The organism is Ancylomarina longa (genome assembly GCF_003996985.1).
Classification (GTDB): Bacteria; Bacteroidota; Bacteroidia; order Bacteroidales; family Marinifilaceae; genus Ancylomarina_A; species Ancylomarina_A longa.
The window spans coordinates 1-57,671 of sequence record NZ_RJJX01000017.1; the positions used below are offsets into that span (position 1 = coordinate 1).

The following is a 57,671-nucleotide window of genomic DNA, read 5'->3' on the forward strand; positions in this document are numbered from 1 at the left end:
CGAAAATCCCCCGGCCGCACTTAAGCATGAGGCAAATAAGAAAGGTATTTAAAAAGCAGCCTTGATCTTTTTTGCTTCTGTTTTTTGGATCAAGCCAAAAAATGAAGTCGGGTTTGGGCGAAGCGCCAATTTAATTAGGACAATAATGATTAGAAACATATGGAAATAAATCCAACAAAAATCAGAAAAACATTAAGTTATAACTAAAATAATTGTGCAAAGCGATCAGAAGTGTTTCCTTTATTTTGTCCTGTTCGGGAAAAAGATTGGTTGCATAGATGGGCTTATAGAATGATATTTTTAAAATCCGGATTTGCAGAGAAGGATTGCGTTTTTGCTACACTACATCAAGGTGCAGAAGAAACAATATGGTTCGTCACTAAATATAAACTTGAAGAATTGATTATAGAATTTGTCCGACATACTCTCGATCAAGAGGTGGTTAAGATTTCAATTCACCTGATAGAAAATAAGGGAGAAAATATAATTACTAATATTTCCTATCAGGATACTGTACTAAATAAGGAGCGAGAAACCTATATGAATAAGGAGTTTAAAAATGATTTTGCAGAAAGTATGATTTGGTGGGGAAAGGCAATTAATTATTACTTGAGAAGTGGAAAAATGCTGATACCCAATAAATAAAATAGCATTCATTGTAAATTATTTTGAATAATCATTTTTTATGTCTTTTAAATATGAGCTATATTTACTAGAGTTTAGCTAAAATTTGCTTTTCTGATAAGATTTTACATTTAAACAAATAAAATTTTCTGCTATGAAAATTGATTACTGTGCTGAGAATATGATTTTGAAAGTTTACCCGACCGTAGGAGGCTGTTTTCAGGAAGCTTGGAGGATCATGAAAAAATACTTTTTAGTATTATTCCTGGCTATTATTGTAGCTAGCTTGTTGGATGCTCCAATGGGATACAAGCAATATTTTTGGCAAGCTAACGATTCTATTAATGTTGGCTTATCCCTACTTGGGTTACTTGGATTTGTTTACTACATAATTGTTGCTACACCTATTAGCTACGGTGTTGATTGGTTGTTTTTGCAAGCTGCCAGAGATCAAAATCCGCTCTTCGAAGATATTTTTTTCGGATTCAGGAAGTTTTTATTTGTAATTCTTAGTCACCTTCTAGTAATTGGTCTTGTTGGTATGGGTTTTGTTTTATTAATTATCCCAGGCATTTATCTGGCTATAAAGTTGATTTTTGTTCCTTTTTTAATCATGGATAAAAAGGTAGATCCAATTCAGGCAGTTAAATTAAGTTATTATTTAAGCAAAGGCTATTTCTGGACGATTTTTGGAATGGCTATTCTATCTTTATTCATTATTATATTAGGAGTGATTTGTTTTATTATTGGAGTATTTGTATCGTTGATATGGATTCACGTTGCTTTTGCAATTTTGTATAAGGCGGCGGAAGAATTACATTTTAAGGAAGCTTGTGAACTGGCAGGCGTACAATTGAATGAAGTCTAGAAAAAGAAAACCATCCTAATTGGATGGTTTCGAAAAGTGAAGTATTTTTAAAAAGATAACTTATAATTTTAATTGCTTCGATAGTTCCAACATGCGAATTATTGGAGCTTTTGCATTTATCATGATATGCTCCTGAAGAATAATTTCTGGCTGCTCATTTTTCAATGCCAAATACAATTTTTCCATAGTATTTAGTTTCATATAAGCACAATCATTGCAAGCGCAGGTTTCATCAGCAGGTACAATCAAAAACTCTTTATTAGGAGAATCTTTTTTCATTTGATGAAGTATGCCTGTTTCTGTAGCAACAATAAATTTATGAGATGCATTATTTTTTGTGTAATTAAGCATTGCTGTGGTAGAACCAATAAAATCTGCCAGAATCAAAACTGGTTTTGGGCATTCCGGATGAGCTATCAGGGTAGCATCCGGATTATCAATCTTCATTTGAATTATTTTTTCAGCAGAGAGAATATCGTGTACCTCGCAAGTTCCATCCCAAAGCACCATATTTCTTCCAGTTACCTCATTAATATATCTTCCAAGATTTTTATCTGGTGCAAAAATTATTTTTTGCTCGCGAGGAAATGATTCCACAATTTGAACAGCATTTCCAGAAGTGCAGATCACATCAGAGAGTGTTTTGATTTCAGCGGTACAATTAATGTAGGAAATTACAATATGGTCGGGATGCATTTCTTTAAACTTTGCAAAATCATCAGCAGGACAAGATTCTGCCAGCGAACAGCCTGCAGCCAAGTCTGGTAATAGGACTTTTCTGGTAGGGTTCAGTATTTTTGCAGTTTCAGCCATGAAATGTACACCGGCAAATAAAATAATATCTGCATCAATCTCTGTGGCCTTTTGTGCTAAGGCTAAACTATCTCCCTTAAAATCTGCAATTTCTTGAATATCGGGAGTTTGGTAATAGTGAGCCAAAATCACCGCATTTTTCTCTTTTGCAAGTTGAAGAACTTTATCTCTCATCGGTACTTAATTTGTTTAATCTTTTGGGTAAACACAGTTGCAAATATCCCTAAATTATTGAATAATTCAAATCTGTGTTAAGGTTTTGTTGATTTTAATTAAATAGTAAATATCTTTAAGTTTTTAAACTAATTAAATCATAAAATTAAAAGTCAAATGAAAAAGATTAACCTACTAATGAAGAATCATAGGGGATTCAAATTTGGAATTACATGTACAATAATTGTAGTTTGCCTTTTTGGCATGGATAATACTGTTTTTAGTCAAGAAACAAAATTTATTAGTAATGGAAATTCTGTTGCTGCTTTTGGAGGAAAGATTATTGACGATACTGCCATTAATGAGATTCCTTATCGTAAACAACTTGTAGGATCCTTTTATCTGGATCCGTCATGGAAAAAATCAGATGTATATTTGGTGAGAGATAGTGTCATTTTACAAGGTATTTACACTCGATTAGATGTACGTAATAATGCAATGGAGATAAAGTACAAAGATCAGGTGAAAATCTTGCCTACATATAGAATTCGGAGTGTAGTTTATTCTGAATCAAAGTCATTATTTGTTACAGAGAGTGTTCTTAAGAGTACAGAGCAAGGATTTTATAAAGTTGTAGTAGATAACAATAATTCTTTATTATGCAGATATAATGCAAAGATCAAGACATCTAATTATAATGTTACTTTGGACACAGGTAAACGTGATGATCATATTATAAAAGAACTTTCTTTTTATCTTTATAATAAAGAAAAGCTATTGAAATTGGAAAGCACTAAAAAGAAATTTAAAAAACAATTTGAAGCTAATAGCAATGTAAAACTGTATTTAAATAATCATAAAATTAACCCCAAAAAGGAAGTTAATTTGGTACAATTTGTACAATTTCTTAATATTAAGAGTATAAGTTTATAAGGAAAAGCCCCGAAAGGGGCTTTTTTAGTTTCAGGATTGATGATATAAATTATTACTGGAGTTATTGAAGAATGGCTCGAATATAGAATTGTTGAAAGGAATTAAAAAATGAAAAGAACGAAGTTGGAGATTTGTTGCTATTCTGTACAATCTGCAATTCTTGCAGAAAAAGCGGGAGCCAACCGTATTGAATTGTGTACAGGAATTCAGGAAGGTGGATTGACACCAAGTTTTGCAATGATTGAACTTTGCAAAGCATCTGTTAATATTCCGGTACATGTGATAATTCGTCCACGGGAATCTGATTTTCACTATTCTGATATCGAGTTTGAATGTATGAAAAAGGATATTTTAATGAGTAAAAGTATTGGAGTGGATGGGATCGTATCTGGTGTATTAAGTACAGATGGGCGTATTGATCTTCCAAGAACTCGGGAGCTAGTAGAATTATCAAAACCCATGAGTTTCACCTTCCATCGTGCTTTTGATATGGTAAAGGATCCTGTATTAGCCATGGAGCAATTGATTCAATTAAAGGTAAATCGGATTTTGACTTCAGGTGGCATGCAAACGGCCATATTTGGAAAAGACATGTTAAAGCGACTTGTGGAATTAGCAAAGGAGAGAATTATCATTATGCCGGGTAGTGGAATTAATGAAGAAAATATATTGAATTTGAAAATGGAAACTGGCGCACAAGAGTTTCATTGCTCCGCTAAAAGTCTCGTGAAAAGCAAGATGAATTTTAGAAATCCAAATGTAAGCATGGGAGAAAAACAAGAATCATCTGAATATTCATTTTTTGAGGCGAATCCGGAAAAAATTCGTAAAATTGCAAATATCCTAAAAGCCGAGGACATTAACTTATAATTTTACTGATGAGGAAGATTATTATCCCTTTGCTTTGCCTATGTACATATTGGGGCTGTTCGGATGTACATTTTATTAAAGATCCTGAATTCAGGACAAAACTCACCCAACGATTTAAAGAACGTAAGGAATTTGCTGCAAACAGATCTGCCGCTTTGTTTGATGTATTTAATCAAGATCTGAGTCTGGAAGAAAGAGAAGCACTTCAATTTTTATATGCCTATATGCCTTTGTGTGATCTGGCAGATTACAATGGTAATTTTTTTCTAAAACAAGTTCGTTCTTCTTTTAAAGCAAAAGAGAGCTTCAAATGGGGAAAAACAATTCCTGATGATATATTTCGCCATTTTGTTTTACCCTATCGGGTGAACAATGAGAATTTGGATTCAGCTCGCTGGGTTTTTCTTCAAGAACTGAAACCACGATTGCAAAATCTATCAATGAAGGAAGCCGCCTTAGAAGTAAATCATTGGTGCCACGAAAAAGTGAATTATGCACCTACTGATATTCGCACCAGCGGACCACTTAGTCTGGTGAGAACTTCATGGGGTAGATGTGGCGAAGAATCAACATTTACAGTTACAGCATTGAGAGCAGTAGGTATTCCCGCCAGACAGGTGTATACTCCTCGTTGGGCTCATTGCGATGATAATCATGCATGGGTGGAAGTTTGGGTTGATGGAAAATGGTTTTATATGGGAGCTTGCGAACCAGAGTCTAACCTAAATATGGGTTGGTTTACTGAGCCTGCACGAAGAGCGATGCTGGTACATACCAAAGTTTTTGGTGTTTATTCTGGTAGTGACAAGATTGTGAATCAATCGGACAATTTTACAGAAATTAATGTGGTTGGCAATTATGCCAAGGTAAAAAGGATTTATGTTCGGGTAGTCGATGAAAAAGGGAATCAAACAGAAAATGCTAAGGTTGATTTTGGTCTATATAATTACGCAGAGTTTTATCCCATTGCAAGTAAAAATACTAACTCCAAAGGTTTAACTAATTTAACTACTGGTATAGGAGATTTGCTGGTTTGGGCAAGTAAAAATGGAAATTATGCTGGCAAGAAGATAAGTGTGCAAAATACGAATACTCTGACATTAGAATTAGGTAAAGGATATACAGGTGGTGAAGTTTCTGATCTGAATTTGGTTCCTCCTGTAGAGCCAAAACCTTACGTGATTGATGAACAACAGAAAAAACAAAATGATATTCGGTTGGCGAACGAAGATAGCATCCGTATAGCTTATCGCACTGGTTTTATTGATTCTGTTTCTGCATACCAATTGGCTGAGGAAAGAGAATTAAACAAACAGGAGGTATGGAGTTTGCTAAAGAAAAGCCAAGGGAACTGGAAAGAGATTAAAAGTTATCTGGAGGAATCGTCTGAGCAATATTCAAAGGAGACTATTATTTTGCTTCAAACTATAGCACAGAAAGATTTACGAGATACACAGGCTAAAATCCTTTTAGATCATTTAAACTCTACGTTGAATAACTACAAAGTTCAGGATTACAAATCAAAGGAAATATTTTATCGATATGTGCTAAATCCAAGAATCAAAAATGAAGGTTTGATAGCTTATCGCAGATATTTACAACAACAATTTAAAGGTGTTTTTTTCGGAAAAAGGCAGGAACGAACCATTGCAATTAAAAATTGGATTGTAGATCACATCCGAATCGAAGGAGAGGAGAATTACTATAACTTGCCAATTACTCCGAAAGGAGTATATGAACTAAGAATATCAAATCAGGAATCCAGAGATATATTTTTTGTGGCTCTTTGCAGAAGTTTGGGAATACCTGCTAGATTAGAACCAGCACTTAAAACACCACAATATTTTGATGGGGATAAATGGATTAATATCGATTTTGAGAAGCAAACAAAGGGGCAACCGGCAAAAGGCTTTTTGGCTTTGGAATTGGTTGATAAAAAATCGAGTTTTGATCCGAATTATTATTTGCACTTTAGCATTGGTAAGCTAAATAATGGTGTTTACCAAAGTTTGGATTTGGGCTGGGACAAGAAATTATCCGATTTGCCAAATCCTCTGGAATTGGATGAAGGAAAATATCGTTTGATCACCGGAATGCGCGGAGCAGATGGAACTGTTTATGCTCATCTAAATCATTTTGAGATAAAAACCGGTAAAACTAGCAAGGCGGAACTTCTATTTCGCAATCCGAAAGTGGCAAGCAAAGTATTGGGAAATATTAGTTTGGATACGGAACTATTAAATCCTCTAGGAAAACAAATCGCACTTTCGAAATTGGTAAAAAAACAAGCAATTATTCTGTTATGGTTAGAACCTGGCAAAGAACCAACCCGGCATTTAATGGAAGAATTTAAAGATGTTGTGAAATCCTATGAGGAGTGGGGGGGAGAAATCGTAATTGTTCAGGGAGATGATATTAATGAAGAAAGGTTTTCTGAGTCATTCTTCGAGCATATGCCATCTAATTATACAGTTTATAAAGATCGGAACAACCAACTTTTTGATATTGCAAAAAGTGCATTAGGCATTCAGGGGAAATTGGAAAAACCATTTATTTTGGTTTTAGATTCTAAAGGACAAATTCAATTTGTTTCCTATGGCTACAAGATTGGAATTCATGAGCATTTGCTGAAAGTATTAAATGCTATTTAGATTTTTATGAATTTAACATCTTTAAGATTAACAAGATTGGTAATATTATTGACACCCAATCGGGTTTGAAAAAAAATAATAAAGAGGGAATCCTGAATCGGATTCCCTCTTTATATATCATCCAGATGATCTGCCTTTTATTGATATAAATCTCGGGCAAAACTTCCTTCTACTTTATTGCCTAACAACAACTCCTCAACTGTTGCAGCAATATCGGTAAAAGAGGAACGGATTCCCAAATTTATATTCTTCTTGATATTTTTTCCACAAACCATAATGGGAATATATTCCCGTGTATGATCGGTGCCTTTGTAGGTTGGATCGCAACCATGATCAGCAGTAAGAATTAATATTTCGTTCTCTTTTAGTTTTGCCTGTAATTGAGGCAGATATTGATCAAATTCTTCTAATGCTGCTTTATAACCTTCAGGATTTCTACGATGGCCATAAACCATGTCGAAATCAACCAGATTGGTGAATATTAAACCCTTGCTATCTTCTTCTAAAGCAAGTAAGGTTTTTTTGATTCCATCCAGATTATCCGTATTGGTTCCCCTGGAGTCAGTGATACCCACTCCAGCAAAAATATCCTTGGTTTTACCAATTCCGATCACATCCAGTCCGTTTGCTTTAATACGATCTAAAACGGTTGGAGCTGGAGGAGTAACCGAATAATCGTGACGATTTGGAGTACGTGTAAATTTACCTTTTCCAAATCCTAAATACGGGCGGGCAATCACACGAGCAACAGGCTCTAATTCAGAACAAATCTCAAGTGCAATTTCGCAAGCTCGGTACAATTCTTCCAGTGGAATAACTTCTTCGTGTGCTGCAATCTGAAAAACGGGATCGGCAGAAGTGTAAACAATCCAATTACCGGTTTTCATTTGCTCTTCGCCATATTCATCAAGAATAGCAGTACCTGATGCTGGCATATTTGCCATTACTTTTCTTCCGGTACGTTCTTCGAATAATTTTATAGTTTGCTCAGAAAAACCATTGGAATAGGTAGGGAATGCATGCTCTAGCTTTACGCCAGCAATTTCCCAATGACCAGTAGTTGTATCTTTTCCTTTTGATGCTTCGGCAGCTTTTCCATAAGCTCCTTTTGCAGCATTATTTGGTTCTACTCCTTGAATAGCTGTAAGATTTCCCAATCCTAATTGTTGCATATTGGGTAAGTTCATACCATTACAATGCTTCGCAATATTACCAAATGTATTGGAGCCTACATCACCAAATTCTTCTGCATCCGGCAAATAACCAACCCCTGCGCTATCTAATACTACAATAGTAGCACGTTCAATTTTAGGAATCATAAACTAATGTTTTTAATTGTGATAATTACTTACGATGGGTTGTTTAGGTAGTGGAACAAAGGTAATATTTCCATTAAAACTGTGCAACGGATGGGGAATAACTTAAACAATTAGAATCAATTTTAGTGTGCTGCTTTTTTGTTATTCAATATCTCAATAAGGCGATAAAGTTATCAGTACTCCCTGCTTCAATTAATAATTTTGTTTTGCAAGAAAGCAACAGCCTTGTTCTATAAATTATAGAATAGACTTGGTGCAATGTCAGTTAAGGTGCTGTGCACCCTAATATTAATGGAAAATAATTTAGATACAGAATCCTCTATAAGCTTAATAGGAAAACTATAAACAGATGCAACAAATATAGTGACACCGTTTACTGAATAAACCCATTATGCTGGACACAAGCTATTTTTTATCCCTCTGGAGAGGTTTTTTATAGCTCGTTTTAAATGAAATATATCGAGTTTACTATAGTGTATGTCAATTTATAGTAATATAAAAACTCCGGTAGGTAATAGGACGTGCACCGCAAAAAATTCTGAGGACCAATAGGTATTAAAAAATAAACCCCCGGGCACGAATGTCCGGGGGAGAAGGTATTGAAGGTTTATATAGACTTATTTTTGATACATTCTTTCGCGCTGTTCCTTAATTTTATCGCTTGAAATATACTCATCGTAATCCATTAGTTTGTCGATAACACCATTTGGAGTAAGCTCAATAATACGAGTACTCACCGTTTGAATAAACTCGTGGTCATGAGAGGACATCAGCACAGTACCACCAAAGTTTTTCAACGAGTTATTAAAGGATTGTATTGATTCCAAATCCAAGTGGTTGGTAGGAGTATCCATGATTAGCAGATTCGCATTTTTCAACATCATGCGGGAAATCATGCAACGAACTTTTTCCCCTCCCGATAACACATTGGCTGTTTTATAGATATCCTCGCCTGAGAATAACATTTTACCAAGATATCCGCGTAGGAAAAATTCACTGGTATCCTCAGAGAATTGTGCCAGCCAATCGATCAAACTAATTGGTTCTTGAAAAAAAGAAGAGTTATCTACAGGAAGATAGGCATTTGTAATGGTTACTCCCCATTCAAAGGAACCATGATCGGCCTTTTCTACTCCGCTAATAATTTCAAATAAGGAGGTCATCGCACGAGGATCTTTTGATAAGAAAATTACTTTTTCGCCTTTCTCGATTGTGAATTCCACATCACTAAACAAAATATCTTCATCTATGGTTTTGCTTAATCCTGTACAAGAAAATATTTTGTCTCCGGCTTCGCGTTCCTGTTGGAAGATGATACCCGGATAACGACGTGTAGATGGTTGAATATCCTCAATATTCAATTTCTCCAACATTTTCTTTCTCGAAGTAGTCTGTTTTGATTTAGCCACATTGGCACTAAATCGCGCAATGAATTCCTGAAGTTCTTTCTTCTTCTCTTCAGCTTTCTTGTTTTGCTGTGCATGCTGGCGAGCAGCCAATTGACTAGATTCGTACCAGAATGTATAGTTTCCGGAGAACAGCTTTACTTTACCAAAGTCGATGTCCACAATATCGGTACATACCGAATCTAAAAAGTGACGGTCGTGGGATACAACAATAACTGTATTATCGAAGTTGGCCAAATAGTTTTCTAACCACATTACTGTTTCCAGATCAAGATCATTGGTAGGCTCATCCAAAAGCAAGTTATCCGGATTTCCGAAAAGCGCCTGTGCTAGCAAAACACGTACTTTTTCTTTACCACTTAATTCTTTCATCAACTTGTAATGCAGCGCTTCCTTAATTCCCAAACCGCTCAATAATTCTGCAGCATCACTTTCAGCATTCCAACCATTCATTTCCGCAAAAACTTCTTCCAGTTCCGAAGCTTTTATTCCATCCGCTTCCGAAAAATCGGGCTTGGCATAAATATCATTCTTTTCCTGTATTATTTTCCACAGCTCGGCATGACCATTAATTACGGTATCCAGAACGGTGAATTCATCAAATTCGAAGTGATCCTGTTTTAATACAGCCATACGTTCGCCTGGCTCCATCATCACTTTCCCCGAAGTGGAGTCTAATTCACCCGAAATAATTTTCAGAAAAGTTGATTTTCCTGCACCATTAGCACCAATAACGCCATAGCAATTTCCCGGTGTGAATTTGATATTTACATCCTGGAAAAGCGGCTTTTTCCCAAATTGGATAGATAAGTTTGAAACTGAAATCATAATATGTAGAACTTTTTATTCAGGCGGCAAAAGTAGCAATATTTCTTTAAGATACGAACAATTCATCAGCATTAAAGTTGGTGCCCAAATAAAACTAGAGTCCTTGTTTCGAGCCTAAAGTCTTTCATTGAAGTGTTTAGGCGCTCCCTTACAGGTCAGGCTTTCCGTTACAACTCCTCGCCATTCCTCCGCTTTGCTACGAAATAGGCTGTGAGGTTTCTTCTGCAATCCGCAATTTCAAAATTGTTTTTTTGAAGAAAATGATGTTTTAGAAACGCAGAAATCCAAGCATAAAAAGGTAGATAATTATTTCACTTGTGTACTTAAAAATAAAGGTTCAACCAGGAAAATATTCGGTGTTTTCAGTGTTTTAAAAAAGGGATTACTGAAATAAATTAGCAGGAAGTTAGGACATCCTCTTTTTTACATACTTGTTCCGTATTTGGAATTGTGAATCGAAAGGTACTGCCAACACCTACCGTGCTATCCACCCATAATTTGCCATTATTCTGGTGAACAAAATCTCTACAAAGAATTAAACCCAAACCATTACCACTTTCGCCTCTGGTTCCTGCACTCGATTTGCCATCATTCAGTACGAAAAGCTGCGATATTTTATCTGTATCAATGCCAACGCCGCTATCTTTCACCCATATCTCGGTTATTTTTTCTTTACATTTTGCTCCCAGAATAATAATTCCACCTTCAGCTGTAAATTTGATAGCATTGTTAATCAGATTACGAATTACTGTTTCCAGCATGTGGCGATCAGCAAGAATAGCACAATCTTCATCTATTATTAATTGGAGATGAATGTTTTTTTGTTTGGCAACAGATTGGTAGGTTTCCATATTCGCCATTAAAATATTTTTCAATGAGATCGAAACCGGACGATAAGGTAATTTACCCGATTGATTTAAGGACCAGGCCAATAAGTTATCCGTTAAATTCAGCACCCTGCGAATAGATTCTTCCAGATCCTTACTTGTTTCATTCAGTAATTTGAAACGGCCTTGCTCAATAAACAAGGGAATTAATTTTGATATTCCGGATACCGAAGCAAGTGGGGATCGTAAATCGTGCGATATAATTTGGAATAGTTTGTTCTTGGTTTGGTTGGATATTTGCAGATCTTGATTTCTGGCATCTAATAAATGTTTGTGCCATTCAATTCTTGATTTTTGAATCTGTAGGAGCTTGTTAATTTTTTTGTTTTTATAAAACGATTGAATAATAAATACAGCATAAGCCAGTAGTAAAATAAGAAAGATCAAAAGTCCGTTTCTCTGTTTCAGATTGGTTTTATTTTCCTTTTCTAAAGCTGTAATATGTGCTACCTTTTTTTCTGTCTCGTACTTGGTTTGCAGGTTTGCAATTTGTTGCAAGTTCTCCTTGTTCAGAAGGCTATCGGTTACTGCTTTATAGGTGTCAAAATAATAGATAACACTATCGGGTTGATTTAAATAGGAGAATGTTTTAAGAATCTCCCTACTGCTGCTTTGCTGACCTTCCAGATTACCTGTTTCCGAAGCCAATTGAAATGCACGTTTGCTGTATTGCAAGGATTTTTCGAATTCATTGAGCATATAATAAGCCTGTGAAATTCCGTTAAGCGAGATAAGAATTGAATTTTTATTACCCAGTTCTTTTTTTAATTGCAGACTTTGTTTTTGATATTGCAAGGCAAGCTGATATTGTTTCATTTCCAAAAAACAAGCACCAATATTGTGATAGGTTTGTGCCAGACGATATTTACTGGACTTTTGTTTCAATACATCTAAATTTTTTTTATAATAGGTGAGTGCTTCAGAAAACTTATTTTGTATGGATAAGATGTTGGCGATATTTGTATTAGAACTGTACAGCGATAATATTAAATCTTTCTCTTTAAATATTTGTGCAGCTCTCCTATAATATTCCAAAGCCTTATTGTAATCTTTCAGGTGTTTCTTGACAAGACCTAAGCTGTTTAGTGATAATGCTGCTAATTGATAATTTTTATATTTTAAAGAATATTTATAGCAACTTAGAAAATCTTTGAATGCTTGAGTGTACTCATTTCGATTTAGATAAATATTGCCACGATTTAGGTAGGTTTGGTTAATTCCAAGAGAATCCTGAGATTGAGAAAATTGATCTATTGCTTTAGAATAATAGGAAAGCGCATTGTTGTAATCCGCTTTGCGATAATGAATCAAACCAATGCGAATGAGAGCTTGCCCGGCATCGGAGTAATTATTGGTAGCATTAGCCAGTTGAATTGTTTTTTCAGCATAGAAAAGTGCTTCTTTGGGAGATTTCCTGTAGTTTTTGCCTGTCCAATCGTTTAAGAATTCAATTTTTGATTGGTCATCCGTAAGCGTATCTAATTTATTTTCCACAAATTCGATTATTTGAGCAGATGCTGTATACATCTGTAAAAATAGAAAGCATATGAATAGTGGTAGTTTTAACATTGTAATTGCTAAACGGATGAAAAACAAAAACTAATATATGAAAAATGAATGACAAACAGAAGATTCTTTATGAAGCCTGCCATTCATCATTCAACATTTTATTTTTTAACTGATTTTAAGGAAGAGTTGATTCTGCATCTTCATAGTCCACTTCGGTACTATTATCTTCAACTGGATTTCTCAAAGCTGAGGATTCTACGATAACCATACTAGTGCTTTTAACTTCCTTTGTTGGACCCTGTTCTAAGGGAACCGAAAACTCAGCCATTGCATTGCTTTCTGAACCATTCGTAATTACTTTGGCAGTTACAGCCCATAGCTTTTTACCGTTTTTTTTAATTTCGCTCTGACTTAATGAACTTAGAGCATAGCCTTTAGGTAAGGCAACCACAGCATTCATGGTGTAAATTCCAGTAGATTCAGATTTCGTCAAATTTACATAGGGTTTAAATAATCTCATTTTAAATCATTTTTGGTTAAAAATATGTACTATAGATTTTCACCGGATGAAATTACGAAATTACTATGGTAAAGCAAATGGAAAGCTACATAAAATATATAAAAAGGAATAGTATAGCCAAATTGAAAACTACACTCCTGTATTTATCAGATGATACAATATTTAAAGATTGGAATCGTAGTTCTTTTTCTTTTAAATTATATAGTTTCTTCAATGAAGTTTTTTTAGAAATTCAATATATCTTCAATAGACTTCAATTCAGAATGTTCAAAGTTTAGATTCCTTAAACTGTCGATATTCTGATCGAGTTGTTGAACCGAACTGGAACCTACCAAAACAGAGGTGATGCGTTCGTCTTTTAGCAACCATACGATAGCCATTTGCGCAAGACTTTGATTTCTGTTCTTTGCTATATCGTTTAATGCAACTACTTTTTTAATTACACTTTCCGTGATCTGATCTTTTTGAAGAAAACCGTGTGCTTTAGCTGCTCTTGAACCTTCGGGAATTCCTTTGATATATTTATTGGTTAATAAACCTTGTGCCAAAGGGGAGAAGACTATGGATCCAATTCCATCCTTTTCTATGGTATCCAATAAGCCATCTTCTACCCAGCGATCGAACATGGAATATCTGGGCTGGTGAATTAAACATGGAGTACCTAATTCTCTCAAAATTCGAGCTGCCTCGCGAGTCTGATCCGGTGAATAGGACGAAATACCCACATAAAGCGCTTTACCTTGCCGAACCACATGATCTAAAGCCATCATGGTTTCTTCTAAAGGTGTATTGGGGTCGGGACGATGGGAGTAGAAAATATCGACATAATCCAGTCCCATTCTTTTTAAGCTTTGATCAAGACTGGCGATTAAATATTTTCGTGATCCCCATTCACCATAAGGGCCTGGCCACATATAGTAACCTGCCTTTGTGGAGATAATCATTTCGTCGCGATAGGCTTTCAGGTCTTGCTTAAAAATTCTTCCAAAGTTCTCTTCTGCCGAACCAGCAGGAGGTCCGTAATTGTTGGCTAAATCAAAATGGGTAATACCTCGGTCAAAGGCCCTGTAGATGATATTTTTGAAATCATCATATATATCAATATGTCCGAAATTGTGCCATAATCCTAATGAAATGGCAGGCAATAACAGTCCACTTCTACCACATCGGCGGTAGGGCATATCTTGGTATCTGGCTTCTGATGCTTTGTACATAGTTTCTTCTTTTTAATTGTAGCGTGAAGATAACAAAAGAAAAAGAAGTTGAAATTACCCAATGAGGCTAATCTCAAAAAAAATACACGAAGCCTTGATGTGAACCAGGAATTAAAGATCCCTTATTAATAGAAATATTTGTATTAAGAGAAGGAGGTGTTATTTGGTTAAAGCAAGTGTGAGATTAGAAAAATAAAGTTCTCCTAATCTCCACATGCCAGATAATATCAGTGGAAAGGTGAATATCCTTATTTTGTTGGTTCTTTATCATCTTCCTCGGGTAATTCCTGATGACGCAAATCAATGCCTTGTAAATAGTAAATCGATGCTTCGGCAATATTGGTTGCATTATCAGCAATACGTTCAATGCTGCCAAGAATACTATTAAAATTAAGTAGGTTGTAGATGATCGTTGGCTCTACACCTTCGGGAGCATTCTTTTTTACCATTCGTTTTAACAATTGAGACTGCATTTCATCAACTATCTCGTCGTTTTTAATGGTCCAAATGGCGTATTCGTGATCTCCGTCTTCAAAAGAGATAAGTGCCTTACGTACCATTTTTTCACTAATGGAAAGCATATTTAGTACCGACTCTTTCTGATTTTCAGGAATACAAGGAGGATCCATTTTATGGAAAAATCGCATCACATTATTTAGTTGATCACCAATACGCTCCAAGTGACCAATCATTCTGAAATAGGAAACCATCAAGCGCAAATCTTTTGCCATTGGTTGTTGCAATCCCATGGTTAATATGATATTATCGCTCATTTTCAGTTCGAACTGATCGAGTTTTTCCTCATTCTTTTTAAAATGATCAACTGTTTTGGGATCCATTTTATTTAAACCAGTTAGCACCAATTCATCTAATATTTCAAACTGTTCAAACAATACCAGTTTCATTTTACTAAAATCAAGGTGCAGCTTATCAAATCGCTTATCTTTTTTTATGGACATGGTTCGTGTTTTATTAATAGATTATAATTTACGAAGCGGAATTAACCTATTTTTCCGGTAAGATATTCTTCCGTACGATTATCTTTTGGCATAGTGAACATCTGCTTTGTTTTGCCATATTCTACAAGTTCTCCTAAATACATAAACATAGAATAATCTGAAATTCTGGCAGCCTGCGACATGTTATGAGTGACTAAAACAATTGTAAAGTCTTTTTTTAATTTCACCAATAAATCTTCAATTTTAGCGGTAGCAATAGGATCAAGGGCAGATGTGGGTTCATCCAAAAGGATTATTTCCGGCGTATAAGCCAATGCACGAGCAATACATAAACGTTGTTGCTGACCTCCGGAAAGAAAAGTTCCCCGATTGTGAAGTGCATCTTTCACCTCATCCCATAACCCAACTTCGCGTAAGGATCGTTCCACAATCTCATCTTTCTCAGGTCGTTTTAGTTTGATACCGTTGAGATTAAAACCAGCAATTACATTATCGTAGATACTCATGGTTGGAAATGGATTAGGGCGTTGAAAAACCATACCAATTTTGCGTCGAAGTTGAATAGGGTTTAGCTTGTATATATTTTCATCGCCCAAATAAACGGCTCCCTTATTGTGAGTGTTGGGATACAATTCATGCATGCGATTTACAGCTCTCAGGAGGGTGCTTTTCCCACAACCGGATGGTCCCATGATTGCCGTAATTTTATTTCTGGCAATTCCGGCACTCACATTGCGGATAGAATATTTATCTCCTCCATACGAAACAGATAAATCATCAATTTTTAAAACAGGAGAGTCTATATGTTCTATTGAATTCTGTATCACGTTCAATTTTTTATTTGTTTTGGTAATTGGCATTTCAGCTAGTATTGTACTTTCCATTTTTTAGCAATTGCTTTAGCTCCCAGGTTTAAGCATAAAATTAGAATTAGAAGTAATAAAGAAGCACTCCAAATCATGCTGACTAAATTGGGATCGTTATAAAATTCCCATACCAGAAGCGGAATAGCACTGGTAGGTTGGGTGATATTTGTTTGTATAGCAGTACTTCCTAAAGCGGTAAGCATCAGTGGCGCTGTTTCTCCGGCGATTCTGGATATTCCCAGCATCACTCCGGTTAAGATACCGGAAATTCCGGTAGGTATCACAACTTTTAACATGACTCTGTGGTAAGGTACTCCTAATGATAAGGCGGCTTCCTTTAAGGATATAGGAATCATTTTTAAGGTTTCCTCAGTAGATCGAACAATTGATGGTAACATCATAATGGATAGAGCAATGCTACCTGCAAGTGCTGAAAATCCACCAGTTACAGGTTTCACAATCCAAATGTAACCAATAACTCCCAAAACGATGGAAGGTACTCCTTGCAGCATATCTACAATAAAACGGACGATACCTGCAAATCTATCCTCGGCATTTTCGGAGAGATAGGTTCCGCAAATAATTCCCAACGGAATGGCAATGATAGAAGCTAAACCCACAATAATGAGAGTTCCTACAATACCATTGGCGATACCGCCAGGTATAATTTCATGATTACTTACTGCAATCATTGCATCCATTGTATCCGGTGCAACTTCAAATAAAAAGTTGATGTTGATTTGCTTGTATCCTTTTAAAATCAATTCGTAAAGAATAAGGAAAAGCGGAATGCTGGAAAGAAAAGCGAACGAAATCATGCCATAAGTAAAGATCTTATCCTTTAGCAGACGGCGTTTGATGTTTCGATCGGATATTTCAGTAGAGATATTCATCAGTTTATAGTTTCCATGTTAAGATCAGATGGAAATTACCATGAAGTGAATAATCATTTATTCATGGATCTTACCTTCTGTATTATTTAAGTAGGCTATGCCGATAATTTTTTCATTATTAATTTACCAAGAAGGTTTACAATACCTGTGATGATGAAAAGGATTAGTCCTATTTCTACAAGTGATGTGTATTTTAAGCCTTCAGCTTCTCCAAATTGGTTTGCAATTAAACTAGCCATGGTATTCCCCAGATCAAAAATTCCTGCCGGGATTTTATTGGAGTTACCAATCAACATGGTTACTGCCATTGTTTCACCAATTGCTCTTCCCAAAGCGAGGATGTAACCTGCAAAAATTCCGGAACCTGCATTTGGGATAATAACATTCCTTACCACCTCGAAACGAGTAGCTCCGAGCGAGTAGGCTGCCTCCTTTAAACTACCGGGAACCATAGAGATTACCTCGGAACCTAAAGAGGAAGCATAAGGAATAATCATGATTGCCAACACAATGGAAGAAGTGAATATACCAAAGCCTTGCGCGTTAATACCTAATTCCGAGATTAAAGGTCTTAATGCATAAAATCCCCATAATCCATATACAACCGAAGGGATTCCTGCAAGAAGATCGATGACAGATCTTAAAAATGAAGGAAGCTTGCCGTGCTTAAAATATTCTCCTAAGAATAAAGAAATGGAGAAGGCGAATGGGAATGTTATTAATAAAGCCAGAATGGATGTCATCAAAGTGCCGATGATAAATGGAAGGGCACCGTATGATTCCCTGCCTTCGGTAGGATTCCAATCGGACGAGAAAATGAATCCAAATCCGTATTCTTTAAAAGAGGGGATGGATCCAACAAAAAGAGTAGCAACAATTCCTACTGCTATTAACACAATAAGAATACCGCTACTAGCCAGAAGATATTTGAATATTTTTTCGCTATTCATGAGCTTTATACAATTCAAAAAAATATAAGAACGAGCTTGTTTTTACGATAGTCCTGGAGAACTTTTTTCTTATCTAAGCCATAAGATGTTGTAAAAACAAGCTCGTTTAAACAATTAAGTCGGTTTATTATTTCAATGCTTTTCCCTTATAGGTTACTTTGGCAAGAACGGCTTTCGCTTTTGCAACAGCAGCCTTTGGAAGTGGAGCATAATTTACTTTTGTAGTTTCTTTTTGAGTAGCTTCGCTAACAATCCAGTTGATAAGTTTAACTGTTTGAGTGGCTTGATCTAAACTTCTGTTGTTATAGTTTTGTTCTTTATAGATGATCAGCCAAGTGAAACTTGAGATAGGATAACCTTCGGCAGCTGTAGTGTTCGTAAGACTAACCCTTGTGTCGGCAGGCATTTCTCCTTTTGCCGAAGCACTTACCGATTCAAGTGATGGAAGGATAAAGTTTCCTGCCTGATTTTGAATACTGGCAACCGGGATACCTTGAGCGAAAGCATACTCAGAACCGATATATCCAATAGCTCCTTTGGTTTGGCTAATGGTTCCGGCTACACCAGGATTTCCTTTAGCACCTATTCCCACAGGCCATTGTAAAGCTTTACCGGCACCAATTTTTGCTGCCCATTTTGTACTAACCTTACTCATATAATCACTGAAAATAAAAGTAGTACCACTACCATCAGAACGATAGACTACAGTAATTGCCAAGTCTGGTAAATTAACACCCGGATTAACAGCTGCAATCTTAGGATCATTCCAATTGGTAATTTTTCCCATAAATACACCTTCCATTAATTCAGGTGTAAATTTTAGAGCTGGTTTTCCCGGTAGATTATAAGCAGCAACAACAGCACCCAAACAAGTAGGAATATGAAGTACTTCGCCAGGCATATCAGCTAGCTTCTTATCACTCAGGAAAGCATCACTTGCACCAAAGTCAACAATTTTATCTTTTAAACTACGAATTCCACCGCCAGAGCCGATACCACCGTAAGTAACCAGCAAAGATTGTTCTTTTGTATAGGTTTTGAATATTTTATTGTAGAATGGCTGCGGGAAAGTAGCTCCGGCGCCAGTAATGGTTTTTGCTTTTGCGTTGCTTTCAGTTTTTTTCTTGCCTGCGTTTCCACAACTTACCATTAAGGCAACAGCAATGATGGCGGTAAAAAGCAATTGTAATTTTTTCATTTTTCCAGATTTTAATTTAAAAATGATTGTTTGAGGATTTTATTTATTTTTAAAAGTCAATAGAATAATTTCCATTTATATCAGAGGTCTTTACTTATCCTCTTTTTTGTACTACAATGATATAAACACAATATTACAGGAATGTTACAGGAATGTTAACAAATCGTTACATCTCGTAATATTCAGAAAATCAAGCTTTAGAATTTTTGTTGGCGTACAGTGTTTTTAATTTAGTGTCGAAATATTTATTTGATATCATGGATAAGAATTTACAAGCAGCAGCAGATAAAATCAAAACAGCCAGACATTTAATTGCCTTTACCGGAGCTGGTATATCGGTTGAAAGTGGTATACCTCCCTTTCGTGGGGAAAATGGCTTATGGAGCAAATATGATCCGCAATGTTTGGATTTGGATTTTTTTCATGCTCATCCCCAAAAAGCTTGGATAGCTATAAAATCTATCTTTTATGATTTTTTTGGAACAGCTCAATATAATCCGGCACATCAGGTATTGGCGAATTGGGAGCACGAGGGAATTTTAAAAGCCTTGATTACTCAAAATATAGATAATCTGCATCAGGAGGCTGGCAGCAAGAATGTGATTGAGTTTCATGGGAATTCACAGAAACTGATTTGCGAAGCTTGCCATCAACAATTTCTACCTTCAGATTTCGATTTGAAGGTTTTGCCTCCTTTGTGTCCGCACGACAGGAGTGTATTAAAGCCCGATTTTGTGTTTTTTGGAGAAGGTATTCCGGAGAAAGCTTACCAGCGTTCTATTTTGGAAGCTAAAAATGCGGATGTAGTATTAATTATTGGTACTACAGGCGAGGTAATGCCTGCGGCAATGATTCCACGAGAAGCCAAACAATATGGAGCTATTATTATCGAAATCAATACTGAAGTTTCGAATTATACCAATGAGATTACGGATATTTTTCTTCAAGGAAAAGCAAGCAATATATTAAAGGAGTTAGAGCAATCGATAATGTAAGAATTGTAACTTATTTTTTTGATTGCATGGCTTTTGCATTTGTTGTTGCTGTTTGTTTTTTAAGCGTGTTTATTGGGGGCGAGGTTTCTGTATCAAAATTAAAAAAGTATTATAGATGAAATTATTTTATATTTGTTGGCGATTTACGGGATAGGAAAGTTACACCTATCCTGAAAACAGACCTGGTTGAACCGGGAAAAATCAAAAATATTTTAATCAAAATAGAATTTCATGAAGTTATTAGAAGGAAAAACGGCGATTATTACAGGTGCCTCAAGAGGTATTGGTAAAGCGGTTGCAATTGAATTTGCAAAGCAAGGTGCTAATATTGCTTTTACTGATTTATTTTATAACGAAGTAGCAATTGAAACCGAGAAAGAAATTGCTTCTTATGGTGTGAAAGTGAAAGCTTATGCTTCCGACGCTAGCAATTTCGCAGATACTGATAAGGTAGTTAACGAGATTGTAAAAGAATTTGGAGCTGTTGATATTTTGGTAAATAACGCTGGTATCACTAAGGATACTTTATTAATGCGTATGACTGAAGAGCAATGGGATGCCGTTATAAATGTAAATTTAAAATCGGTATTTAACTTCACCAAAGCTGTACAAAGAACAATGTTGAAGCAACGTAGTGGCTCTATTATTAATATGAGTTCAGTTGTTGGAGTTAGTGGTAATGCTGGTCAGGCTAATTATTCTGCGTCTAAAGCAGGTATCATTGGATTTACCAAATCAGTAGCTAAGGAATTAGGTTCAAGAGGTATTCGTTCGAATGCTATTGCTCCTGGATTCATCATTACCGAGATGACTGGTAAACTTCCTGAAGACGTTCGCAAAGAGTGGGAAAGCAAAATTCCTTTAAGAAGAGGTGGTACTCCTGAAGATATTGCGAAGACTTGCGTTTATTTAGGTTGTGATTTATCAGCTTATGTTACCGGACAAACCATTCATGTTTGTGGTGGTATGAATATGTAAGAAAATATTATACAAGTTTACAAAGCCATCCTTCGGGGTGGTTTTTTTGATTTAACGAAATGGAGAGCTATTGTCATCCTGAAAAGGAGGAACGTAATGAAGGATTTCCACGAAACAGGCAATTAAAAAACGATGCTATAATCTCCAGCGGATGGTCGCCAAACAAAAAAATGATGTTCTAATCTCCAGCGGATAGCTTCCAAACAAAAAAACGGTGTTCTAATTTCCAGCGGATAGCCTTCAAACAAAAAAACGGTGTTCTAATTTCCAGCGGATGGTCATCAAACAAAAAAACGATGTTCTAATTTCCAGCGGATAGCCTCCAAACGAAAAAACCATGCTGTAATCTCCAGCGAGTAGGCTCCAAACAAAAAAATGAGCGGGCACTATTTTTTTAATAATCAAGCTCCTGGCGACAAAATTAGAATTGTCTGATGATGATGTGTGTTCTCTGTCTTACTATCAAGCCAAAGCAAAGTCCCCACAGCATATAGCAAAATAGATAGTAGACTGCACCATCTATATTTCCAGCTAATAAAATATCCCCGATCAGTAGGAGCGATCCGATAGAAAAACCACTTAGCAGTCCTTTTAATCCATTTATACGCGAAATTTTGGTACCTATTAAGATTGCTGTGGCAAACGAAGCTAAAAACAGGCACGTCCAGTCTACCATTAGCACATTTTGCCGCACCACAGTCCATGGAATTGCCAGCCCTTGAGCTAATTTATCGACAATTACGAATCCATACAGAAGAATTGTTAATAGTCCGCTTGCCACAGCTCCCCCAATTAACAGACGTTTCCAGTTTCTTTTTCTTCTCAACATAAATCAATCTATTTAAAAGAAGCAAATCGATAAGCCTTGGCTTTTCCGTTTACCAGTACTCCCAGCACACGCTCTTTGGGGTGCAACCTTGTATCTGTGAAATTAACAGGGAAGTTCACCGCAGAATTGGTAGGGTAATTACCGTATGGATTTATTCTATATTCTCTGTTGTAGCCTGTATTGGTTGATAAAATTTTGGAACCTGTCGTAATTGCCTTCCAGGTTTCAACAGAGGTTTCTAATACAAAGAGATTTTGTGATGGGGTAGTCTGGAGTTGTCCCTGAACACTTAGTTGCAACATCTGGCTCCAATTTGAATTTGTGTTTCGGTCATAAGGAACTACATTGCTATTGTATAAAAATCCCGATACGCCAAATGTAGTTTCCTGATTATTGATTACTCGGTTCCATACGGTTGCAGTTCCCGTTAGAGGGCAGAATACCACAGAAAAAGAGGTATTGCCAATTTTATCGTTTACGATTTCATGCCAATTCATAATAAAATGAGGATAGGCTCGTGCTTCGTCTTCCAACAAAACACCAATAACCAGAGCATCATCTTTTAAATTGGCAACCAAACCTTCATCTTTGGGGCTGGTAAATTGAGGATCGTCGATTGCAGGAATTGCATCTCTAAGTGCTCCAACAATCACCTGATCTCGGGGTACTAACCATCCATTGCTTCCTTGCACACTACTTCCTGTATTTTGAAGAGGAATGCTACTCTCGTATATTTCTAATCCGGGGTAAAATGCTCCCCAGGAGAACCAATATCCCATAAAAGCGTTCATTGGAGTTAATTGAGTTCCTTCATTCACTCCGTCAACTGCTAGTCCAAAGATATTGTAATTGCTTCCTTCATCATCTTTCATGATTATAGGAAGGGCTCCTTTTACGGCTTCGAAATGGAAGGTTTTACCATTTGCCATTGTTTTATAAGCTACCATGAAATTCCATCCTTCGCTACCGGCCACAACAAAATCTTCCCCTTCAAAACTGTCTGAGACAACTGCAATCTGAAAGGATGGCGGATTTTTAGGCGTGTCTTTTGGAGGAGGAGTATCGGTAAATACTTCATTCGATGAACTGCTGCAAGCGAATCCGAAAATCAGCAGTCCTAATATTAGGTTTTTAAATATCGAGTTCATTTTGTATCTGTTTTAATTGTTATAATTATCTATTGTCTTAGTCTTTTATTTTGTAAGCTTTATTTTTTTTAAAATTGAGCGTATAGTTAATTCCTATGTTTCCTTTAAATGAGGTTACTAATTGCGTACCTACAACATCTGTATGAATAGGTATTTCGAAATTAGAGTGCAAGTATATTTTTGGCGAAAGCTCTATGTCCAGACTAGGAACTAAATACATCCAGGAGCCACCTGTATTAGGAAAGCTGCTTCCGTTGTTTTCATCTTTTTGGGTATTTCTGTATTTAAATTGTAAGCTAGGGTTGAGAATCCATTTTTTTAGCAGGAAACTGTCTGTGAGGCCGATATTAATCACCATTTCGTTTCCAAACCGGTATTCTTGCTGCCCATCGTAACGACCAACCTGAAAACTATATCGGTAGCTAAATAGAGTATATAAACTTAGAGTAGGACGAAAAATGCCAAATCTGGAATAGGAAACTGCTCCAATACCATCCCAGGAACCTGTCCCTGGTTGTAAATCGGGAGGTAGTAGTAATCCAAATTCATTATCCGTTTTGGAAGTACTACCTGTAGGGAATTTGGGTCCCATGGCTAATAGCACCAGATTTTTTTTGTTTTGCAGAATAGCATATTGTCCGAGCAGAACGATATCTCCAATTCCACTGCTGGATTGAACGGTTTTACCAACATTGGATCGTACCGTTTGCTCCTGCCAAACGTATGGTAGCACAGTAGTAATTGCCCATTTATTATTTAAGGCATAAGTAAACCGCAGAATGGTACTGTTGGTTGATCTTTCTCTTTGCTTATCATTTAATTGAGAATTACCTGCATAAAGATCCTTCATGGTATTAAAATCATAGGAAAAATCAATCACCAGGTTCTCTCCGGTGTAAGATATCACACCGAGACTGCTGGATAAAGGAGCACCGCCGGTACAACAAGCTTGAGGATATGCTCTCAAAGGAATTATTATTATCAGGAAAATAAAGGTCTTTATAAATATTTTCATCGTAGAATTTCATAAGTTTTTGCTCAAGTACAATTTACAAACCCAATCCTGTTAAAACTGTCGCTATTACGACAATTGCCACTTTGGGGGATCCGGAGAGTCCGGAAATTAAGTTTGTGTTTACCTTTAAATAGATTAATTTTAAATAAGATAAAAGTTAAACCTTTATTAATGGATACATTGTTATGAAAAAATTACTTAAAAATGTTGGGCTAGCTGCCTTATTACTTTTTGCTATTGTGATAGGAAACCAGCAAAAAGCTTATGCGCATTGCGAAATTCCCTGTGGAATTTATGCCGATTCGTTAAGAATTGTAATGATTAGTGAGGACATTGCTACTATTGAAAAGAGCATGAATGAAATTAATAATCTCTCGGCTTCCGAATCCATCAATTATAACCAATTGGTTCGATGGATAAATAACAAGGAATTACATGCGAATAAAATACAGCAAATAGCTACGCAGTATTTCATGTTTCAAAGGGTAAAGCTTACTGACGACGCTGTAAAACAAAAAAAGAATCTGCAAATGCTCAGCTTACTGCATGAAATTTGCGTGTATGCTATGAAAACAAAACAAACTACAGATTTAAAGTATGTTGAGAAATTAAAGCATTTACTTCAGGAATTTTCCGAATTGTATTTTGAAGCTTCCGGGCATCATCATCACTAAAATTTAAGGAATGCAATTAATAACCCTTTCTGTATTGGAAAGGGTTTTTTTACTACTATATTTTTGCTCTAAGCATATAATTAGCTGCTTTGTGAATAAGGATTGTCAATTTTAATGAACTTCGTATTTGATTCTGGATTCATAAAAGAGAATGCCTTTTCGGTTGATATTTACTAAATTCACGAGAAAATGATATAAGACAATGAGAGATTCAATCTGGTGTTTTGAAAACGTCAATTTATTTCATATCCTATGTCCTCATAAGATTAGAGATTTTGAAAAGGATCATTTTGAGGGATTTAAAAAGGGAGATTTTATTTATTTTCCCGAGGATTCTTCAAAATCTATTTTTATGGTGAGCAAGGGAAAGGTTAAGATTGTAAGCTATAATAGCGATGGAGAAGAGGTTGTGAAAGCTATTTTAGGTAAGGGGGAGATATTTGGAGAAAAAGCCTTGTTGGGGGAAGATAAGCGAGGCGATTATGCTTTGGCATGCAGCGAGCCAACAGAATTATGCCCTATGAGGTTACCGGATATGCATCAGTTAATGAGGGATAATGAAAAATTTGGCTTGTCGATTTACAAATTAATAGGCTTTCGTATTAAAAAAATGGAAAGACGACTGGAATCCTTACTCTTTAAGGACGTAAAAACCCGCTTGTGCGATTTTTTGAAGGAGATGGCTGAAGAAAATGGTGTTTCCGTAGGCTCCGAAATTGTAATACCTTATTTTTTTACCCAGAAAGATTTTGCCGATCTGATTGGCACAAAACGCGAAACAGTTACTCGTTTGTTTAATGAACTAAAACAAGAAGAACTTATAGATTATAGCAGAAAGGAAATTAGAATAAAATCACTGGAGAATCTCTAATTTCTTTCAAATAATATGCTATATGTGATCTGGCTTACATTTATTGTTCTTCCGGCTATTTACTTTTGAAATAAAGTGATTAACCAACAAAATGTAAGACATGAAAAAGTTACTATTATTTACAGTGGCAAGTATATTTTTGCTATCAGCTTGCAACAATGATGATGATGATGAGAATGTGATCCCAACTCCTAAAAAAGGTATGTTTACGGTTCGTGTAGAAAATGTTCAGCAAGCCAAAGATTTCTTCGCTTCGGGAATGACGGATGCGGTTGGCCCCGGATCTGGTGTTTCCTTTAGTTTTAATGCCGGAAAGGGAGCACATCTTTCCTTTGCTGCTATGTTTGTTCAATCTAATGATTTATTCTATGCTTTTGCCGATTCTGGCTTGGCTTTATACGATTCTAATGGCAACGCAGTAAGTGGAGATGTAACCAATCAGGTAATGTTATGGGATGCTGGTACTGAAGTAAATCAGGAACCCGGTGTAGGTTCTGATCAAGCGCCAAGACAATTGGCTGCTAATACTGGTACTGCTGAGAATGGGACTGTGAAAATGCTAAGTGACGTTATGGATGGATTTACCTATCCTGCTACAGCTGATGTAATTCAGGTTGTAATTAGCCATGATGGTGGTACAACTTTTACGCTTACCCTTAATAACGTCTCAGATCAAAATGCTTTTCAAACTCCTTTGGCTCCTGGTGTTTGGGTTGTTCATAACTCCGGCATGCCAATTTTCACTTCAAATATGGCTGCGGCTAATGGATTAGAAGGATTGGCTGAGGATGGTGCGAATTCGGATACCGGAACTTATTTGGCAGACAATAGCGGTTATGTTTCTCCATTTGCACCCGGAGTATTTGCAATCCACACCAGTGGTAATCCTTTATTTACTAATGGAGAAATGCAATCAGGCAATGGATTGGAAGCTTTAGCCGAGGATGGCAGTCCCGCAGATCTGGATAACTCATTGGTGGGATTAACCGGAGTTGTGGAACACGGTGTTTTTTCTGTTCCTGTTGGCGCAAGTGCAGGAGCTCCAATATTCCCGGGAGGAATGTATGAGTTTAGCTTTGAGGCAAGTGAAGGAGATTACCTGAGTATTGCCAGTATGTTAGTTCAATCCAACGATTTATTTGTTTCCTTCGATGATATGGGAATTGCATTATTTAATAACGGACAGCCTCTTAGCGGTGATTTAACGGCAATGTTGATGTTGAGAGATGCAGGAACCGAACAAAATGAATTTCCGGGTGCGGGAAATAATCAGGCTCCACGACAAGTCAGTGCCAATACAGGTGTAGATGAGGCTGGAAATGTGGGATTAGTTAATGATAGTTTTACTTATCCGGCAGTAGGCGATTTAATTAAGGTAACGATTAGTTCAAACTAGAATAAATGTTTCGGGAGTCAATGGTGGTAGATTTGATTCCCGGGATTATTTTTAGCTAAGCTCAATTCTTTAATCCAATATAAGGTAGGCTCCGAACGACTTATCCTGAAAAGGACTTACCAATGGCAAATAGCCATGAAGTAATTTGCCATTTTTCATTTGTAAGGGATATTTGCTACTCATTTCCCGATGGAATTCATCGAATGTAGTTTTTGGTTTGTAATAGGTTTTGAAAATGCCTTTCGCATCCTGATCTAAATATTTTTCCAGAAAATGGCACAAAATTCCCATGTTATATCTTAGATTAATTTCCACACAAGCTTGTATCCTTATTTCCCCGGATTTATCTTTGAATAGCATACAGTCAACACTCAAATAGCCATGATAATGATCCGTTATTCCGACTTGCTTTATAGCCTGTCCAACTTGCTTAGCTAGTCTCTCTATTTCATTTTTGGGAAGATATTGCTTTATCTCATCAGGGATTACACCCAATAAAGTTCCTACGTATTGTCCGTTGGAGTTAGTTTCAAAAAAAGATGGGCCAATATATCTCAAATCATTTTTTGCATTACTGAAAAACTGCAGCGAGAAATCATATTTTTTGTCTAGTAGTGCCTCTGCCATTATATATCCCTGTGCTGCAATTGTGCCTTGTATCCATTGTTTGTTGGATTTATTTAGTTCCGATTGCCTTAAAACCAGCAATCCTCTTCCTGAAGAACTCCAGGGAGCTTTCAGTACCATCTGAGGCCATTCTTCCAATAATTTTTCTACTTCCGAGCTATTATAGCAAACACGAGCGATATATTTTTTTTCGATAAAACCTTGTTCTTGCTCACTGCTTAATATTTTGGAAAGAACCTTCAAGGCAGTTTTCCTGCTATATAAATTACGGTGCTCAGGTTTCCATTGTGCATTTTCTTGCCTTAAAAAATCGGCACTGCATTTTTGCTTTAATTGCTTGAAAAGATAATGAACACGAGGACTCCATCCCCAAGGATGTAATTGGTTTATTTCCTGGCTAAAACAATTCTTATTTTGTAAGGCTTCAGTCATCAGAAGAAATCTGGGATAATTGATTCCTGCACTTTCTAGAATTGACAAAAATGAAGGATCAGGCATTTGCTGTACAAGCACAATATCCTGTTGATTCGCAAAATACATCGGCAATACATCTAAATCTTTTTCAAATAAAGCCAGAGTCTTATTCGGCATAAAGCTAACGGTGTTGTTCGCGATAGCCAATTCACAGGTTGGATTGTAGAAAAATAGATTTGGACTAGATGTAGGTTGCATATGATGATTGGTATGATATTCAATTCGTGAAACAAAAGTAGAAGAATTCTAATTACCTTTGATTTTCCGCATCAAAAATCATAAAATGAAATTTCAGAAAGCTCTTGTTCATGGTAAGTTGGTGAAGCGATATAAACGTTTCCTGGCAGATGTAATGCTTGATAGTGGGGAAGTGGTAGTTGCACATTGCACCAATTCAGGTAGTATGAAATCTTGCATAGAGGAAGGTGCCGAAGTTTATTTAAGTCCGGCTGATGATCCAAAGAGAAAGACTCGCTTCACTTGGGAAATGATTAAAATAAACCATGCCTGGATTGGAGTTAATACGACTATTCCTAATGTGTTGGTTTTTGAAGCTGTTTTAAATCAGCAGATACCCGAATTGGCTGGATACCTAAATGTGAAGCGCGAAGTTACCTTTGAAGATAGTCGTTTTGATGTGTTTGCGTCCAATGAAAAGGAGGATTGCTTTATAGAGGTGAAAAATGTGAGTATGAAAGAGGGTAGATATGCTCGTTTTCCGGATGCAGTTACAGCAAGAGGAAAAAAGCATTTAGAGACTTTAATGAGAGTGAAACAAAACGGGATGAGGGCTGTAATGGTGTATGTCATTCAACGATCAGATGTGGATATCTTTGGATCTGCTGCTGATATCGACCCTGAGTATGCCAAAACCCTAATAAAAGCATTGAAGTGTGGTGTAGAGATAATGCCAATGAGGGCAAATGTTACACCAGAAGGAATAGAATTAGAGCACAAATTGGCTTATGATTTAAATGCCTAACGGATTTGGAATTAAGAAATAAAATCAAGTAATATTTATGTTAAAATTTCATTGAGCTTAGCGGAGGGACAATAAAGTCACCGATACCATTGAAAAAAAAGTGGGAGTTAATAGTAGCATCTCCATACCACCTATCTATAGTGCGGCAATAGAAGTCAACAAAAGAAAGAGAACCGACCAATTGGTTTGAGTCCGAAACACCCATAAAATGGTACTTCCCGCATCTGCGCAAGCTAAAGCCACTATCGGGATGACACTCCGCGCATGCGTGGGAGCTCAAGTCAACAGTGGCGCGATAGCAAACACATATGCGGGAGCTCATCCCGACATTTCTTTATGCTGCGCAGCCGTGCGGAGGTCTAAGTCACGATTGACTTGGCTTCCCGCAGACTTGCTGACCTCACTTCAAGCGTGACTTGAGCCCAAACAGTCGTGGGGATGCCATTTTACAATTGAGGTGCTTCCACGCACATGTGGGCACTGTTTCCCAATATTGGGATAGCTTCGCGCAGTTGTGGCATGCCCATCCGGATTGTGACTTGGCTTCTCGCAGTTGTGGGGACATAAAAATCAATATTTAAGACCGCTTTTACGATACATTACCACTAAGTAAGGTATGGCAATCTTAAAACTGCAATACAATTTGATATCAAATAGAGTCTTTAATAATATAATTCCTAGCTAGATCAAGCCAAAAAATGAAGACGGGTTGGGGCGAAGCACCAATTTAATTCAACAATATTGGTGGAATAATGTTTAGGCCAGGATTTGATATTGGATGAAAATTTATTGCAGGCATTTTTTATCTCTATTTGTTTTTTTGTTCTTTTGTGGTGAATTTTAAAAACAATAAATCAATGTTAAAGATTTTATCCTATATACTTAGTGCATTATTTTATTTCTTGTTTTTCCTGGTTCTGATAATTTTTCATCCGATTCAGTTTATTAGCTTAAAACTATTCGGATATCAGGGGCATAAAACTTCAGTGGATGTTTTGAATTTCTTTCTCATGCGATCGGTAGGAATATTGGGTGTGCGAACCACCTATGATGGCAATCGTAATTTACCTACCAATAGACCATTAATTGTTGTTTCAAATCATCAGGGAACCTACGATATTCCCCCTTTAGCATGGTTTTTTCGCAAGCATCATCCTAAGTTTATTTCCAAAATTGAGTTGGCTAAAAATATTCCAAGTGTATCCTTTAATCTTCGCCATAGTGGGGCAGCATTAATCGATAGAAAAAATAGAGCACAAGCTATTCCTGAAATTTATAAACTCGGGCAGTTAATTGCTAAAAACAATTATGCAGCCTGTATTTTTCCAGAAGGTACCCGAAGCAGAACAGGTAAAATGAGGCCTTTTAAATCCGGAGGAATTGAAGCCTTATTAAAAGCTGCTCCCCATGCTTTAATTGTGCCTTTTGTCGTGGATGGAAATTATAAAATTGAAAAAAATGGCAGGTTTCCATTGAATATTGGAGATCGGGTATCTTATTCTATTTTGGAGCCAATAGAACCTGGCGAACGAACAGCTACTGAAATTACAGCCTTGGTCGAAGAAAAAATTCGCGAGAAGTTAAATTAATAAAGCAACAGATGAATTGTAGAGCAGTGAAAACAGCTTTGGTAGTTGAAGGAGGTGCTATGCGGGGTATTTTTGCTGCAGGAGTTCTAGATCGATTTTTAGAGGACGGATTTCAACCATTTGATTTTGTCGTTGGTGTATCTGCTGGAGCAATTAATGCTGCTGCATTTCTGGCAGGACAAAAGGGGAGAAATTTAGAAGTTTTCACCAAATACTCTCTTTATCCGGAATATATTAATTGGCGAAAATTTGTTACAGGTGGTCATTTACTAGATTTGGATTGGCTTTGGGATATCACAACAAAGAAACTTCCTATTAACACGAATATTCTATTTGCAAACTCTGTTGATTTTGAGATTGGGGTGAGCTTGAATATAAATGGCTCCTCCAGATTCATTAGACCTAATGCAGAGAATTTAAGTCATGTGATGAAGGCAAGTTGTACAGTGCCATTATTCTATCGGAATTATTTGAAAATTGATGGGCAGACAGTATCGGATGGTGGAGTATCTGCTCCTATTCCCATTAATAGAGCTGTTGAAAAAGGAGCCTTAAAAATTATGGTAATTCGCTCCAGATCCAAGGACTATAGGATGAAGCAGGGAATGGAAAATAAACTATCACGTTTTCTATTTCGAAATCATCCTGGTTTATCTAAAGCAATTCAAAACCGCCCTGAGGTGTACAATTCCAGTATTGATTTTATTCAAAATCCTCCCAAAAACATTAAAATAGTAGATGTTTGCCCGCCAAATACCTTTCGAACAAAACGTTTCACAAAAGATTTTCAAACATTAATGGATGATTATCATTTGGGAGTTGAAAGTGGCGATAAAGCTATTTTTGAATGGAATTCAATTTAAATTTCAAATTCTTTTAAACCATTTTCATCATTTGTTGTCTTATCAAGGAATAAGATAACCCGGCATAAAACGATTGTGTGTAAAAAGTTAATAATTATCTAAAAGTATAGATTCTTATAGCCTTTTCGACAAGGAATTGTATGTTTTCCGGAACAACTTAATAAACCATATAAACAACTCTCATGAATCGATTTATTTCACTCTTGTTTTTTTCCCTTTGTTTCAATTCACTTCAGGCAATTGAACCATCTATAAAACCAAATATCTATGGAGGTATCATCAAAGGTGTTGTCGTGGATAAGGATTTAAATATTCCGGTTGAGTATGCAACTGTATCAGTTTATACAATGCTTGATTCCTTATTAATTGACGGTACTATTACTGATGGAAAAGGCTTTTTTGAATTGAAGAAGCTTAAACCAGGAAAGTATTTTATTGAAGTTTCTTTTATAGGATATAATAAGGCGGCTGTTCGCAATATTCCTATTAATAAAACTCACAAAACAGCAGATTTAAAGATTGTAAAACTTAGAGTTTCCAGCGAGTCTTTAGATGAGGTAGTCGTAACTTCAGAGCGATTGCCTGTTCAATATCAAATTGATAAGAAAGTAATTCCAGTAAGCCGACAAATTACTGCGGCTAGTGGAACTGCTGTGGATGTTTTAGAGAATGTTCCATCCGTAAGTGTCGATATTGAAGGAAATATTAGTCTTCGGGGAAGTTCTAATTTCACTGTTCTGGTGGATGGAAAACCTTCTATATTAGATGCATCAGATATATTAGAACAAATGCCGGCAAGCGCTATTGATAATATCGAAATCATCACCAATCCTTCCGCAAAATATGACCCGGAAGGAACTGCTGGAATTATTAATATCATTACAAAAAAAAATAAGGGTAAGGGTTTAAGTGGTATTACGAATTTAAATCTGGGTAGTCAGGATAATTATGGTGGTGATGTTTTGGTGAACTACCGAAAGAAAAAATGGAATTTCAACTTTGGAGTGAATTATAATAATAGAGGATTTTCAGGAGATAGAGAATCCGAAAATAGGACTATTTTGGATGAGGTCACTAATTATGTGGTTTCTCAAGGTAATTCGGATATGGAGAGATTATCTTATGGACTTCGATCCGGGTTTGATTTCGATCTGAATGAAAAGAATCAGTTATCTGCCGGTATTAGACTTGGTAAAAGAGACATGAAACGTGGCACGATTCAGGATTATCAGGAATATTCAGATGCTGGAAATGATCTAACGCTTTATGACAGTCAGGATTTATGGAAGCGCAAAATGGATTTCATAAGTTCCAACTTTAGTTATTTGAGAAAATTTAAAGGTAAAGGACATCAGTTATCTACACAAATCACCTATTCTCACAGGGATGGAGATGAGAGATCTACTAATGAGTTGTTTGATTCGAATCAACAACAGACTTCTGGTCAAATTGCTACAGAAGTAGGCCCGGGAACACGATGGGAAATTCGTTCGGATTATACTTTGCCATTAGGCAAAGATTCTAAATTCGAAGCTGGCTACCAAGGACAAATTCGTTCCAGTGAAGACAATACCAAACAAAACGATTTCAATGTCGCTAATGAATTATATGAATATCAGGATCAATTTAGCCATATGGTGACTTACGATAGAAGTGTTCATGGGTTATATTCTACCCTTGCAAGTAAAATTGGATTGTTTAGTTATCAGCTAGGTCTCAGGTCTGAGTATACAAATCGTAAGATTGAATTTCAAGGGGAAGCTGATAAATTTACAATTGATCGATGGGATTTCTTTCCAACCATTCATACTCAATATGATTTAGACTCAAAGAATCAACTTATGGCTAGTTATACTCGACGTATACAAAGGCCTAGAGGATGGTACTTAGAACCATTTATTACCTGGACTGATGCCTATAATGTGAGAAAAGGAAATCCTGATTTAAATCCTGAATATATAGATTCCTATGAGATGGGCTTTATGAATCGGTTTGGAGATCAGGCCTTTTCTTTTGAGACGTATTATAAGATTACTCATAATAAAATAGAACGAGTGAGAACTGTTTACGAGGATAATGTGATGCTCAGCACTATGGATAATGTTGGTAAGGATTATTCATTAGGGATGGAGGCTACTTTAAATCTGAGTTTTGCGAAATGGTTTAAAAATGATTTAATCGGTAATTTCTATCATTATAAAGAAGAGGGGGAGTTTGCAACAGTTAATTCTAACGGTGATGAAATTATTCAAGACTTTTCCACGAAGAGTTATAATTGGAGTATCCGAAATAATGCCACTTTCATTTTTGATAAAAAGACAAGATTGCAAGTAAATATGAACTATCATTCTCCTACAGATTGGGCACAAGGACGAAGAGAAGCATTTTTCACTACTTCAGCAGGCCTGAAAAGAACTTTTTGGAAGAGGAAGATGTCTGCTACATTGCAGGTCAGGAACATTTTAGGTACTGCAAAGCATGAAACCACGTATACTGGGACAAACTTTTATAATCATAGCTTATTTGAACCAAAATCACCTAGTTTTCATCTTAATATTAGCTATAAAATCAATAATTACAAGCAGAAAAGAGATCGTGGATCTAATGGTGGAACAGATGTTGAGGAATTTGAAATGCAATAAAATAGGATTTTAATTTTCGTAATAAATCAATATTGCATCAGTTATAATAAAGCTTATTGTATTAATGCAATGAGCTTTTCTATTTTCATATATAATCTGATTTTCAATGAATCAATGCTGAAACAACTATAATAGATCCTGTAATAATATTGATGCCAATCACCATTTTACGAAATTTCTCAGCATCAATTTTTCCTGAGAATTTTGCTCCAACATGAGTACCAAAAAATAGAATTGGTAAGCAGAATAATGCAAGATTTATAGATTCGGATTCAATCATTCCCTTCATGACAAATGCTGCAGTAGTAAAAAATGCCGAGAAAGTACTAAACCATGCAAAAACACCGCGGAATTTATTTTTTTGATATCCTTTTCTATTCATGGCAATTACTAACGGTGGCCCTCCAACAGAAATGCTACTGTTTAAAATACCACTTATGAAACCTGCAAACACGATAGGTAATCCCTTAAATCGCTTGGCCAATTTCACTTTTCCTAGCATCTTTAATGAAAAAAGAACTACTAAAATACCTGTAATTAAACGTAGAGTATCACTACTTACATACTCTAGAGCATAAACCCCTAAAGGAATACCACCTAAACTAGCAATGAACATTGGTATAAAATAATAGGCTTTAATTTTTTCCTGCAGTTTGAATAGTATAACAATGCTGGTAATTAGATTAAATAAACTCATCGCAGGTACTAGTACTTGCATTGGAAATAGAAGAGATAGAAAAGGAACGGCCAGTAATGCAAAACCAAATCCAGTCATACCTTTAATTATAGCAGCAGAAAGTATCACTATAGTGCAGAGTATTATTTGAATGATGGTAATATCATGCATGTAATAGGCATTTAAATATTAAAAATATCCTTAAAGTTAGCGGAAAGACTTTTAATTGGCACGTTAAATTTATTTAAAAGTTATAAAGCTTAAAGTGTTTCTTTTAAAAATGGGAATAAGGAATGAATTTGTATAGCCACATTATTCATAAATAATTTCACAGAAATAGCCAATAAAATAATTCCAAATACTTTACGAAGTATATGTATTCCTGAATCGCCTAAAATACGTTCTACCCAATTTGTAGATTTTAGAACTATATAAACAAAAGCTAAATTCAAGACTAATGCCACAATAATATTTTCCATTGCATATTCAGCGCGAAGCGAAAGAACGGTAGTGAAGGAACCCGCACCTGCAACTAAAGGAAAGGCTATTGGTACAATAGATATCCCACTTGGTCCATCATATTTTATAATTTCAATTCCAAGCACCATTTCCGCACCCATAATAAATAGGATAAAAGAACCCGCAATAGCAAAGCTGGATAAATCAACTCCAAATAATCCAAGTAATTTTTCTCCTAAGAATGTAAATAGTATTAAAACTCCAAGAGCTACCAGTGTTGCTTTCAAGGCTTCAATTTGACCACCTTTGGCTTTTAAATCAAGTATTATTGGAATTGATCCAATAATATCAATTACAGCAAAAAGAACTATCGAGGTGGATATTATTTCAAGAAAATTTAGATGCATAACAATTAGATCTTTAGTAGTTTCGAACTAAAAATAGTTAAAACTAAGTGCATAAAACAACGAAAGTGAATAATTACTAAATGAACTATCGAATAATGAGATCCTGATCAGGATCTTAAAATTGAATTGTTGTAAAATTAACAAACATTACTATATATGTGAAAAAATTAAATTCGTGCGAAGGTAATTTATTTTTTGGATATCCACCTTATTGTACCAATTTTTAAGAAGAATTATTGCTTAGAAATTTTACAAATACTAAAAAAAAGTGGGAGAAGAGTTTTTAGATCTTATCCCACCTTGTAATAATCAGTATTTGGTATGTTTTTATTTTTCATTCTTACCAGGGATAAAATTCAGCGAGATACTATTGACACAATGTCTTGTATTTTTATCTGTGAATCTTTCCCCTACAAAAACATGGCCTAAATGTCCATTGCAATTTCCACATACTATTTCAACTCTTCTTCCGTCGATATCTGGAATTCTTTTTACCGCACCTTCAATTTCATCATCAAAACTTGGCCATCCACAATGAGAATCAAATTTATCAGTCGATCGGTAAAGAGGAGCATTACATTGTTTGCAGGTATAAATTCCTATATTTGTATTGTTTAAGTATTTACCTGTTCCCGGATATTCTGTTCCTTTATAAAGAATAACGCGTTTTTCAGCTTCAGTTAATTTATTGTAATTCCCTTTACTCATCGTTTGTTGTGCTATTAAATTAAAACCTATTAGGTTTATAAGGATAATTAATGTTCCTATTTTCTTCATCACGCTTTCTTTTATCAATATTGCTCTAATGGTATCCCTCATTACAATAGACAATATTCTATTATTGGTTATTTTGTTCTGTCAAATTATCATCTGATTCATTCTTCATTTTCTGATCCAAAATTGCTTGAATCATTATTTCTGGATTAGACCATGGTATAAAGTGATTTACATCATTCATAAGTCTGTAATTCACGTTCTTCTGGAATTGCAAATAATAGTATAGAGTTTTGTATGGAACCAATACATCTTTTTTTCCTTGAATGTAGAAAGTTGATACGTTTATATCACACAAACGATTTTCATTTTTTTCTAAATTTTCAGATAAAGCCATCATTTCCATATTGCTTACGCTTAAATCATGCGGGATTAATCTTTTGCTTAAACCTCCAGAGGCAATTATATTATACCATCTTGCTTTTTGATACTTAGGAGATAGACAAGGAGCCACATAAATTGCATTAGAAATTTTATCCGGATAATCCAGAATACTCTGTTCTAAGATGGCACCACCATAGGAATGACCCACGACAATAAATTTTTCGGAGCTAGCTCCAAAATAATCCATCACTCGTGCCGCAACTTGAGCTTGATTTTTAAGTGAAGTTTGAACGGGTATATTTGTTAATCCATATCCCGGGCGATCATAAGAGATCATGCAAAACTTAGTGCGCAATAAACTATCCTTAAATATATTTTTAAAGTCGAACCAAACCCCTGGTGAACCATGAATGAATAGAATTTTAGGCTTTTTTAAATCCCCTATATGAATAGCATGGATCTTATAATTTTTGAATGGAATAAAATTGCTTTGAGTTCTAATATTATTTTTTTGTAATTCTAAAAGAACTTTACGATCATCAAATTGAGAGTGAAATTTTTGAAAAAAAAATACAATTATAATGCTGAATATAAACGCAATTATCCCAAAAAAAATTACAATTTTTTTTACTCGTTTTTTCATTATCGGCTTGTAAGATTGTACCTAGGTGTAATAAAATACAATTTAGTCTTAAATACAAACAGAAAATGTTATAATTCCTTAATTAGTAGATTTATTCAGTATGGTAAGTATTAGTTGTTTCTGGAAGAAGTTAATTATTATTAGCAACAGAATAGCGAGATATATTATAAATGCTTATTGATTAATTTTATGAAATCATCTTTTTTTACTGGTTTAGCAATATAATCATCACAACCATTTATAAGGGACTTTTGCTTATCTCCCAACATAGCAAATGCTGTTTGGGCAATGATTGGAAGATTAGGTCTTATTTTTTTTATGGCTTGAGTAGCTTCGTATCCATCCATTAACGGCATTTTAATATCCATTAGCACTAAATCTATATTATCATGTTCTTTGCACAGTTCTATGGCTTCCAGTCCATTGCTGGCAACCAATACTTTACATTGCAAATGATAAAGTAACTCTTCGAAGTATATGCGATTAAATTCTTCATCTTCAACAACCAGTATAGTTTTACCTTTAGTGCTATTCATAGTTAACCTTTCGTTTATAGATTCAAAAATAAACTATATCTATGAACTTTAAAAATGATTTTTTTAATTATTATCTCTAAAAAAAACATGCAATGATGTTGGTGATTCTTTTAAATGTATTTATAAATATTTGAGTTGAATTTAAATAGTAGAGTTGTTATATATTTTTCATTAATTCTTCAAATCGATTAAAGAAACAACTTAAATGATATCCATCCAGAAGTGCGTGATGTGCTTCAACACTAACCGGCATCATCAATTGATTATTTTCTTCAAATATTTTACCGAATACAATTTTTGGAATAGAATCCTCCTTATCAAACATTCGTGGATGCTTAATACTTGTGAAATTCCTCCATGGTATTACGGAAACATAAATGAGATTTAAATCATTTTTCGTTACAAAGTGATCTTGATTTTTGGCTGTATCAATTGCATCGCATGTGCTGGAATAAAATTTTGGGAATTCTTTATGATAATTGAAATAACAAAAATTGAATGTGTTATTTTTTTTAAAAACGGTAGTAGTCCCGTTTATCTTTTGAAATTCAAGGACTTTATCTTCTGATATTCTAAGTCTAAATTCTGATATTTCATTCATTGCCTGCAATGCTTTATGCATGTAGTGTACAAAAAATGATTCCTTGGTTTTCTTTACTTCATTGTATAAATTAGTACAGATTACATTAGAAGAGGCACCAAACATAGGATCATCGAAGTTTTTAAAAAATTGATATTGTGCTTTCCTATTCCAGTTTTCTATTTCAATTTCCTTCATATTTTTTTTATTTTACTCAATTTTCCAGAATAAATATTGACAAATGAGTTGAGACAAATGTAATTTTATTTCTGAATAGATGAAAAATGCATAGTTCTTTGCTAAGTTATTCTATTCCTGGCTGAATTAGCTATTAGGATAATGTTTGTAAATTATATATCTTCGAAATATAGAACATAAATAATTAAAAATTAATTTAAAATGACAAATAATAATGAAATTGCATGTGTCTTTGTAGGATCTTTTATTGATGTACAATATTATAAGGAAAGATTAGAAGAAATTGGGATTTCTTCACTTACCAAGGATGAATTTAGTTCAGGAATGATTGTTGGTATGGGAGGAATTCCTGATTCCATTGAATTATTCGTGGAAGAATCTGATTTGGAAAAGGCTAAAAAAATAATAAGAAATATTAGAAATGAGGAGAATTAACTGATTATTAAATATTTCTTAGCCCATTTTAATCTCTCCGGGTTTAATTCCCCGCTGCTTGCAGCGTAAAGTTTATAGTTTTGTGTATGAAAGAAAGTCGTTATATACATAAATCACACAATGTTTCCATATTGTTGTATCATTTTGTCTGTTCAGCAAAGTATCGACGAGTTGTTTTCAGTGAGATGGTGGATGAAACCTTGAAGGATATCTGCCTTGAAATAGAAAAGCGTTATGAGATTCATTTTTTAGAAATTGGTACAGACAATGATCATGTTCATTTTTTGGTTCAGTCAGTTCCTATGAAAAGTCCGACACAAATAATAAAGATGCTAAAAAGTATAACTGCTCGAGAGATATTTCGATGCCATCCAGAGGTAAAAAAACAATTGTGGGGAGGCGAATTTTAACAGATGGTTATTTTGTTAGTACAGTTGGTAAGCACGGGAATGAGAGTACAATCTCAATATATGTTAGAGATCAAGGAGTAGAGAAAGAATATAAATGTCTACATAAGAATAAACAATTGGTTTTGTTTTAAGCCAAGTAGCAGATACCCCGTCTGCTTGCAGCGGGGAGATTCATTAAAACATGAGGTATATGAAAAAATTAATATTTGTTCTTACTTTATTATCCATTGGGATAATTGTATTTGCTTAATGTGCCACAACAATAAGCTTGATTTTGAGTGAAAAATTAAATGCATTTGCCGAATTGTATGGTTTCCTTCCTGGTAAAGGGAAAAATGATCATCGGTGGGATGGAGGTCTCACTTACGAAGTAAATGAAAATTTACAGCTTGATATTTCAACAGGAATTGGTTTAAGTAAGGTTTCTCCAGATTTTTTTCCTAGCTTAGGATTATCAATAAGAATGCCGTAAGGCAGTTTATTACATCAATTCAGAGAAAGTTTGATTTGTTTTACAATTCAAACTTTTTTTGTGCTCTGAAATTGAATGCTTTATCGATAGAAGTGGATTTTGCAAACGGCATGATTTAATAATTTTGGATTCCTATTTGGCTCTTAAAGCATGCCTCTGATTTCTATAAAAGATTAAAAAATCATTTTTTTCTACAGTTTGAAAGGTTTCAATAATATCAATTCTCCCGCTTTTTATTAATAATTCTGCAGCTGTAGGAGGGCTTTGTTAGAAAGAATCATTTCTATTCTTAGAGAATAATCCATTTTGAATGTTCTATTATATTGAAAAATGCTTACTCAAGCAACTTTCTTTTTAATGCTTTTTGTTTTTCTAATCATGGAAATCGAATAAAGTATCAATGCAAACCATATTAAACTAAATGCTATTGCCTGTTCGTGATGAAATGTCTCGCCATATACAAAGATACCAATTAGCAGCATGAGACTTAGATCAAGATATTGCATAAAACTAAGAAGCCGATAAGAGAATTCGTTGTGCTCCTTTTGAAACCAATAAAGAGGTAGAGTGGTTGCTATTCCGGTGATAATTAGATAAATATAAATATTTTCCGAAATGGTGAATAAAGCTCCAGAACCTAACCACATTTTATAGATAATATAAATTCCGGCAAGGGGTGCGAGTAAAAGTGTTTCTATCATTAAGGCTGGAATAGCAGAAATTCCAGAGTTTTTTTTACCAAGCCATACATTCCAAATGAGATTGCCAGAAATAAAGCAATTAGAGGGAATTTCCCATAATCCACGGTAAGGTAAATTACAGCGATAGCAGCTATTATTAAGGCAGTAATTTTTAGTTTATCTAATTTTTCATTAAAACAATCATACCTAATATCATATTTACAATTGGATTGATATAATATCCCAGACTAGCTTCTACAATTTGATTGGAATTAACAGCGTAAATAAAGATCCCCCAGTTGGAGCCTATAAGTATGGAGGAGAGAAGTAAGGAATTACGGTTTTTTCTTTGTTTAAGTAAATCGAATATACTGCTTTGTTTTCGCCATAAGATGAACAAGCATAAAAAAACAAAGGATCAAAAGATCCGATGGGCTAAAATTTCTAAAGCAGAAACTTGGGTTAAGTAATTTTTAGAATATTGGTAGAATACCCCTCAGGCAAAAAATGCTTGAAGGGCATAAACATATCCCATCGCCGTATTCTGCGAATTTTCCATAGTTGAATTGTATAAGTTATTTGAGGTGGTGCTAATTAAATTAATAGAGGTCAGTAGATAAATACATATATTTACATTCAATGAAAACAGGGGAATCATGGATTTATATAAAGGTCAAAACCTCATATAGTTTACTGAACGCTTCAAAACAGATGAAGATTGCATAAAATACTTAGCTGGAATAAAATGGCAGGAAGGTTTTAAGTGTGTGAAATGTGGTCACACCGGCAGTCAGATTAGGTCCAACTCTTCGCGGATTTGTAATAAGTGTAGCCATACTGAGTCTGCAACGGCAAATACATTGTTCCACAAAGTTAAATTTGGTGTGCGCAAAGCATTCTTTATTTGCTTTGAGATGGCCACCTCGACCAAAAGCCTTTCTGCTAGTTATATTACTGTCAGGTTTGGGGTGACAGAAAAAACTGCAAGGTTCTTTATGCACAAGATTAGAGAGGCAATGAAATCAAGTGAGAATCATCCTATGGATGGCATTGTTCATGTTGATGAATTTGTTGTCGGAGGTAAAGAAAAAGGTAAAGTCGGCAGGAGCTACAATGCCAGGAAAAAGAAAGTGGTATGTGCAGTAGAGCTTACCGATGAAGGGAAAGTTAAACGTATGTACTCCATGAAGATCGATAATTATTCTGCAAAAGAATTAGAAAAGATATTCGAGAAACATATTTCAGAGCAAGCTACCGTTGTTACCGATAAATGGAAAGGTTACAGGCCTTTAATGAGTCAGTACAACATTACTCAAGTTGAAAGCGATCATGGCTTGAACTTTAAAGCCATGCATACGATGATACATCAAGTAAAGTCATGGATAAGAACAACTTATTCGTGGGTCAGCGAGTTTAACATCAATCGCTACCTTAATGAATTTTGTTATAGGATAAACCGTTCTTTAATGAAAGAGAATATATTTAATAATTTGATCAGGAAAATGGTAACTGCCGAGAAAATATATCAAGAAAAATTAATATGCAACTAACTACTGACCTCTATAAATTAAAAAGGATTTAACTGCAAATTTTTCTCCTGACAATTTATTTAGAATGCAGTGAATAGGAGACCAACTATGAATGGTTGAGATTAATAGCTAAAAGGAGTTAACCATTTTTACTGATGCTTCTTAGACGCTCTATATCCAAAATTTCAATATTTTTACCGTTTAATGAAATTACACCATCACTATTTAAATTAGCCAATATACGAGAAACACTTTCTCTGGAGTTACCCGTTAAATCCCCAAATTCCTGACGGGATAATGGAAGATCAAAAGTGGTTTCATTAAATATTTCATCTGCAAAAAAGCAGAGAGCTTCCGCAATTCGTCCCTGACTTTGTTTCTGTACCTGATTTACGCAATGGGCAAAATGAGCTAACTCATTCTTGCATAATTCTGTTATTATTTCGTAGGCAAAATTGCTATTTGATGCGATAAACTCTTTAAAAGAATTTAAATCTATGAAACAAACGGACGTATTCATTATTGCTGTTGCAGAATAATGATTAACCTTGTCTCCAAAGGTTGTTGGAATTCCAAGGTAAGTTGGCCCCTTAATAATCTTTAAAATTTGTTCTCGATCAGGTCCGGTAATATGTATTTTAACCAATCCACTTTTTACAAAAATAATATTTGAAGAAAGAGCATTTTGTTTGAATATAACATCACCTTTAGAAAATTGCACATCAACACAACTTTTCTCAAGCATTTTTAATTCGTTATCGTTTAAAAAATTAGAAGCAAAAGACTTGTTGACACAAAATTTACATGATTTTCCGTTCATAAATTATTCTCGTCTAAATTAAAGAAATAATTATTTAATAATTATCTTAGCTATGGCATTGTAAATTTGAATTTTAGCTATTTGTATGGTGTTTTAGTAGTAAATACAGATACAAATATATAAATATTTCGACAATGTGATATGAATCACATTTAAATATGTCTGAACTCACACCCTAAATAATAGAAGGTATTTCTTCTCTATATATTTTTGCAACGTAACCTATAAAAAACCTAAAACCAAAAAAAAATGGCAAATAAAAAATTAACCTTAGCCCTTTATACTGGTAGCGTAGATAAATTAACTGCTGCTGGTGTGATTCTTGGTGGTGCAGCTGCTGAGGATATGGATGTTGAAATTTACGTTTTGCTGCAAGCGGCTTTTGCATTTAAAAAAGAAAATGCATTAACAAATGACCGTGTTGCGGAGATAACTGACAAAAAGGATGAATTTCTTGCCTCTCTTGACCGACTTAATACTCCCCATTGGACAGATGCTTTTAAAACTGCCAAAGAATTAACAAACATGACTATTCATGTTTGTGGATTTGCAGGAAAAGTTTGGCATGGAGAAAAGTTGGATGATTTCATCGATTTAGTAGATGACATTTGCGGAATTAGTCAGTATTTGACCTCTGCAGAAAACTCCGATATTAATTTATTTATCTAATTAAAAAACAAAAATGCAACAAGTAACAGAAACTCAGGCTGTTGATTTTCAAAAACAAATTGACGAACTAAAGAAAAAGGTTTCCATGTTAGAGGGAATGAATCAGGACCAGCTATCAATCGCCGTAGTATCTGGTGATTTTGATAAGGTTTTGGCTGCCATGGTTATTTCTCTGGGAGCTGCAGCAATGGATATGGAAGTGAAATTGTTCTTTTCATTTTGGTCTCTTGCAGCATTGCGTGATCCTAAAAAGAAAGCTCATGGTAAAAACTTTGTGTCTAAAATGTTTGGTATAATGCTTCCTAAGGGAAAAGATAAATTGAAATTATCGAACATGAATATGGGAGGAATGGGACCAAAAATGATTAAGTCTATCATGAAAAAACACGGTGTGCTTTCTTTGGAAGAAATGTTTAAACAAGCCGGAGAATTCGGTATTGAAATTACCATATGCGAAATGTCCATGGATTTGATGGGTATTAAAAAAGAAGAATTGATTGACTATCCAAACTTACGTTTTGCCGGAGCAGTAACTTTTGCCGGTGACGCAGGAGAGAGTAGTGCACAGTTATTTATATAGTAAGAATATATTTTTAATTATTAAAATTTAAGATCATGACACAAGAAGAATTATTGACAATAAAAGCAGACACATCTGTAGACGCACGTGGAACTTCATGCCCAGGTCCATTATTGGCAGCTAAAAAAGCAATTGGTACTATTGAGAAAGGTCAGATTATGGAAGTGCTTTCAGCTGATGAAGGAACTAGAAATGATATTCCAAAATGGTGTAACAAAAAAGGTTTTGAATGCTTGGGAACTGTTGAGGAATCAGGCTTTTATAAAATTTATTTAAAAAAATAAAGATGGGAGCGGAAAAAGTAAATAAAAACCCAAAGATCCTGGTTTTCTCTACAGAGAAAATCTCTGATCCAGCCATTGATATGGCGGGTTTATTGAAGTTACATTATCCGCCTACTGTCTATACTATCACAGTACCTTGTTCAAGTGGAATAAAACCAAAATGGATTTTACGTGCCCTTGAACAAGGCTTTGATGGTGTATTTATAGCTGCTGATGGAACCGACTGCCCTTATGGTGAATCTTGTGTCGATAAAACTGGTCAGCTTGTAGGTGTAACTCAAGAAATTTTAAAGGAAAAAGGAATGGATCCTGCACGCCTGAAAATGGCAGCTATTTGTTCTGTATGTAGTGAGCCATTCGTAAAACACGTTAAGAGTTTTACCAAGTATTTAATGAATTCTTCAAACTAAGTAGAATGTCGGAAAAGAAAATATTAGAATATGATGTTCTTGTTGTAGGCGGAGGTATTTCCGGTGGAGAAGCTGCTCTCAATCTGGCAAATCTTGATTACAAGGTTTTGGTAGTAGAGAAAGACTTATCTCTTGGTGGAAAAATGATTGCGCTGAGCAAGGTATTCCCAACTCTGGATTGTGCTGCTTGTATTACTACTCCAAAAGTGTCCGAAATATCCAGACATCCCAATATTACAATCATGTTTAGTGCTGAAGCTAAGAAGATTGATAAATTGGGAGAGCATAATTTTGAAGCACATGTGCACCAAAAACCAAGATATGTAAATATCGATGATTGTACTGCTTGTCAATTGTGCGAAAAAGCTTGTCCGGTAAGTGTAATAGATGAATATCAACAAGGACTAATTGGTCGTAAAGCGGCTTTTATTCCATTTAGTATTGCCAGTCCTCGTGCTGCTGCAATCGATATAACCAATTGTACACTTTGTGGTGCTTGTGAAAGAGCATGTCCTACAGGCTGTATTGATTTTACCCAAACAGATCTTGATTATGTGGTAAAAGCAAAAGCTGTAGTAGTAGCGACTGGCTTCAAATTGTTTGATCCGCTTAAAATTCCACGTTATGGTTACGGTAAGTACAAGAATGTGATCACATCCATGCAAATGGAAAGACAACTTGCACCAACCAGACCATTTAATACAATTTTAAGACCTGGAGATGGCAAGATGCCAGACAATATTGCATATGTATTGTGTACCGGATCTCGTGATAAATCTGTTGGGAATCCTATTTGTTCTCAGGTTTGCTGTATGTATTCGATAAAGCAAGGTCAATTGTTGATGGGATCGCTTCCAATGGCTGATGTGACCATTTACTATTTGCATATTCGTGCATTTGGTAAAGGATTTAATGAATTCTATGAGCAGTCTAAAGAGATGGGTGTAGAATTTATCAAAGGAAAAATTGGTAATATCAAAGAAAAGGAAAATGGTAATTTAATTCTTAGGTATGAAGATATCGAAGAAGGAAAAGTGAAGGAAGCTGAACACGATATGGTTGTTTTATCTGTAGGTGTGATGTCAAATTCTGAAATTTCCGATTCCTTTCAGGGAGAATCATTGGTATTAGATGATTATGGTTTTATTCATCAAAATGATATTCTTGCGAGTCCTTCTGAAACTAATATTGATGGTGTATTCGTGGCTGGTACTGCTACAGGACCAATGGATATTCCAGATTCAATTTTGTCAGCTGGAGCTGCATCAGCGGAAACTACAAGTTATTTAAGGAGGGCTGTTTTATGAAAAAGAAAATAGGCGTTTACGTATGTCATTGCGGCGGTAATATTTCCGATTATGTCGATGTGGAAAAGGTTCGGGAAGAGATTGAGAAGGATGAAGGTGTATTTTTAGCCAAAACTACCATGTTTGCTTGTGCCGATTCTAACCAGAAGGATATGGTTACAGATATTGCAGAAAAGCAATTAGATGGTGCAGTAGTAGCTTCATGTTCTCCTAAATTGCACTTACTTACCTTTAGTGCTGTTGCCGAACGAGCTGGATTGAATAAGTACAATTATATTCATGCAAATATTAGAGAACAGGCTTCCTGGGCACACTCTGATGATAAAGTAGGAGCAACAGAAAAAGCTATTCAGATTGTGAAAGCTGCAGTTGCTAAAGTAAAAAGATCTAATGCACTTGAACCTATTCGTGTAGAAGCTACCAATGCAGTTGCCGTAGTTGGTGCTGGTGTAGCAGGTCTTCGTTCAGCTATTGAATTAGCCGAATCCGGATCTCAGGTTTATTTAATCGAAAGAGAGTTTTTTGTAGGTGGTAGAGTTGCTCAATGGGACGATTTATTTGTTTCTAATGAGACAGGTAAAGAGTTAATTACCCGTCTTTATGACAAAGCAATGAATCACAAAAATATCACTCTTTTTACAGGTGCTGAAATTGTCGAAAATAGTGGTAGTGTTGGGAACATTTCTTTAAAGGTTAAAGTTTCTCCTCGTCATATGAAATTGAATTGCGATGAGGGCAACTTGGAGAAAGCCATTGAAGTTTGTCCTGTAGAAGTTCCTGATAAATTTAACTTCAATATCACTACTCGTAAAGCTATCTATCACAATTTTCCAGGAGAATATCCACAATTGCCCGTAATTGATATGGAGCATTGTACTCGCTGTGGAGAATGTGAAAAAGTTTGCAAAAACGTTGATTTTAGTCAGCAGGAAGAATTCCTTAATATCAAAGTTGGTTCTGTATTGCTTGCAACTGGTTATGATCCATATGAACCAAAAAATGATGAATTTGGATATAAAACCATCGACAATGTAGTTACACTTCCTCAATTTAAACGTTTGGTTCATTATTGTGATGACAAACTTGTTTATAAAGGTAAAGAGGTAAAAAACATTGCTTATATCTATTGTGTTGGTAGTCGTCAGGTAGATGGAGAGAATAAGTATTGCTCCAGATATTGTTGTACAGCTACGATTCATGCAGCAATCACGGCGAAAAAGAAATATAAGGAGATTTATAATTTCCATTTTAACCGAGGCATAAGAACCTACGGAAAACAGGAGGTTTTATATGATGAATCTTCAAGAATGGGAGACATTTATTTGCAATCATTCGAAGATCATCCTCCGGTAGTATCCAAAGTAGGGGATAAAACTATGGTTACCATCAAAGATATTCTAACTGCGGATAAAACTTTAGAAGTGGAAGCTGATTTGGTAGTTTTGGTTACAGGAATGGTTCCTCGTCAAGACAATTCAATAGGTAGCCTTCTAAAAGTTCCTAAGGGTAGAGATAATTTCTTTAATGAAATTCACATGAAGTTGCGACCAGTAGAGACTGTAATCGATGGTGTAACCATAGCAGGTGCTTCTCAGGGACCAAAGAATATCATGGAATCCATGAATTCATCTTTAGCTGCGGCAACCAAGTCGTTTTCATTAATTGCTGCGGGAGAACTTGCTCTTTCACCTACTATTGCGAAAATAGATGCTGATAATTGCGAATGGTGTGGTAAATGTGATGATGCATGTCCGTTTAGTGCTCTTACAAAAACGGATGTTAACGGCAAGCAAGTAGCTGTTGTGAACGAAGCTGTTTGTAAAGGATGCGGAATGTGTATGCCTGTTTGTCCATCCAATGCAATTGAATTGATTGGATATACTGATGATCAAATAGAAAGTATGATTGACGCATTAGTATCAACTCATTAAAACTACGCCATATGGAAGTTGAAAAAGGTAAAACTGCAAAATATCGCAAAGAAAAGAATCCCGTAGCCAAAGAGGTGATGGAGAATCTGAAAAATTTTACAAAAACAAAGAAAAGGTTGATGGATGCTTTAAAGGAAGGGGACAAAACAGTTCCTCAACTTGCTGAAGCATTAAGTATACCAGCAGATGAAGTTTTATATCAGGTAATGAGCTTGTTGAAATACGGTTTTGTTGAAACAGGGGATATCGATGATATGGACGAATATTTTTATTACAAAATAAAAGACAATGGCAAGGATTAACCCTAAATTCACAAAGGAGTTGCAAAGCTATGGCGCTTTTGATACAAATGCATGTTACAATTGTGGGAATTGTACAGCCGTATGCTCTTTGTCAGACGAAGACAACTCGTTTCCACGCAAAATGGTAAGATATAGTGTTCTTGGCTTGGAAAGTGAAATTGAAAGCTCTCTGGAACCATGGTTATGTTATTATTGTGGCGACTGTAGTGCTACCTGTCCCCGCGAGGCAGAACCAGGTGAACTGATGATGTCGCTTCGTAGATATCTTACTTCAAAATACGATTGGACTGGTCTTTCCGGTATGCTTTATAAATCACTTACAACAAGTATTATTGCATTTGTTTTATTGGCTATTGGAGTGATATGGTTTGCAGCAGAACAAAATTTTATGCCTGAGCATTTATTGCACTACGGTCATTATTTTGAGATGTTGGCAATTGGTGGAGTATTTCTAGTGATTTTACTTCCTAATCTTTTTAGGATGTGGAATATGGTAATCCGTAAACCAAAAGTTAAGGTGCCGATATCTGCTTACTTTAAATCATTCAGCGAACTAATCGTTCACATGTTTACACAAAAGAGAACACTGGGCTGCGATGATAGTCAGACTCGTTGGTTCGAACACTTAATACTTGTAATCGGTTATTTATCACTGCTTTTTACAACCGTGTTTTTAGACTGGTTTGCTACCGATAGCAGTTTTGTATTGATTCTTGGATACGTGGAGAGTGTAATTATTTTTTCGGTAACATTTATCTTTATGATAGGACGTGTCAATAAAAAGACACAGCAGAGTAAAAATTCTCATCCAAGTGACTGGTTTTTTGTGATCTGGTTATTCTTAATGGGATTGAGTGCTTTTGTTGTTCGTTTGTTTATCGATTTAGATATCCTGGAAACTAATATTTGGATGTATTTAATCCATCTTACGGTTCTTGTTCAATGGGCCTTAATTATCGTGCCTTTTGGAAAATGGACACATTTCCTATATCGTTCGTTTGCAATGTATTTTGAGAAACTGAAAAGTCTTTCGGCATCCTAATTTAGGATAGATTTAAGCAGGTAATATAGTTGATTGTATCGGCGAGTAAAGTGATCTTGGATCTGCTTTTCATTCACTTTACTTTTAAATACTGGGGAAATCGGGCTTAAAATCCTGTCTGAAAATCTTAAGTCGAGAGAATATTAAGGCCTCCTGTCAGAAAACTGATGGGAGGTCTTTTATTTGGATGTAATTCGTTTGGATATTGTTACCTAAAACTGTTAATTTAGAAGATAAAAACCTATCCTTATGAAAAAGAATCCCGAACAACACATTCTCGATGGCATGAGCAAAGATCTATCCAATTGGCATGGTCCGTTTTATGCAAATCGCAAAGATCCCCGTTTGATAGTTCCTAAATACAATCCTGTGTTGGGCTCGACTTTTAATTTTGGTAGTCCGTTCACCTATGTGGGAATCATTCTAATTATTCTGATTATAATTGCAAGTCAAATGTTTTTCTAAACCCCTTTATAAGGTGAATGGAAAAAAGAATGGGGCAGGTTTAAACACCTGCCCCAATTTTTGCTCTAAATTTTACTAGCTAAGAAGTTGCACTTGTTTTTGGCTTATAAATTTTCTTTCTGAACCTGTGCTTTTTTACGTGTTTTACGTGCATGAGCATCGCGATTAATTTCCTTGATATACTTTCTAGATAACTCTGTAATGGCAGCATATTTTTGTGGCATGGCTTGGCTCATTACATTCAGATAGGGAAGTAATTCCCTATTTATAAGGTCTCGAATTTCTTTTTTCTGAGCTGTTGGAGCTTCAGCAGTTACCGTATTGGCATCTTCCTGAATTGTTTTGTTGTATACTAATTGATAATCAGCACAGCAGATTTCCATCTGATTTAATGCTCTTTCACCTCCTTCTATCTTTCCAATCCAGTTGGATATTTCATCTTCCTTTGTGCGTTCAATAAGGGCTAAAGTTTTACTTAATTGTCGCTCGTAGCTGTACATATACATATTAAGATCGTACGCTTCAATTACTTCCCAAAGTTTTCTTGCTGAACTGGCAATATCTTCATCAAGGAAATAGGTGTTGGCATTTACAATTTGTTTAAAACAAATAAAGGTTTTATCCAGTTTCGAGTCTGCCAGATGCATTTCATTGGTGAATTTTCCTTTACGTACTATTCCCATTGTGTTTCGTAGGCCTGTGTTTCTATATTTAATCTTATCCAGAATGCCGGATAACACAAGATCTTCGCCGAAGTTAGCTTTCTTAAATTCCGGTAATAGGTTTTCAAGAGCACTATTAATTTCCTCGTTGTTACAGTAATAATAAATTTGTGTGTTCATAATTTTGATTTTTTAATTTAACTGACATATTTATTTACAGCTCTGAAATTATAAAATATAAATTAAACAGTAAAATAAATAGGGCATAAATTATGCGTTAAGTTGTATTTTGTAACTTGACACATTTGACAGACAAAAAAATCAATAATATTACTTACCTTGTTTTCCCTTTTTCTGTTAAGTGGGTTTAGAATTAGAAAAGTGACTCATTTTCTAAAAACTATTCCTGGAATTCATTCTGTGTTTTTTATCAGGAAAGGTGCAAAAATGACAACTTAGATGCCGAGTAATAACTTTTTGCACAAAAAATAACAGCTAGGATGAAAAGTGATGGTTTTTTGCACAAAAAATGGCTGCTGCGATGAAAAGTGATAATTTTTTGCACAAAAAGTGATAGCTAGGGTGAAAAGTGATAGTTTTTTGCACAAAAATTAGCTACTGCGATGAAAAGTAATGACTTTTTGTACAAAAATTGACAACTAAGATGCCGACTGATCAATTTTAGTACTTTAATAGAAATACTTTTATTCCAGCATATTGACACACAGAATACTTCTAAATAGTTAGATATGTTAAAAGTGTTTGATTTTTCATTATATTTGAGTATAAAATCCCGAACACTACTCCTTATGACCCGTTTGTATAAAATATTCCTTTTGGCATGTTTTTGGCTTTTTTCTGTTGCTACCTATGGGCATGATGTAGATAATTCTAACCAAAAGCGTATTTCCAAACCGAATGCCTTAAAGCAAATAAAAGAATTAGGAGATGAATGTTGGCGTTTACGAGGAACAAACCCTGATTCTGCACTAATATTGGGTCAAAAGGCTTTGAGTTTGGCCTATCAATATCAAATTACTAGCGAGATATCACGGCTAAGCAATTATGTGGGTGTCCTTTTTTTGAATTACAAGTACGATACCCAACAATCCATTATCTATTTCCACAAGTGTTTAGAGAGCAGTATTAAAGCTCACGACTCTATTCAGACAGCTTTTGCTTACAATAATTTAGGTGATGTATGTTTGGTGTCCGGGAATATTCCATTGGCAATTGAGTATGCTAAAAATTCTCTGGCTATTTTTCAAAGCATCCATTATCAGGTAGGAATTTCATATGGCTATACTAATCTGGCGCTAGCCTATCGGGAGAAGAAGGATTATGTATTTGCCATAAAATATTTGTTCAAAGCAAAGAAAATTTGGGAAGATGTAGGGAATGAAACAGGAACCGGATTGGTATTGCTGGAAATAGCCCGCACTTATGACCGAATAAATGAACTTAAGCAGTCGATGAAGTATTATCAACTAGCCTATTCCAAATTTCATGATATTAATAGGTTTCGCTTTGTGCCGGAATGTTTAAATGGCATGGCAAATGTTTACAGAAAACAAGCTCAGTTCGGAAGAGCTCTTGATTATTATAACCGGGCGCTGGATATAAATAGAAAACACAAGAATAATTTTGCATCCATAGATAATCTTATTGGCAAAGCGCTTGTATTAGCCAATTTAAACAAAGACCAAAGCGGAATTGAATCCATGGATGCTGCTATTCAACTATCAGAAACGCTTGGGGTTAATATAAAGATTATGGATGCATACCGAGCTGCACCTCAGTTTTATGAGATATTAGGAGATTATAAGGAATCGATAATATGTTACAGCCGTTTTGTGAGGAAGTACGATTCTCTGATGTTGGTTCAGAAGGCAGAATTGATCTCTGAGATGGAGGATAATTTCAAAATAGTACAGAGCCTACATAAAAGTGAGGATGAAGTTCGTTTTCAAAAAATCACAAAATATTATTTTTTGATTATTAGTTTATTGATGCTCGCTCTGTTTGTTGTTTTTTTCTATCGTTTCCGGTCCTACCGGAAACTTTCCAAACAATTAAAGCAAAGTAATCTCACAAAGGATAAGTTATTTTCTGTAATTGCCCACGATTTAAAAAGCCCTTTTAATTCTTCCCTCGGATTCATAAATTTATTAATAGCAGAATTAGAGAAGGGTAATTATGAGAAGATAAAGAAATTTGCCGCTTATGTGAAGCAATCATCCGAAGAAAGTGTGAACTTGCTGGATCATCTAATGTCGTGGTCAAGAGCTCAGACTGGCAGGATAGCTTATAATCCAGCTTCCTTCTCTCTGAATAATTTGTTTGATGAATTAGCGAAGTTTTTGGAGTCGAAGGCAAAGAAAGATGAAATTCAGCTCGAATTTAAATCCTTTCTTAAAAAAGATATTATTGGGGATCAAGACCTACTGCGAACTATTTTATTGAATCTGATTTCTAATGCAATGAAATTCACCAACAATGGCGGATTAATCCAAGTAATTGCCAGGAATCATGAATCGAATATTCAAATTCAAATAATTGATAATGGTATTGGAATAGCAGAGGAACAGTTGAAGCATATTTTCACGGAGAGTAGTAATATGCAAAGCACCTTAGGCGTAAGAAACGAACAGGGCACAGGTTTAGGCTTAAATATATGTTTTGAATTAATTCATATTCATCAGGGGAGTATAATGGCTGATAGTGAGCTTGGAAAAGGAAGTGTTTTCACCATTGAATTTCCGGCATCTTAGGGCAATAGCTTGCTCTGTACCAATGAAATTTATTTATAAGATAACAAAAAGAGTCTCGCTGCCGAGACTCTTTTTTGCATTAGAATTGCTCCTATTGCATGATGGTAGAATAAAACTCCGGAGCTTTTCTATGCTTGCTTGCTTGCTCATAGGCGTAAGCAAATTGAATGAGTTTTTGTTCTGAGAAAGCTTCGGCGAAAAAGGATATCCCAACGGGTAAATTGTGCACAAATCCGGCAGGTACTGTAATATTCGGATAACCCGAAACCGCTGCTGGTTCGCTACTGCTCCCACCAAAATGGTCGCCATTCACCAAATCAATCGTCCATGCCGGGCCGTTGGTAGGGGCAATCAGAACATCTAATTTATATTTTTGCAAGCAGGCATCTATTCCTTTCTTTCCTGATAATTCCTTGGATTTTAATAGGGCATCTTTGTACGCTTTATTGTTTAAATCTCCCTTTTTATTTGCCATCTCCATGATTTCTTGCCCGAACCAAGGCATTTCCAATTCTTTATATTGCTCATTAAATTGGATAATATCCTCCAGGCTCTTCACAATTGGGAATCTGCATTTGCTTAAATATTTATTCAAATCGTTTTTAAATTCATAGAGCAATACTTCGTATTCTGCATCACCATATTTGCCAAGATTAGGGATTTTTACATCTATAAGTTTAGCTCCGGCAGCTTTTAAATTGGTAATGGCTTGTTCCATTATTTTATCTACTTCGGTATGGAAACCAAACAACTCCCGAACAACACCGATATTCGCGTCTTTTAGTGCATTTGCATTTAAATTTTCGGCGTAATTTATTTTCTGATTTTTATTGTTGATAGTGATGGCATCTGTTTCATCTTGTCCCAGCATAGCCGAGAGTAAGAGTGCAGCATCTTTTACGTTTCGAGCCATTGGACCTGCTGTATCCTGCGAATGAGCGATGGGAATGATACCGCTTCTACTTACCAATCCAAGGGTCGGTTTAATACCAACAATGCCATTGTGTCCCGAAGGACAAACTACCGATCCGTCGGTTTCTGTACCCAAGGCAGCAACACATAAATTAGCAGCTACAGCCGCTCCGGAACCAGAACTGGATCCACAAGGCGATCTATCGATTACATAGGGATTATGAGTTTGTCCACCACGGCCACTCCATCCACTGGAGGAACGTGTACTTCTGAAATTAGCCCATTCACTAAGGTTAGTCTTTGCCATAATAATTGCACCTGCATTTCGCAACTGACTCACAACAAAAGCATCTTTCTCTGCAAAATTGCCTTCCAGAGCAAGAGACCCTGCTGTGGTCATCATTTTATCTGCAGTGTCTATATTATCCTTTATCATGATAGGAATACCATGTAGGACACCTCTGATATTGCCATTTTTTCGCTCTTCATCCAGTTTACGAGCAAGAGCAAGTGCATCCGGATTTATTTCCATAACCGCATTAATTGCAGGGCCTTTCTTATCAATTTGTTCGATTCTATCCAGGTAGGCAATTACCAACTCTTCGGAAGTTAATTGCCCGGATTTCATCATTTCCTGCAATTTGGAAATGCTCTGTTCATTATAATTAAACTGGTTGTAATCCTTTTGGTTACCGGGGTTTTCATCAGTTTTTTGATTGGTTTGACAAGCAGACAATCCCAATCCGCTTAAAAGGGGAGTGCTTAGCGCAGATAAGGCAATAAATTGACGACGTTTCATGGATTTCGATTTAAGTTATGGCAATAAATGTAGGAAAAAAAGAATTATTTCAGGATTTCCCCGAAAGAATAAAAACATTTTGATTTTGTTTGTTTGTAAATACAAAAGCACTGAAATATAAGGGATTGATGAGAATGCAGAATTTTATTATTTCAAGCAGCAATTAGGCGGAATGTCGCATTTTTACTACTAATAGAGAGAACAATTTATTTTTTTTTAACTTGCGAAGCTAGGTAATTGTTTTTTCAACCTTAAACAGTGCCTTGTAGTATTAAATTGACCATGATGAAACAGTATAAATGCTTAACATTTCCTGCTCTTTTTTCCGAAACGGTAGCGAAATTTGGAAATCACAAAGCAATGGCTCTTGTTGGCCAGGATCCTTTAACTTATAATGAGGTAAATGATCACATAAAAGCTTTAATTGCGTTCTACGAAAAGCTTGGTATTAAACCCGGAGATAAAGTTGCTTTATTAAGTACCAATATGCCTAATTGGGGTATAGTCTACTACGCAACGACTTTTATGGGAGCTGTAATTGTTCCGTTACTTCCTGAATTTAGCGTGGATGAGCTTACTAATATTTTAGCGCATTCCGAAGCTAAAGCTATTTTTGTATCTAAAGGCTTATTGTCTAAGCTTAAGAATGTTGAAATTGAATCCTTACAATATCAAATAGCAATTGAAAATTTTGAATTAATACAGTCGGATAATGTACAGTTGAAATTTGATGTGTCTGTATGTCCTGAGCTGGAATATCAAGTGGTAGAGGATGATATGGCAGCCATTATTTATACTTCAGGAACTACAGGTAGTTCTAAGGGAGTAATGCTATCGCACAAAAATATTTGTTTTAATGCAACTCGCTCTAAAACCATTCATCCTATAGATGAAACAGATCGTTTTCTTTCGATTTTGCCGCTTTCACATACTTATGAGAATACTTTGGGTTTTGTGATCCCCATGATTGCGGGCTCTTGTGTCTATTATTTAGGTAAAACGCCGGTTCCATCTTTATTACTAAAGGCCTTAAAAGAGGTGCGACCAACAATCATGTTCTCTGTTCCATTGATCATCGAAAAAATTTACAGATCGAAGATATTGCCTTCTATCAATGGAAAGGTTGTTACCAGAGTTCTTTATAAAATTCCATTCTTTCGCAAGAAATTGAACATTGTTGCAGGGAAAAAATTAATGGAAACATTTGGTGGGGCATTAACCTTTTTTGGTATTGGTGGTGCTAAACTGAATTCTCAAGTAGAGTTATTTTTACGAGAAGCAAAATTTCCGTATGCCATAGGATACGGTTTGACGGAGACAGCTCCATTAATTGCAGGCATTGGTCCGACATTAACAAAATTTCAATCTACCGGAAGTGCTTTAATGGGTGTGGAATTAAAAATTTATCAGCCCGATGCTCATACTGGAATTGGAGAGGTGTGGGCAAAAGGAGATAATATCATGATGGGATATTATAAAGAACCGGAGAAAACAAAGGAGGTTTTAACTGATGACGGTTGGTTTAAAACAGGTGATTTAGCCAGAATGGATAAGGATAATTATCTGTTTATCGAAGGGCGACTAAAGAATATGATCGTAGGCGCCAGCGGGGAGAATATTTATCCTGAGGAAATTGAATCTGTGATTAACAACTTTAAGCATGTTTTGGAATCTGTTGTGATTGAAAAGGGAGGAAAACTGGTTGCCATGGTTCATTTTAACTATGAAGAACTGGAACAGCAGTATAAGCACATGAAAAAGGAAGTGGAGAATTTCATGGAAACAGAAGTGGATAAACTGAAGAAAGAATTACAGATTTATGTGAATTCAAAGGTGAATAAATTCTCTCAAGTGCAAAGGGTTGTCGAGCACATTGATCCTTTCCAGAAAACGGCAACGCACAAAATAAAACGATTCTTATATCATAAAAAATAAAGTATGAGGCTGATCTTAGATCAGCCTTATTTGTTGGCACTATCCTGATAAGGGATAAGGTAATTTATTTGATTTTGTAGATGTTAATTATCTGTCAAATTGTTTTGCTTCCTCC

At 35.5% G+C, this 57,671-nt stretch carries 53 protein-coding genes and 2 pseudogenes (1 of these 55 running past the window's edge); 29 read left to right on the forward strand and 26 right to left on the reverse strand.

Going from position 1 to position 57,671, the window contains the following annotated elements:
* Window positions 1-231 precede the first annotated feature (231 nt).
* On the forward strand, window positions 232-645 hold the full coding sequence (locus tag DLK05_RS11710; RefSeq protein WP_127344192.1) for a hypothetical protein: 414 nt from the start codon (window positions 232-234) through the stop codon (window positions 643-645).
* Between the two features lie 133 nt (window positions 646-778).
* Window positions 779-1,492 carry a hypothetical protein gene (locus tag DLK05_RS11715; RefSeq protein ID WP_127344193.1) on the forward strand — a complete coding sequence of 238 codons (714 nt, stop codon included), beginning with the start codon at window positions 779-781 and terminating at the stop codon, window positions 1,490-1,492.
* Window positions 1,493-1,552: 60 nt separating this feature from the next.
* Here DLK05_RS11715 and nadA read toward each other — a convergent pair whose 3' ends face one another.
* Complete coding sequence (gene nadA, locus DLK05_RS11720; RefSeq protein WP_127344194.1) at window positions 1,553-2,479, reverse strand: quinolinate synthase NadA; 927 nt, start codon at window positions 2,477-2,479, stop codon at window positions 1,553-1,555.
* A gap of 156 nt (window positions 2,480-2,635) precedes the next feature.
* Between nadA and DLK05_RS11725 the strand changes: the two genes are divergently transcribed.
* From DLK05_RS11725 to DLK05_RS11735, 3 genes are all read left to right on the forward strand, one after another.
* Window positions 2,636-3,391, forward strand: coding sequence for a hypothetical protein (locus tag DLK05_RS11725; RefSeq protein ID WP_127344195.1), 756 nt, complete (start codon window positions 2,636-2,638; stop codon window positions 3,389-3,391).
* A 108-nt stretch (window positions 3,392-3,499) separates the two neighbouring features.
* Window positions 3,500-4,261: a copper homeostasis protein CutC gene (locus tag DLK05_RS11730; protein ID WP_127344196.1), complete on the forward strand. Its 762-nt coding sequence runs from the start codon at window positions 3,500-3,502 to the stop codon at window positions 4,259-4,261.
* An 8-nt stretch (window positions 4,262-4,269) separates the two neighbouring features.
* Entirely contained in the window at window positions 4,270-6,912 is a 2,643-nt protein-coding gene (locus tag DLK05_RS11735; RefSeq protein ID WP_127344197.1) for a transglutaminase domain-containing protein, read from the forward strand.
* 137 nt (window positions 6,913-7,049) lie between these two features.
* Here DLK05_RS11735 and DLK05_RS11740 read toward each other — a convergent pair whose 3' ends face one another.
* The 10 genes from DLK05_RS11740 to pstS form a co-directional block, all read right to left on the reverse strand.
* Complete coding sequence (locus tag DLK05_RS11740) at window positions 7,050-8,231, reverse strand: phosphopentomutase (protein WP_127344198.1); 1,182 nt, start codon at window positions 8,229-8,231, stop codon at window positions 7,050-7,052.
* 617 nt (window positions 8,232-8,848) lie between these two features.
* Window positions 8,849-10,465, reverse strand: a complete 1,617-nt coding sequence (locus DLK05_RS11745) for an ABC-F family ATP-binding cassette domain-containing protein (protein WP_127344199.1) — start codon at window positions 10,463-10,465, stop codon at window positions 8,849-8,851.
* Between the two features lie 395 nt (window positions 10,466-10,860).
* Window positions 10,861-12,846 carry a tetratricopeptide repeat-containing sensor histidine kinase gene (locus DLK05_RS11750; RefSeq protein ID WP_209319852.1) on the reverse strand — a complete coding sequence of 662 codons (1,986 nt, stop codon included), beginning with the start codon at window positions 12,844-12,846 and terminating at the stop codon, window positions 10,861-10,863.
* Between the two features lie 190 nt (window positions 12,847-13,036).
* Window positions 13,037-13,381: a hypothetical protein gene (locus DLK05_RS11755; protein ID WP_127344201.1), complete on the reverse strand. Its 345-nt coding sequence runs from the start codon at window positions 13,379-13,381 to the stop codon at window positions 13,037-13,039.
* 224 nt (window positions 13,382-13,605) lie between these two features.
* Complete coding sequence (mgrA, locus tag DLK05_RS11760; protein ID WP_127344202.1) at window positions 13,606-14,595, reverse strand: L-glyceraldehyde 3-phosphate reductase; 990 nt, start codon at window positions 14,593-14,595, stop codon at window positions 13,606-13,608.
* A 248-nt stretch (window positions 14,596-14,843) separates the two neighbouring features.
* Window positions 14,844-15,554, reverse strand: coding sequence for a phosphate signaling complex PhoU family protein (locus DLK05_RS11765; protein WP_127344203.1), 711 nt, complete (start codon window positions 15,552-15,554; stop codon window positions 14,844-14,846).
* A gap of 41 nt (window positions 15,555-15,595) precedes the next feature.
* Window positions 15,596-16,438, reverse strand: coding sequence for a phosphate ABC transporter ATP-binding protein PstB (pstB, locus tag DLK05_RS11770; protein ID WP_235831995.1), 843 nt, complete (start codon window positions 16,436-16,438; stop codon window positions 15,596-15,598).
* Window positions 16,420-17,313, reverse strand: coding sequence for a phosphate ABC transporter permease PstA (pstA, locus tag DLK05_RS11775; protein ID WP_127344204.1), 894 nt, complete (start codon window positions 17,311-17,313; stop codon window positions 16,420-16,422). The genes pstB and pstA overlap by 19 nt, the downstream gene beginning before the upstream one ends.
* Before the next feature lie 95 nt (window positions 17,314-17,408).
* Window positions 17,409-18,263: a phosphate ABC transporter permease subunit PstC gene (gene pstC, locus DLK05_RS11780; protein ID WP_127344205.1), complete on the reverse strand. Its 855-nt coding sequence runs from the start codon at window positions 18,261-18,263 to the stop codon at window positions 17,409-17,411.
* Between the two features lie 127 nt (window positions 18,264-18,390).
* Window positions 18,391-19,461: a phosphate ABC transporter substrate-binding protein PstS gene (gene pstS / locus DLK05_RS11785; protein ID WP_127344206.1), complete on the reverse strand. Its 1,071-nt coding sequence runs from the start codon at window positions 19,459-19,461 to the stop codon at window positions 18,391-18,393.
* Window positions 19,462-19,718: 257 nt separating this feature from the next.
* Here pstS and DLK05_RS11790 point away from each other — a divergent pair, with 257 nt between their 5' ends.
* Both DLK05_RS11790 and fabG read left to right on the forward strand, forming a co-directional pair.
* Window positions 19,719-20,456, forward strand: a complete 738-nt coding sequence (locus DLK05_RS11790; protein WP_127344207.1) for an SIR2 family NAD-dependent protein deacylase — start codon at window positions 19,719-19,721, stop codon at window positions 20,454-20,456.
* A gap of 231 nt (window positions 20,457-20,687) precedes the next feature.
* Window positions 20,688-21,434 carry a 3-oxoacyl-[acyl-carrier-protein] reductase gene (gene fabG, locus DLK05_RS11795; RefSeq protein ID WP_127344208.1) on the forward strand — a complete coding sequence of 249 codons (747 nt, stop codon included), beginning with the start codon at window positions 20,688-20,690 and terminating at the stop codon, window positions 21,432-21,434.
* Window positions 21,435-21,855: 421 nt separating this feature from the next.
* Here fabG and DLK05_RS11800 read toward each other — a convergent pair whose 3' ends face one another.
* Genes DLK05_RS11800 through DLK05_RS11810 form a run of 3 tightly spaced genes read right to left on the reverse strand, consistent with a single transcriptional unit; the run spans window position 21,856 to window position 24,426 of the window.
* Window positions 21,856-22,263, reverse strand: a complete 408-nt coding sequence (locus tag DLK05_RS11800) for a hypothetical protein (protein ID WP_127344209.1) — start codon at window positions 22,261-22,263, stop codon at window positions 21,856-21,858.
* Between the two features lie 8 nt (window positions 22,264-22,271).
* On the reverse strand, window positions 22,272-23,411 hold the full coding sequence (locus DLK05_RS11805) for a DUF3179 domain-containing (seleno)protein (RefSeq protein ID WP_127344210.1): 1,140 nt from the start codon (window positions 23,409-23,411) through the stop codon (window positions 22,272-22,274).
* Between the two features lie 37 nt (window positions 23,412-23,448).
* Entirely contained in the window at window positions 23,449-24,426 is a 978-nt protein-coding gene (locus DLK05_RS11810; RefSeq protein WP_127344211.1) for a transporter, read from the reverse strand.
* Window positions 24,427-24,611: 185 nt separating this feature from the next.
* On the opposite strand from DLK05_RS11810, the gene DLK05_RS11815 reads away from it, so the two are divergent.
* From DLK05_RS11815 to DLK05_RS11825, 3 genes are all read left to right on the forward strand, one after another.
* A complete protein-coding gene (locus DLK05_RS11815; RefSeq protein WP_127344212.1) occupies window positions 24,612-25,100 on the forward strand; it encodes a superoxide dismutase [Ni] in 489 nt (162 codons plus the stop codon).
* Between the two features lie 202 nt (window positions 25,101-25,302).
* Complete coding sequence (locus DLK05_RS11820; RefSeq protein ID WP_127344213.1) at window positions 25,303-25,971, forward strand: Crp/Fnr family transcriptional regulator; 669 nt, start codon at window positions 25,303-25,305, stop codon at window positions 25,969-25,971.
* Window positions 25,972-26,071: 100 nt separating this feature from the next.
* A complete protein-coding gene (locus DLK05_RS11825; protein ID WP_127344214.1) occupies window positions 26,072-27,367 on the forward strand; it encodes a spondin domain-containing protein in 1,296 nt (431 codons plus the stop codon).
* Window positions 27,368-27,436: 69 nt separating this feature from the next.
* Here the strand turns inward: DLK05_RS11825 and DLK05_RS11830 are convergent, their stop codons facing one another.
* Complete coding sequence (locus tag DLK05_RS11830) at window positions 27,437-28,666, reverse strand: hypothetical protein (protein ID WP_127344215.1); 1,230 nt, start codon at window positions 28,664-28,666, stop codon at window positions 27,437-27,439.
* An 85-nt stretch (window positions 28,667-28,751) separates the two neighbouring features.
* Here DLK05_RS11830 and sfsA point away from each other — a divergent pair, with 85 nt between their 5' ends.
* The 4 genes from sfsA to DLK05_RS11850 all read left to right on the forward strand — a co-directional run bounded on the left by sfsA (window position 28,752) and on the right by DLK05_RS11850 (window position 34,544).
* Window positions 28,752-29,450, forward strand: a complete 699-nt coding sequence (gene sfsA, locus DLK05_RS11835; RefSeq protein ID WP_127344216.1) for a DNA/RNA nuclease SfsA — start codon at window positions 28,752-28,754, stop codon at window positions 29,448-29,450.
* An 857-nt stretch (window positions 29,451-30,307) separates the two neighbouring features.
* Window positions 30,308-31,039, forward strand: coding sequence for a lysophospholipid acyltransferase family protein (locus tag DLK05_RS11840; protein WP_127344217.1), 732 nt, complete (start codon window positions 30,308-30,310; stop codon window positions 31,037-31,039).
* An 11-nt stretch (window positions 31,040-31,050) separates the two neighbouring features.
* Window positions 31,051-31,902 (forward strand): patatin-like phospholipase family protein, encoded by an 852-nt coding sequence (locus tag DLK05_RS11845; protein ID WP_127344218.1) that lies wholly within the window; start codon window positions 31,051-31,053, stop codon window positions 31,900-31,902.
* Window positions 31,903-32,084: 182 nt separating this feature from the next.
* Entirely contained in the window at window positions 32,085-34,544 is a 2,460-nt protein-coding gene (locus DLK05_RS11850) for a TonB-dependent receptor (protein ID WP_127344219.1), read from the forward strand.
* A gap of 103 nt (window positions 34,545-34,647) precedes the next feature.
* Here the strand turns inward: DLK05_RS11850 and DLK05_RS11855 are convergent, their stop codons facing one another.
* The 6 genes from DLK05_RS11855 to DLK05_RS11880 all read right to left on the reverse strand — a co-directional run bounded on the left by DLK05_RS11855 (window position 34,648) and on the right by DLK05_RS11880 (window position 39,141).
* Window positions 34,648-35,391 (reverse strand): sulfite exporter TauE/SafE family protein, encoded by a 744-nt coding sequence (locus tag DLK05_RS11855; protein WP_127344220.1) that lies wholly within the window; start codon window positions 35,389-35,391, stop codon window positions 34,648-34,650.
* Window positions 35,392-35,480: 89 nt separating this feature from the next.
* Window positions 35,481-36,086 carry a MarC family protein gene (locus DLK05_RS11860; RefSeq protein ID WP_127344221.1) on the reverse strand — a complete coding sequence of 202 codons (606 nt, stop codon included), beginning with the start codon at window positions 36,084-36,086 and terminating at the stop codon, window positions 35,481-35,483.
* 327 nt (window positions 36,087-36,413) lie between these two features.
* Window positions 36,414-36,863, reverse strand: a complete 450-nt coding sequence (locus DLK05_RS11865; protein WP_127344222.1) for a methionine-R-sulfoxide reductase — start codon at window positions 36,861-36,863, stop codon at window positions 36,414-36,416.
* 61 nt (window positions 36,864-36,924) lie between these two features.
* Entirely contained in the window at window positions 36,925-37,827 is a 903-nt protein-coding gene (locus DLK05_RS11870) for an alpha/beta fold hydrolase (RefSeq protein ID WP_127344223.1), read from the reverse strand.
* A 164-nt stretch (window positions 37,828-37,991) separates the two neighbouring features.
* The gene (locus DLK05_RS11875; RefSeq protein WP_127344224.1) at window positions 37,992-38,363 is read right to left on the reverse strand and encodes a response regulator; all 372 of its coding nucleotides are present in this window, start codon (window positions 38,361-38,363) and stop codon (window positions 37,992-37,994) included.
* Between the two features lie 157 nt (window positions 38,364-38,520).
* On the reverse strand, window positions 38,521-39,141 hold the full coding sequence (locus DLK05_RS11880) for a CatA-like O-acetyltransferase (RefSeq protein ID WP_127344225.1): 621 nt from the start codon (window positions 39,139-39,141) through the stop codon (window positions 38,521-38,523).
* 201 nt (window positions 39,142-39,342) lie between these two features.
* Between DLK05_RS11880 and DLK05_RS11885 the strand changes: the two genes are divergently transcribed.
* From DLK05_RS11885 to DLK05_RS11895, 3 genes and pseudogenes are all read left to right on the forward strand, one after another.
* A complete protein-coding gene (locus tag DLK05_RS11885; protein ID WP_127344226.1) occupies window positions 39,343-39,576 on the forward strand; it encodes a putative signal transducing protein in 234 nt (77 codons plus the stop codon).
* Between the two features lie 86 nt (window positions 39,577-39,662).
* Window positions 39,663-40,117 (forward strand): annotated as a pseudogene (tnpA, locus tag DLK05_RS11890) (IS200/IS605 family transposase).
* A gap of 143 nt (window positions 40,118-40,260) precedes the next feature.
* The gene (locus DLK05_RS11895; protein ID WP_209319853.1) at window positions 40,261-40,458 is read left to right on the forward strand and encodes a transporter; all 198 of its coding nucleotides are present in this window, start codon (window positions 40,261-40,263) and stop codon (window positions 40,456-40,458) included.
* Between the two features lie 338 nt (window positions 40,459-40,796).
* Here DLK05_RS11895 and DLK05_RS11900 read toward each other — a convergent pair whose 3' ends face one another.
* Window positions 40,797-41,159 (reverse strand): EamA family transporter, encoded by a 363-nt coding sequence (locus DLK05_RS11900; RefSeq protein ID WP_127344228.1) that lies wholly within the window; start codon window positions 41,157-41,159, stop codon window positions 40,797-40,799.
* A 635-nt stretch (window positions 41,160-41,794) separates the two neighbouring features.
* On the opposite strand from DLK05_RS11900, the pseudogene DLK05_RS11905 reads away from it, so the two are divergent.
* Window positions 41,795-42,688 (forward strand): annotated as a pseudogene (locus DLK05_RS11905) (IS1595 family transposase).
* A 118-nt stretch (window positions 42,689-42,806) separates the two neighbouring features.
* On the opposite strand, the gene DLK05_RS11910 reads toward DLK05_RS11905, so the two are convergent.
* Window positions 42,807-43,487, reverse strand: a complete 681-nt coding sequence (locus DLK05_RS11910) for a Crp/Fnr family transcriptional regulator (protein ID WP_127344229.1) — start codon at window positions 43,485-43,487, stop codon at window positions 42,807-42,809.
* Window positions 43,488-43,736: 249 nt separating this feature from the next.
* Here DLK05_RS11910 and DLK05_RS11915 point away from each other — a divergent pair, with 249 nt between their 5' ends.
* The 9 genes from DLK05_RS11915 to DLK05_RS11955 all read left to right on the forward strand — a co-directional run bounded on the left by DLK05_RS11915 (window position 43,737) and on the right by DLK05_RS11955 (window position 50,477).
* Window positions 43,737-44,156: a hypothetical protein gene (locus DLK05_RS11915; RefSeq protein ID WP_127344230.1), complete on the forward strand. Its 420-nt coding sequence runs from the start codon at window positions 43,737-43,739 to the stop codon at window positions 44,154-44,156.
* A gap of 13 nt (window positions 44,157-44,169) precedes the next feature.
* Window positions 44,170-44,736: a DsrE/DsrF/DrsH-like family protein gene (locus DLK05_RS11920; RefSeq protein ID WP_209319854.1), complete on the forward strand. Its 567-nt coding sequence runs from the start codon at window positions 44,170-44,172 to the stop codon at window positions 44,734-44,736.
* 35 nt (window positions 44,737-44,771) lie between these two features.
* The gene (locus DLK05_RS11925) at window positions 44,772-45,020 is read left to right on the forward strand and encodes a sulfurtransferase TusA family protein (RefSeq protein ID WP_127344231.1); all 249 of its coding nucleotides are present in this window, start codon (window positions 44,772-44,774) and stop codon (window positions 45,018-45,020) included.
* 2 nt (window positions 45,021-45,022) lie between these two features.
* Window positions 45,023-45,430: a hydrogenase iron-sulfur subunit gene (locus tag DLK05_RS11930; RefSeq protein ID WP_127344232.1), complete on the forward strand. Its 408-nt coding sequence runs from the start codon at window positions 45,023-45,025 to the stop codon at window positions 45,428-45,430.
* A 5-nt stretch (window positions 45,431-45,435) separates the two neighbouring features.
* A complete protein-coding gene (locus DLK05_RS11935) occupies window positions 45,436-46,737 on the forward strand; it encodes a CoB--CoM heterodisulfide reductase iron-sulfur subunit A family protein (RefSeq protein WP_127344233.1) in 1,302 nt (433 codons plus the stop codon).
* Window positions 46,734-48,668 (forward strand): CoB--CoM heterodisulfide reductase iron-sulfur subunit A family protein, encoded by a 1,935-nt coding sequence (locus DLK05_RS11940; RefSeq protein ID WP_127344234.1) that lies wholly within the window; start codon window positions 46,734-46,736, stop codon window positions 48,666-48,668. The genes DLK05_RS11935 and DLK05_RS11940 overlap by 4 nt, the downstream gene beginning before the upstream one ends.
* An 11-nt stretch (window positions 48,669-48,679) precedes the next feature.
* The gene (locus DLK05_RS11945) at window positions 48,680-48,970 is read left to right on the forward strand and encodes a winged helix-turn-helix domain-containing protein (protein WP_127344235.1); all 291 of its coding nucleotides are present in this window, start codon (window positions 48,680-48,682) and stop codon (window positions 48,968-48,970) included.
* A complete protein-coding gene (locus DLK05_RS11950; RefSeq protein ID WP_127344236.1) occupies window positions 48,957-50,012 on the forward strand; it encodes a 4Fe-4S dicluster domain-containing protein in 1,056 nt (351 codons plus the stop codon). Before DLK05_RS11945 ends, DLK05_RS11950 begins: the two co-directional genes overlap by 14 nt.
* A gap of 249 nt (window positions 50,013-50,261) precedes the next feature.
* Window positions 50,262-50,477 (forward strand): hypothetical protein, encoded by a 216-nt coding sequence (locus DLK05_RS11955; RefSeq protein ID WP_209319855.1) that lies wholly within the window; start codon window positions 50,262-50,264, stop codon window positions 50,475-50,477.
* A 104-nt stretch (window positions 50,478-50,581) separates the two neighbouring features.
* Here DLK05_RS11955 and DLK05_RS11960 read toward each other — a convergent pair whose 3' ends face one another.
* Window positions 50,582-51,319: a DUF6261 family protein gene (locus DLK05_RS11960; RefSeq protein WP_127344237.1), complete on the reverse strand. Its 738-nt coding sequence runs from the start codon at window positions 51,317-51,319 to the stop codon at window positions 50,582-50,584.
* Between the two features lie 569 nt (window positions 51,320-51,888).
* On the opposite strand from DLK05_RS11960, the gene DLK05_RS11965 reads away from it, so the two are divergent.
* Window positions 51,889-53,910, forward strand: a complete 2,022-nt coding sequence (locus DLK05_RS11965) for a tetratricopeptide repeat-containing sensor histidine kinase (RefSeq protein WP_127344238.1) — start codon at window positions 51,889-51,891, stop codon at window positions 53,908-53,910.
* A 91-nt stretch (window positions 53,911-54,001) separates the two neighbouring features.
* Here the strand turns inward: DLK05_RS11965 and DLK05_RS11970 are convergent, their stop codons facing one another.
* Complete coding sequence (locus tag DLK05_RS11970) at window positions 54,002-55,621, reverse strand: amidase (protein ID WP_127344239.1); 1,620 nt, start codon at window positions 55,619-55,621, stop codon at window positions 54,002-54,004.
* Window positions 55,622-55,906: 285 nt separating this feature from the next.
* Between DLK05_RS11970 and DLK05_RS11975 the strand changes: the two genes are divergently transcribed.
* Window positions 55,907-57,556 (forward strand): AMP-binding protein, encoded by a 1,650-nt coding sequence (locus DLK05_RS11975; protein ID WP_127344240.1) that lies wholly within the window; start codon window positions 55,907-55,909, stop codon window positions 57,554-57,556.
* Between the two features lie 87 nt (window positions 57,557-57,643).
* On the opposite strand, the gene mazG is transcribed toward DLK05_RS11975, so the two are convergent.
* Window positions 57,644-57,671: the final stretch of a nucleoside triphosphate pyrophosphohydrolase gene (gene mazG, locus DLK05_RS11980; RefSeq protein ID WP_127344241.1), read on the reverse strand. The gene runs 749 nt beyond the window's last position; 28 of the gene's 777 nt are visible here — the last part of the coding sequence; its start codon lies off the right edge, out of view; it ends in the stop codon at window positions 57,644-57,646.

Bases quoted from the DNA above. Each gene is read 5' to 3' on its own strand.
- DLK05_RS11830 (WP_127344215.1), bottom strand. From the start codon at position 28,666: ATGCAACCTACATCTAGTCCAAATCTATTTTTCTACAATCCAACCTGT.
- pstC (WP_127344205.1), bottom strand. From the start codon at position 18,263: ATGAATAGCGAAAAAATATTCAAATATCTTCTGGCTAGTAGCGGTATT.
- DLK05_RS11950 (WP_127344236.1), top strand. From the start codon at position 48,957: ATGGCAAGGATTAACCCTAAATTCACAAAGGAGTTGCAAAGCTATGGC.
- DLK05_RS11920 (WP_209319854.1), top strand. From the start codon at position 44,170: ATGCAACAAGTAACAGAAACTCAGGCTGTTGATTTTCAAAAACAAATT.
- DLK05_RS11730 (WP_127344196.1), top strand. From the start codon at position 3,500: ATGAAAAGAACGAAGTTGGAGATTTGTTGCTATTCTGTACAATCTGCA.
- DLK05_RS11880 (WP_127344225.1), bottom strand. From the start codon at position 39,141: ATGAAGGAAATTGAAATAGAAAACTGGAATAGGAAAGCACAATATCAA.
- nadA (WP_127344194.1), bottom strand. From the start codon at position 2,479: ATGAGAGATAAAGTTCTTCAACTTGCAAAAGAGAAAAATGCGGTGATT.
- DLK05_RS11725 (WP_127344195.1), top strand. From the start codon at position 2,636: ATGAAAAAGATTAACCTACTAATGAAGAATCATAGGGGATTCAAATTT.
- fabG (WP_127344208.1), top strand. From the start codon at position 20,688: ATGAAGTTATTAGAAGGAAAAACGGCGATTATTACAGGTGCCTCAAGA.
- DLK05_RS11850 (WP_127344219.1), top strand. From the start codon at position 32,085: ATGAATCGATTTATTTCACTCTTGTTTTTTTCCCTTTGTTTCAATTCA.
- DLK05_RS11915 (WP_127344230.1), top strand. From the start codon at position 43,737: ATGGCAAATAAAAAATTAACCTTAGCCCTTTATACTGGTAGCGTAGAT.
- pstB (WP_235831995.1), bottom strand. From the start codon at position 16,438: ATGGAAAGTACAATACTAGCTGAAATGCCAATTACCAAAACAAATAAA.
- DLK05_RS11940 (WP_127344234.1), top strand. From the start codon at position 46,734: ATGAAAAAGAAAATAGGCGTTTACGTATGTCATTGCGGCGGTAATATT.
- DLK05_RS11715 (WP_127344193.1), top strand. From the start codon at position 779: ATGAAAATTGATTACTGTGCTGAGAATATGATTTTGAAAGTTTACCCG.
- mgrA (WP_127344202.1), bottom strand. From the start codon at position 14,595: ATGTACAAAGCATCAGAAGCCAGATACCAAGATATGCCCTACCGCCGA.
- DLK05_RS11945 (WP_127344235.1), top strand. From the start codon at position 48,680: ATGGAAGTTGAAAAAGGTAAAACTGCAAAATATCGCAAAGAAAAGAAT.
- DLK05_RS11745 (WP_127344199.1), bottom strand. From the start codon at position 10,465: ATGATTTCAGTTTCAAACTTATCTATCCAATTTGGGAAAAAGCCGCTT.
- DLK05_RS11930 (WP_127344232.1), top strand. From the start codon at position 45,023: ATGGGAGCGGAAAAAGTAAATAAAAACCCAAAGATCCTGGTTTTCTCT.
- sfsA (WP_127344216.1), top strand. From the start codon at position 28,752: ATGAAATTTCAGAAAGCTCTTGTTCATGGTAAGTTGGTGAAGCGATAT.
- DLK05_RS11755 (WP_127344201.1), bottom strand. From the start codon at position 13,381: ATGAGATTATTTAAACCCTATGTAAATTTGACGAAATCTGAATCTACT.
- DLK05_RS11815 (WP_127344212.1), top strand. From the start codon at position 24,612: ATGAAAAAATTACTTAAAAATGTTGGGCTAGCTGCCTTATTACTTTTT.
- DLK05_RS11820 (WP_127344213.1), top strand. From the start codon at position 25,303: ATGAGAGATTCAATCTGGTGTTTTGAAAACGTCAATTTATTTCATATC.
- DLK05_RS11975 (WP_127344240.1), top strand. From the start codon at position 55,907: ATGAAACAGTATAAATGCTTAACATTTCCTGCTCTTTTTTCCGAAACG.
- pstA (WP_127344204.1), bottom strand. From the start codon at position 17,313: ATGAATATCTCTACTGAAATATCCGATCGAAACATCAAACGCCGTCTG.
- DLK05_RS11935 (WP_127344233.1), top strand. From the start codon at position 45,436: ATGTCGGAAAAGAAAATATTAGAATATGATGTTCTTGTTGTAGGCGGA.
- DLK05_RS11810 (WP_127344211.1), bottom strand. From the start codon at position 24,426: ATGAAAATATTTATAAAGACCTTTATTTTCCTGATAATAATAATTCCT.
- DLK05_RS11885 (WP_127344226.1), top strand. From the start codon at position 39,343: ATGACAAATAATAATGAAATTGCATGTGTCTTTGTAGGATCTTTTATT.
- DLK05_RS11955 (WP_209319855.1), top strand. From the start codon at position 50,262: ATGAAAAAGAATCCCGAACAACACATTCTCGATGGCATGAGCAAAGAT.
- DLK05_RS11900 (WP_127344228.1), bottom strand. From the start codon at position 41,159: ATGATAGAAACACTTTTACTCGCACCCCTTGCCGGAATTTATATTATC.
- DLK05_RS11855 (WP_127344220.1), bottom strand. From the start codon at position 35,391: ATGCATGATATTACCATCATTCAAATAATACTCTGCACTATAGTGATA.
- DLK05_RS11735 (WP_127344197.1), top strand. From the start codon at position 4,270: ATGAGGAAGATTATTATCCCTTTGCTTTGCCTATGTACATATTGGGGC.
- DLK05_RS11765 (WP_127344203.1), bottom strand. From the start codon at position 15,554: ATGTCCATAAAAAAAGATAAGCGATTTGATAAGCTGCACCTTGATTTT.
- DLK05_RS11960 (WP_127344237.1), bottom strand. From the start codon at position 51,319: ATGAACACACAAATTTATTATTACTGTAACAACGAGGAAATTAATAGT.
- DLK05_RS11970 (WP_127344239.1), bottom strand. From the start codon at position 55,621: ATGAAACGTCGTCAATTTATTGCCTTATCTGCGCTAAGCACTCCCCTT.
- DLK05_RS11825 (WP_127344214.1), top strand. From the start codon at position 26,072: ATGAAAAAGTTACTATTATTTACAGTGGCAAGTATATTTTTGCTATCA.
- DLK05_RS11800 (WP_127344209.1), bottom strand. From the start codon at position 22,263: ATGTTGAGAAGAAAAAGAAACTGGAAACGTCTGTTAATTGGGGGAGCT.
- DLK05_RS11840 (WP_127344217.1), top strand. From the start codon at position 30,308: ATGTTAAAGATTTTATCCTATATACTTAGTGCATTATTTTATTTCTTG.
- DLK05_RS11805 (WP_127344210.1), bottom strand. From the start codon at position 23,411: ATGAACTCGATATTTAAAAACCTAATATTAGGACTGCTGATTTTCGGA.
- DLK05_RS11965 (WP_127344238.1), top strand. From the start codon at position 51,889: ATGTTAAAAGTGTTTGATTTTTCATTATATTTGAGTATAAAATCCCGA.
- DLK05_RS11875 (WP_127344224.1), bottom strand. From the start codon at position 38,363: ATGAATAGCACTAAAGGTAAAACTATACTGGTTGTTGAAGATGAAGAA.
- DLK05_RS11790 (WP_127344207.1), top strand. From the start codon at position 19,719: ATGGATAAGAATTTACAAGCAGCAGCAGATAAAATCAAAACAGCCAGA.
- DLK05_RS11910 (WP_127344229.1), bottom strand. From the start codon at position 43,487: ATGAACGGAAAATCATGTAAATTTTGTGTCAACAAGTCTTTTGCTTCT.
- DLK05_RS11870 (WP_127344223.1), bottom strand. From the start codon at position 37,827: ATGAAAAAACGAGTAAAAAAAATTGTAATTTTTTTTGGGATAATTGCG.
- DLK05_RS11925 (WP_127344231.1), top strand. From the start codon at position 44,772: ATGACACAAGAAGAATTATTGACAATAAAAGCAGACACATCTGTAGAC.
- pstS (WP_127344206.1), bottom strand. From the start codon at position 19,461: ATGAAAAAATTACAATTGCTTTTTACCGCCATCATTGCTGTTGCCTTA.
- DLK05_RS11845 (WP_127344218.1), top strand. From the start codon at position 31,051: ATGAATTGTAGAGCAGTGAAAACAGCTTTGGTAGTTGAAGGAGGTGCT.
- DLK05_RS11740 (WP_127344198.1), bottom strand. From the start codon at position 8,231: ATGATTCCTAAAATTGAACGTGCTACTATTGTAGTATTAGATAGCGCA.
- DLK05_RS11860 (WP_127344221.1), bottom strand. From the start codon at position 36,086: ATGCATCTAAATTTTCTTGAAATAATATCCACCTCGATAGTTCTTTTT.
- DLK05_RS11865 (WP_127344222.1), bottom strand. From the start codon at position 36,863: ATGAAGAAAATAGGAACATTAATTATCCTTATAAACCTAATAGGTTTT.